Origin of the sequence: Streptomyces pseudovenezuelae (genome assembly GCF_029892565.1) — a bacterium.
GTDB lineage: Bacteria > Actinomycetota > Actinomycetes > Streptomycetales > Streptomycetaceae > Streptomyces > Streptomyces pseudovenezuelae_A.
Map to the genome: position 1 here is coordinate 55,922 of NZ_JARXVH010000022.1, position 56,247 is coordinate 112,168.

The following is a 56,247-nucleotide window of genomic DNA, read 5'->3' on the forward strand; positions in this document are numbered from 1 at the left end:
GCCGGTGCCACCTGCCACTGGCTGGAGCCGAGCATGCCCCAGGGGCCGCCGAGCCCCTGCCAGGAGCGGACCAGCTCGACCATCAGCCAGCCCGACGGCAGCACGGCGAGCGCGGCCAGCACCCGTCCAGGACCGGGCACCCCGCCCAGGAAGCGGTGCACCAGCCAGCCCCACGGGGCCCACAGGGCACCCAGCAGCGCGGCGATGAGGAAGATGAAGACGTGCAGGCTGGGCAGCAGCCAGTGGTGCACGGCCACCAGGAACCCGAACCCGCCCCACCAGCCGTCGTACGCCGCCCGCTTCCCGGTCGGCGCGGCGCGGACCAGCAGCAGCCAGGGGACCAGGGCCACGTAGGCGAACCACCACAGCGACGGCGCCGGGAACGCGAACAGGGGCAGGGCGCCGGCCAGCACGGCGATCGCCGAGCGCCGCCACGGGGAGGCGAGCCACTGACCGACGGTCCTCATACGCGCCTCCCTGCCCCGTGGGTGGCTCCAGTGTGCGTGTTTTCGATCATCCGGGCCAGAGTGCCCAGGGTTCAGTCGCTCACACCCGCCTTCGCCGGCTCGGGCAGGCGGCGCCACTTCTCCTGCACGACCACCTCGGACAGCCGCCAGCCGTCGTACGTCCGCAGCAGCCCGAAGGAGTAGCGCCCGCCGCACACGAAGTCCGGCGCGGCCGACTCCGCCCCGTCCGCCGCGAAGCGCATCGGATTGACGTAATCGGCCCGCACGCGCGCGGTGTCGCCGGTGTCCTGGTCCAGGGTCCCGAACGCGACCCGGCGGTTGACGATCAGATGCTGCCTCATCGAGAACAGCCGCATGCTCTCCTCCAGCCACGCGGCGACCTGCCGCGCGTCCCCCTCGATCCCGCCGGCCGAGCGGTAGTCCGCACGACCCTCGGGGCTGAACAGTCCTCGATACGCCTCCCAGTCACCGTCGTCCACGGCCACCGCGTACTCGGTGACCACCTCGTCGACGGCCAGCCTGTCCATCACGGTCGCCAACTCCACGCGCTGCGTCATGCGATCAGTGTTGGGCGTGATGCCTGCCGGGCCAAGGGGCGCGCGACGATATTCGGTCGGCGCCCGATCGGCGCTCGGACGCGCTTTCTATACTGACGCGATGATCAGCATCCCGATCGGCGCGCTCGAAGTGGCCATGGTCCAGACGGGTGCCCGAGCCGTCGACACGGTACGAGACACCGCGGCCTTCGCACGGGGCGTCGAACAACTCGGCTACACGCGGCTCTGGTACGCCGAGCACCACCACTCCCCGGCGATCGGCGCGTTCCCGCCGGTCGTCCTGACCGCGCACGCGGCCGCGTCCACGGCGTCGATCCGCCTCGGATCCGGGGGAGTTCTGGCGCCGAACCACGCCCCGATCATGCTGGCGGAGCAGTTCGGCACGCTGGCCGCGCTGCACGAGGGGCGGATCGACCTGGGCATCGGCCGCGGTCCCGGCACCTTCGACGAGCCGACGATGCGGGCGCTGCGGCGCGGCGCCGGACCGACGACGGACGCCGAGTACCGCGAGGACGTGTCCGAGATCCTGCGCTTCCTGGTGGACGAGGTGCCGCCCGGTCCGCTCCCCGAGCCGTGGTTGCTGTCCTCCAGTACGGCGGGTGCCACGCTCGCCGCGGAGCTCGGCCTGCCGATCGCCTTCGCCCACCACATCCGCCCCGACAACACCCTTGCCGCGCTTGCCCATTACCGCGAGCACTTCACCCCGTCCCGCTGGTGCGAACGCCCCCGCGTACTCCTCTGCGTGGAGACGGTGTGCGCCGACACGCAGGAGCAGGCGGCCCGGCTGTCGGGCCCGATGGACGTGGTCAAGGCCGGACTCCTCAAGGGCCAGAGCGACATCCCCTTCCCCACGCCCGAAGAGGCGGCCGCCCACGTCTTCACCGAGGCGGAGGCCCAGGCCCTGACGGGCTTCCGCGCCGCACAGGCCTACGGCACCCCCGAGACCGTCGCCAAGCAGCTGAGCGACCTGGCGGCCCTGACCGGAGCGGACGAACTCATGCTGGTGACGCCGGTCTACGTGTTGGCCGACCGCCTGAGGTCGTACGAACTGGTCGCCGGGTACGGCACGTTGGAGGCGGCTTCTTAGCTTTCGGCACCCCACGCGGTCGAGTGGGGACCGAACCTGTTCTCGGTCGCATAGGCCGCCATACGTTCGTTCCGTGCCTGTGCCTCGGGCCCGTCAGGCAGGTGGTAATCGCCGCCCGCCCGCGCCGAGTTGGCCTGCACGCGCGTGGCGGTCGACAGCCACCGATTCACGTATCGGTCGAGGGCCTCCGGCACTTCGGCCGGTGTCGCGTCCGTGAGTTCGTCGCCGAGCACGGCCGCGTCCATGATCGCCTGGGCGGCGCCCTGGGCCTGGAACGGCACCATCGCGTGGGCACTGTCGCCCAGGAGGGTCACCCGCCCGAGGTTCCAGCGGGGGAGGGGAGCGCGGGTGTAGATGCCGTAGCGGAACACCCGACCCGCACGTTCGAGGGCGGTGAGGATACGGGGGTCCCACCCCTCGAACTCACGCAGCTGCTCACCCGGTTCGGCCTGGGCGGTCCACGACTCCCGCGCCTCCTTGGTGCCGAACACGCCCACGAGGTTGAGGAGTTCGCCGCGCCGCACCCGGTAGTGGACGACGTGCCGGCCGGGCCCGAGCCAGCCGGCGTACTCCGGCAGGTCCAGATCGGCCACCGCGTCGGCCGGAAGCAGCGCCCGATAGGCGGCGGTCTCCGAGAAGACGGCCTCGTCGGCGCCGAAGAACCACTGCCGGGCCGCCGACCGCACCCCGTCCGCGGCCACCACCAGGTCCGCGTCCAGGCGCTCGCCGCTGGCCGTCGTGACCCTGGCGGAGCTGTCGTCCTGGTCGACGCCCACGACAGCGGTGTTCAGGCGCACGGACTCGGGCGGCACCTCGGCGGCCAGGACCTGGTGCAGATCGGCCCGGTGAACCTGCAGATACGGCGCCCCGAACTCGTCCTGGGCCGCGCGGCCCAGGTCGTAGCGGCAGATCTCGGATCCGTCGGACCAGGTGCGGAAGCTCACGTGGGAGGGGTGGACGGAGCGCGCGGCGACCGCGTCGAGCAGGTCGAGCCGGCGCAGTACGCGCGTGGCGTTGGGCGCGAGCTGGATCCCGGCGCCGATCTCGGTGAACCGTGCCGTCTGCTCGACGAGCGTGACCTCATGGCCGGCCCGACGCAGGCTCAGCGTCGCGGCCAGCCCACCGATGCCCGCGCCCACGACGATCGCTCTCATGGCGTGCCCCCTCGCCCGTCGGCCCGGGCAGGCTATCGAACGGAACTCCGTTGCGGTGCCAGGCATTTCGGCCGCCGTCGCGCGCGACGGCGGGCTCACGGGTGGGCTCGGGCGGATTCAGGTGTGTGACGAGGGTGGGCTCTGGCCGATTCCAGGGTGTGACGGGGGTCGCACAAGAAGGCCACCCAAGGGTTAAGGTGATCGATGATCGATCATCTACCCGATGTCTGGAGGCCACCATGACCCGCCCCGTCACGATCGTCACCGGCGGCAGCCGGGGAATCGGCGCCGCGACCTGCCTGCGGCTCGCGGCGGACGGCCACGACGTGGTCGTCGGCTACGTCCGGGATGCCGACGCGGCCGAGCAGGTTGCCGAGGGCGTGCGCAAGGCCGGCGGCCGGAGCCTCACGGTGCGGGTGGACACGTCCGTCGAGGCCGAGGTCGAGCACCTCTTCGACGTGACGGAGCGCGAACTGGGGCCCGTGACCGGGCTGGTGAACAACGCGGGCGTGACCGGTCCGCTGGGGCGCCTCGCCGACACACGGACCGAGGACCTGCGCCGGGTCGTCGACGTCAACGTCACCGGCACGCTGCTGTGTTCGCGCCGGGCGGCACAGCTGATGGCGGCGCGGGGGAGTGGCGTCATCGTCAACGTGTCCTCAGGTGCGGCCACCTTGGGCAGTCCCGGCGAGTTCGTCCACTACGCGGCGACCAAGGCGGCGGTCGACGCGCTGACGCTGGGGCTCTCCAAGGAACTCGGTCCGGACGGGGTCCGCGTCAACGCGGTGGCGCCCGGCGCCGTCGACACCGACATGCACGCCACGATGGGCGACTCGGAGCGGGCCTGGCGGATGGCGCCCACGATCCCGCTGCGGCGACCGGGGCGGGCCGAGGAGATCGCGGCTGCGGTCGCGTGGTTGATGTCGTCGGAGGCGTCGTATGTGACGGGGGCGGTGCTGCGGGTGGCGGGCGGGCGTTGAGCGAACTGCCGTCGAGCGGACCGGCACCGACCCCTACCGCCCGTCGCGGAGCCGCTCGAACGCCGTCGGCCGGGGCCTGTCCGGCAGGAACTCCTTGATCAGGACGGCGCATTCACGGGCCGTCAGTTCGGCGGTGTCGCACTCGACGTCGTAGATCCCGTGCGCGTGCACCTGTTCCAACTGAGCGGCCGCGAGCCCGACCGGGCGGTCGCCGCGCTCGCGTTCCCGGCGCTCCAACTCCTCGGCCGGGCAGCGCACCCCGACGAGCACGACGTCCTGCGGCGCGAGGACGGACAGACAGTCCCGCAGCCGCCATTCGGCGCTGAAGATGTGGTCCACGACGACGTTGTTCCCGGCGGCGGCCATCCCGGCGACGGCCCGGTGGAAGCCCCGCCAGGTCCGGTGCAGGACGGTGCCGAGTTCGTCGGGCGGGATCGGGTTGCGGGAGCGCATGGCGTGGAAGGCGTCGACCGGCATGTAGAAGTACGGCTCGTCGAGCAGTGGCAGCAACTCCGCCGCGATGCTCGACTTGCCCGAACTGGACGTGCCGTTGAGGAAGATGACGAGCCCCTGCCGGGGCGGGACGCTGCTCAGATGCTCCACGGAAGGATCATGGCAGACCCCTGCCGCTCAGCCGCCGCTCAGGCCGCCTCGATGACGGCGCCCCGGATCGCGGCCGCCCACTCGACCACCAACAGCTCGTACTCCGCGCGCTCCTGGGCCGAGAGCGAGCCGCCGGCGCGGAGCCACAGGGCGCGGATCCGCTCGTTCACCTCGGCAGCGGACCGCACGGAACCATGGGTTGGGGAATCGGGGGACATGCCGACAAGCCTAGGGGCAAGCACTGACAGTGCGCTACCAGGCGGCTACTCAACTCGTATGTGATTGGTCACGGGTGACGGGGCGGGCTCGCTCGTACTGACTCCAGGGTCAGCTCAAATGCCTTGCCCCGCCCGGCGGTTCAGCCCGCGGACTCCGCAGCGTGCGGGCTCAGCGCGCCCGTCGACACCAGCGCGATGATGACGATGCCGAGCGCGATGCGGTACCAGACGAACGGCATGAAGCTCCTGGTCGAGATGAACTTCATGAACCATGCGATCACCGCGTATCCGCAGAAGAAGGCGATCACCGTCGCGAAGATCGTCGGGCCCCAGTCGACATGGCCCTTCTCCAGCGCGTCCTTGGTCTCGAACAGGCCGGAGGCCAGCACGGCGGGGATGGCGAGGAGGAAGGAGTAACGGGCCGCGGCCTCACGCTTGTAGCCCATGAACAGGCCGCCGCTGATGGTCGCGCCGGAGCGGGAGACGCCGGGGACCAGCGCCATCGCCTGGCACACGCCGTAGATCAGGCCGTCCCGCACGCCCAGGTTATCCAGCGTCTTGCGCTGCTGGGGTGCGCGGTGCTTGCCGCCCGACTCGTCGCGCGCCGCGATCCGGTCGGCGATGCCGATGACCACGCCGATGACGATCAACATCGTCGCGGTGATCCGCAGATCGCGGAACGGTCCCTCGATCTGGTCCTTGAAGAGCAGCCCGAGCACACCGATCGGAATCGAGCCGACGATCACCAGCCAGCCCATCTGAGCGTCGTGGTTCCCGCGCATCTCCTTGTTGAACAGCGAGCGCGCCCACGCCGAGATGATCCGCCCGATGTCCTTGCGGAAGTAGATCAGCACCGCCGCCTCCGTGCCGATCTGTGTGATCGCCGTGAAGGCCGCCCCCGGGTCCTTCCAGCCGGAGAAGGCCGCGGTCAGCCGCAGATGCGCGCTGGAGGAGACGGGAAGGAACTCGGTCAGCCCCTGGACGAGTCCGAGGATGAGGGATTCAAACCAAGACATGAAGTTACGGAGTCCAAGCGCTGATCGTGACGGGGCGACGGACATCACGGCGCCGCCGGGGCGCGGTGATCACGGTGAGTCCAAGGCAGCCTAGCGTCCCGCGACGACAGGCCCGGCACAGGGTCTTCACGAGTGGGCGAGGGCCCGGGTGTCGGCGGTCACTTGCCCTGATCGGTGAGTGGCCGGGCGTTTTGGGCGGCGAGCGGACGCGTGTCCGGGCGGCGAGAGGTTCCCCGCCCTGGTCGTCGAGCTGTCCGACCTCCCTGTCGTCGACCGCCCACTCGTCCCGGTCGTCGAACCGTCGGAGGACCCACGTGTTGACCTGCGGCGGGGGCGGAGCTTACGTTTCGGTGGAGGGGAAAGCGCTTGCTGCGCGGTCGTCGTCGTACCGGCCGTGCCGTTTGTCCTGCCCTCTCGTCGGCTCGTCGTCACCCGAGGAGTGCTGATCTCGTCCATGTCCACACCTGCGACCGACCCCGGGACGTACCGGCCACGCCCCGCTTCCCTCGCCGGCCGGCGCGTCCGGGCCGCCGTCATCGGTACCGGCGCCATCGGCCGCGGTTCCCATCTGCCCGCCCTCGCGCAGCTCGCCGAGGAGGGGGAGACCGAGGTCGTGGCCGCCGTTGACATCGATGCCATCGCGGTCGAGGAGTTCTGCCGGGCGGGCGGTGTCCCGAACGCGTACACCGATCTGGACCTGATGCTCCGGGAGCAGCGCCCCGACCTGGTCACCATCTGCACCCCGCCGACCCTGCACCGCGCGCAGACGATCGCCGCGCTGCGCGCCGGGGCCTGGGTGTGGTGCGAGAAGCCGCCGGTGCCGACGCTCGCCGACTACGCCGCCGTGGAGGCCGAGGAGGGCACGGACGGCGGCCCGTACGCCTCGATCGTCTTCCAGCACCGGTTCGGTTCGGCGTCCAGCCATGTCCGTGGGCTGCTGACGAGCGGCGCTCTGGGCCGGCCCCTCGTCGCGCACTGCCAGACCACCTGGTACCGCGACAGCGCCTACTACGCCGTGCCCTGGCGCGGCCGTTGGCAGACGGAGGGCGGTGGCCCGGCGATGGGCCACGGCATCCATCAGATGGACCTGCTGCTCGACCTCCTGGGCCCGTGGCGCGAGGTGCGCGCGATGGCCGGCCGGCTCGTCCACGACGTGGAGACCGAGGACGTCTCGACCGCGCTGGTCCGCTTCGAGAACGGCGCGCTGGCGACGGTCGTCAACAGCGTCCTGAGCCCCGACGAGGTCAGCCGCATCCGTATCGACTGCGAACGCGCCACCGTGGAACTGACCCATCTCTACGGCCACTCCAACGCGAACTGGCGCATCACCCCGGCCCCAGGTGTGCCGGCCGACGAGCTCGCCGCGTGGCGGGACTTCGGCCCGGACGTGCCCAGTTCGCACTTGGCGCAACTGCGTGAACTGGTCGCGAGCATGCGGGCGGGCGAGCGGCCGCGCAGCAGCGGGGCGGACGGGCGCACCAGCCTGGAACTGATCGCCGCGCTGTACAAGGCGGCGTTCACGGACGCGACGGTCGAGGCGGGCGAGATCGGCCCCGGTGACCCGTTCTACACGGCGATGCACGGCAACGCGCCCGGCTGGGCCCCCGCCGCCGCGAAGGCGGTGTCCGCATGACCGGACTGCGTCTCGTGCACGCCCACGGTGACCGGATCACCCTCACCGAACCGGCCACCGGCGTCGAGCTGTTGAGTTACGTGTACGCCGCCGAGGCCGCCTGGGAGGCGCCGAAGCCGTACCTCCACCCGATCCGGACCCTGGCCGGTGACATCGTCACCGACTACCGGCCCAACGACCACCGCTGGCACAAGGGCCTCCAGCTCACGGCCTCGCACTTGTCCGGCGCCAACCTGTGGGGCGGCAACTCCTACGTCCACGGCGAGGGCTACCTCGAACTCCCCGAGCGCGTCGGCTCGATGGCGCACGTCGGCTTCGACGAGGTGGCCGCGCACGAGGACCGGGCCGTGATCGCCGAACGGCTGACCTGGCACCCGTACGACGGTGACCTGTGGGCCGAGGAGGAGCGCCGGATCGAGGTCCACGACGTGCACCCGGAGTCCGGCTCCTGGGCGCTGACCTGGACAAGCGCGGTCACCAACCGGCGTGACGAGCCGCTCCGTTTCGGCAGTCCGACCACCGCGGGGCGTGAATCGGCGGGCTACACGGGCCTGTTCTGGCGCGGCCCGCGCGCCTTCCGGGACGGCCGGATCATCGGGCCCGACGGCGAGGGACCGGAGCTGATGGGTACCCAGGGGCCCTGGCTCGCCCTCTCCGGCGAGCACGACGGCACCGACGGCCACGCCACGCTCGTCTTCGCGCACGCCCCGGAGAACGACCACGCGGGGGCCGAAGGCGCCCACCCCGCCCACTGGTTCGTCCGCAACGAGCCCTTCGCCGGCATCGCTCCCTCGTGGTCCTTCTACGACGAACTGGAGCTCGCCCCCGGCGACACCCTCACCCGCCGCTACCGGGTCGTCGTGGCCGACGGGGCGTGGGAGCGCGAGGAGATCGCCAAGTACCTCGCGGCGCACCCGTGGTGAGTCGCCGTCGGTAGCCGGCGGACGCGGCGCTACGCCGCCGTAGGACCCTTCACCGTCCATCCCGGAACCTGGGGGTGGGCGGTGAGGTCTTCGTGGCGCACCTCGTCGCCGCAGGCGCGGCAGGTGACGACCGGGACCAGTTCGTTGCCGCAGACGTGCTCCATCACCATGGGGCGTTCGTCCTCCGTACGGAGATGCCGGTCACCCCACTCCATGAGGGTCATGAGCACCGGCTCCAGCTCCAGGCCCGCCTGTGTGGGCCGGTACTCGAAGCGCTGCGGACGCTCGCTGTAGGCGCGCTTCGTCAGGATCCCGGCGTCGACGAGCCGGCGCAGCCGGGTGGTCAGGATGTCGCGCGGGGCGCCGATGTTGCGCACGAGCTGGTCGAAGCGGCCGTTGCCCAGGCAGACCTCGCGCAGGACGAGCAGGGAGTACTTCTCGCCGACGAGCGCCAGGGTGTCGGCGATGGAACAGGGGCGAGGGGTTTTGGCGGCGGGCATATCCCCAGTGTAGGGGAGGGTTTGATTTTCCAACTCACGGAGCTATGGTGAGTTTGGATTTCCTACTCACTGGTAGGCGCCGTAGTCGGCGACATGCCCCGGCGTGCCCGACGCGGCCGGCGGTCAAGGAGGCCCGCACCATGCGCGACGCAGTCATCGTCGAAGCCGTACGCACCCCCGTGGGCAAGGGCAAGCCGAACGGCTCCCTCGCCCACGTCCACCCGGTGGAACTCCTCGCCCACACCCTGCGCACCCTCGTCGAACGCTCCGGCGTCGACCCCGCGCTGATCGACGACGTCATCGGCGGCACCGTCGACCAGGTCGGCGAGCAGGCCATGAACACCACCCGCTACGCCGTCCTGTCGGCGGGCTTCCCGGACACGGTCCCCGCGACCACCGTGGACCGCCAGTGCGGCTCCTCCCAGCAGGCCGTGCACTTCGCCGCCCAGGGCGTCATCTCGGGGGCGTACGACCTCGTCGTCGCCTGTGGCGTCGAGTCGATGAGCCGGGTGCCGATGTGGTCGAACGTGCCGCCAGGCAAGGACCCCTTCGGCCCCGGAGTCGCCGAGCGCTACCCGGAGGGCCTGGTCCCGCAGGGCGTCAGCGCCGAGCTCATCTCCGCCAAGTGGTCGATCACCAGGGACCAGATGGACGCCTTCGCGGTCTCCTCGCACCGGAAGGCGGCAGCCGCCTGGCAGGCCGGTCTGTTCGATGCCGAGGTCGCGCCGCTGGACGGGGTGGCGCGCGACGAGTGCGTGCGGCCCGGCAGCACGCCCGAGATCCTCGCCGGTCTCAAGCCCGCGTACTACGACCCCGCCTTCGCCGAGCGCTTCCCGCAGATCGAGTGGAACGTCACCGCGGGCAACGCCAGCCCGATCAACGACGGCGCCTCCGCCGTGCTCATCACCTCCAGCGAGACCGCGGCCCGCCTCGGCCTGCGTCCACTGGCCCGGCTGCACAGCTTCGCCGTCACCGGCTCCGACCCGCTGCTCATGCTCACCGGCGTCATACCGGCAACCGAGAAGGTGCTGCGCCGGGCCGGCCTGAACCTCGCAGACATCGACCTGTTCGAGGTCAACGAGGCGTTCTCCAGCGTCGTCCTGGCCTGGCAGCAGGAGACCGGCGCCGACCTCGCCAAGGTCAACGTGCACGGCGGCGCGATCGCCATCGGCCACCCGCTCGGGGCCAGCGGCACCCGGCTGACGACCACTCTGGTGCACGCGATGCGCGAACGCGGCGCCCGCTACGCCCTGCAGACGATGTGCGAGGCGGGCGGGCTGGCCAACGCGATGATTCTCGAAGGGGTTTGAGGCATCGACGAGGCCTGGGGATCGTACGGGCGTCAGGGCTTGCGCAGGTGGTGGCGCTTGCGCCAGGCCATCACCGCACCGGCCACCGTCGGCAGCGCGATGGACGCCAGCGCGATCAGGAAGATCGGCGAGGTCGGGGCGGAGGCGCGGGCGCCGGCGACGACGTAGGCGGCCGTGTTCGGGATCGAGCCCAGCGCGGTCGCCACGAGGAAGGACGTCCACCCCATCCGGGAGACGGCGGCGGCGTAGTTCACACCCCAGAACGGCAGCCCCGGGAACAGCCGCGCCGCCAGCATCGAGCGCATGCCGTGCCGGCTCAACTGGCCGTCCGCCGCCTTCAGTAGCCGCCCGCGCAGCAGGGGCCGAAGGGCGTCCTGCCCCAGGATCCGACCCAGGCCGAAGGCGAGCCCGGCGCCCAGCACGGTGCCCACCAGCGCCGTGCCCAGACCCACCGCCGAGCCGAACACCGCGCCGGCGGCCAGGTTCAGCAGCGGACGCGGTACGAACGCCACGGTGACCAGCGCGTAGGCCGCCGTGAACACGAGGGCCGCGGTGAGCCCGCCCACGTGGGGTGGCCAGCCGTCCGCGAGGAGCTTCTGCGGCTCGAAGAGCAGCACGCTCGCACCGGCCGCCGCGAGCAGCGTGACCAGCAGCGAGAAACGGGACCAGGGCGAGCGCAGCACTCTGCCGCAGCGCGCGAGCGGGCTCGTCGGCGCGGGGGCGGTGGCGGTGACTACGCACACGGGGAGGAGAAGCTCCGTGGCGGTGGCCCGGGGAGAGACCGTGGCGGTGTCACCAGAGCGGGTGGTGGCATCGAGCATGCCCGCGACACTAACGGACCCATGTGTGTGATCGCCGTATGGTTCGTCTCATGAACGTCACAGACGTGAGCACATCGGACGTGCCGTTCAGCACACTCGCCGACACCGTGCTGGAACGGCTGACGGCCGGCTACGCCGCCGCGGCAGATCCGGAGCGGGCCGCTCCGATGCGGGCGTACATGAAGGACGTGGCCCCCTTCCTCGGCCTGACCACCCCCGTGCGCCGCGCCCTGTCCCGCACCGTCGAGGACGGACTGCCGGGCCCCGTCGAGGCCGACTGCACCGCGATCGCCCTGCGCTGCTGGCAACTGCCCGAGCGCGAGTACCAGTACTTCGCCGTCGACTATCTGCGCCGCCACGCGCGCGTGTGCACATCCGGCTTCCTGCCGGTGGCCCGGCACCTGGTGTCGACCGTTCCCTGGTGGGACACCGTGGACGCGCTCGCCGCCCACGTCGTCGGGGCCTCGTCGCGGCCGACCGGAAACTGGCCGCGGACATGGACGCCTGGATCGTCGACGACGACCTGTGGATCGCCCGCACCGCTCTCCTCCACCAACTGCGCTACAAGGAACGCACCGACACCGAACGGCTCTTCGCGTACTGCCTGCGCCAGTCCGGACACCCCGACTTCTTCATCCGTAAGGCCATCGGCTGGTGCCTGCGCGAGTACGCCAAGACCGACCCGGAGGCGGTACGGGAGTTCCTGGCGCGGGAGCGGGGGCGGTTCGCGCCGCTGTCGGTGCGGGAGGCGCTGAAGAACATCGGCGGGGCCTGAATTCGCCCTCGGAGAAAACCGTTCGCACTCGGGCAAAGCGTCGAGCATAATCGGAGCCATGTTCCGGTACGCCTTCCCTCTCGCAGCATCCGCGGTCGCGGATGCCCCGAAGGCTGCCGTTCCCGTCATCGTCGCCACAGTCGACGGCGCTCGAAGCTGACCCTCTCCGGATCGTCCGGCGGACCCCGCAGGGGGAGGGTCGGCGAGTCCTTGGGGGTCCCCGCTTTTCACCACTGAAGAGGCTTCGAGGTACAGCCATGCCCAAGACGGCATACGTGCGGACCAAACCGCATCTCAACATCGGCACCATGGGCCACGTCGACCACGGCAAGACCACTCTGACCGCCGCCATCACCAAGGTGCTCGCCGAGCGCGGCACCGGCACCTTCGTGCCGTTCGACCGCATCGACCGGGCCCCGGAGGAGGCCGCGCGCGGCATCACCATCAACATCTCCCACGTCGAGTACGAGACCGACACCCGGCACTACGCGCACGTGGACATGCCGGGCCACGCCGACTACGTCAAGAACATGGTCACCGGCGCCGCGCAGCTGGACGGGGCGATCCTCGTCGTCTCCGCGGTCGACGGGATCATGCCGCAGACCGCCGAACACGTCCTGCTCGCCCGGCAGGTGGGCGTCGACCACATCGTCGTCGCCCTCAACAAGGCCGACGCGGGCGACGAGGAGCTGACCGACCTCGTCGAGCTGGAGGTCCGCGAGCTGCTCACCGCGCAGGGCTACGGCGGCGACGCCGTACCCGTCGTACGGGTCTCCGGACTGAAGGCCCTGGAGGGCGACCCGCGCTGGACGGCGTCCATCGAGGCGCTGCTCGACGCCGTGGACACGTATGTGCCCATGCCCGAGCGGTACGTGGACGCGCCGTTCCTGCTGCCGGTGGAGAACGTGCTCACCATCACCGGCCGGGGGACGGTGGTGACCGGCGCGGTCGAGCGCGGAGTCGTCCGCGTGGGCGACCGGGTCGAAGTGCTCGGCGCCGGGCTGGAGAGCGTCGTCACCGGCCTGGAGACCTTCGGCAAGCCCATGGACGAGGCGCAGGCCGGCGACAACGTGGCGCTGCTGCTGCGCGGGGTGCCACGCGACGCGGTGCGGCGCGGGCATGTCGTGACCGCGCCGGGGAGCGTCGTGCCCAGTCGCCGCTTCTCCGCCCAGGTGTACGTCCTGTCGACGCGCGAGGGCGGGCGTACGACGCCGGTGTCCACCGGGTACCGGCCGCAGTTCTACATCCGGACCGCGGATGTGGTGGGCGACGTCGACCTCGGTGAGGTGGGGGTCGTGCGGCCCGGGGAGACGGTCACGATGACCGTCGAGCTGGGGCGGGACGTTCCGCTGGAGCCGGGGCTGGGGTTCGCCATTCGTGAGGGTGGCCGGACGGTAGGGGCCGGGACGGTGACGGCCCTTGTGTGAGGGGGGTTGAGGTAGGTGGGGGACTGCGGGCCGTGTGTGGCCGGTCGCGCAGTCCCCCGCGCCCCTGTCGGCACCAACGGACCCGGCGTCACTCGGCACCGGGGACAATGGGGGCGTGATCGAGCCCATACCCGTGAGCCGTGATGTCGACCACGGCACCGCCAAGCTGATGCCCGACGTCGACCGGAAGCGGGCCTGGTTGCTGACGGTCGACGGGGCGCCCCAGTCGTACGTCGATCTGGACGAACCGGCGTACTTGGAGTTCGAGTACGTACGACGGCTGGGGCACGTACTGGACACCGTCGCCGATCCAGGCCGCCCACTGGACGTCCTGCACCTCGGCGGCGGGGCGCTGACGCTGCCGCGATACGTGGCCGCGACCCGCCCCGGCTCCCGGCAGCAGGTCGTCGAGATGGACCAGGGCCTGCTGGACCTGGTCATGGAACACCTGCCGCTTCCCGCCGGCGCCGACATCGCCCTGCACACGGCGGACGCCCGCGCCTGGCTCGAATCCGCCCCCACGAACTCCGCCGACGTCCTGGTGGCCGACGTCTTCGGCGGCTCACGGGTCCCGGCACACCTCACCTCGGTCACCTACGCACGCGAGGCCGACCGAGTACTGCGCGAGGACGGCGTATACCTGGCGAACCTCGCCGACGCCACGCCGTTCACCTTCCTGCGCTCCCAACTCGCCACCTTCGCGACGGTGTTCGAGGAGCTGGTCCTGATCGCCGAACCGGCCGTACTACGCGGCCGCCGCTTCGGCAACGCGGTACTGATCGCCGCGCACCACCCCGTGAACACCACCGCCCTCACTCGCCTCACAGCCGCCGACGCCTTCCCGGCCCGGGTCGAACACGGGCCCGCCCTACGGGACTTCACGGGCGGAGCACGGCCCGTACGGGACGAGGAGGCCGTGCCGTCGCCGGAGCCGCCCGAGGGGGCGTTCGGAATCGGCTGAGCAGTGGTCCAGTTGTCATGACCCGTGGACGGGATCCGCGCCGACCCACCGGCGATAGGCGTCTGCATCGACATTGCCGCCGCACACGACCGTGACCACGTGGCGGCCTGCGAAGCGGTCGCGGTTTTCGAGGAGGGCCGCGATGCCGAGGGCGGCTGATGGTTCGGCGATGAGGCCTGCCTGGGCGAAGAGCAGCCGCATGCCGGTGATGATCGATGACTCCTGGACGAGGATGGCGTCGTCGGCGACCAGGAGGAGGTCGTCCAGGACGGCCGGGATGGGGCGTCGGCCGTCGACGCCGTCGGCGATGGTGTCGGTCGAGTCGGTGGTGACGACTCGTCCGCTGCGCCATGAGCGGGTCATCGCCGGGGCGCCGAGCGGCTGGACGCAGATCAACTCCACTTCGGGTGCCAGAGCCTTCAGCACATGACCTACGCCGGTGGCCAGGGCCCCGCCGCCCAGGGCGATCAGGACGGTGTCGAACGACGGGGCGGTGTCGACCAGTTCCAGGCCGATGGTCGCCGCGCCCTCGCAGGTCTCGATGTCCAGGCTGTCCTCGACCAGCCGGATGCCGTCGGACCGTGCGATGGCCACCGCCCGGTCGCGGGCCAACTCGTGGTCGCCGTCCACCAGTTCCAACCTGGCGTCCAACGCGCGGATGCGATCCAGCTTGCTCGCGGTCGCGAAGCGGGATGACACAACGGTCACGTCGAGTCCCCGGTCGCGGCCGGACCAGGCGAGGGCTTGGCCGAGGTTGCCCGAGCTGGCGCACACCACGGCTTGCGAGCCGCGGTCGGCGAGCAGGCTCGCGACCACCTCGGTGCCGCGGGCCTTGAAGCTGCGGACCGGGTTCGCCGTTTCGAGCTTGATGCTCACCGCGCACCCGAGATCGGGCTCCAGCGCCTCGCAGCGGTACAGCGGAGTGTCGCGGAAGACCGGGTTGATCAGTCGGCGAGCCGCCCGGATTCGATCAGTGTTGAGGCGCGTCTGCTGCACGAGACGGAAGCGTAGTGCCGTCGGCGTTGCAGGCCGCGCTACTTTGCCCGCAAGTCCGCGACCAGTGCGTCGAGTTGTCCCCGGACCCGGGCCCCGGTGAGATGGTCGAAGTAGTCGCGGGACTCGATGATCCGGCCTTCGCGCACACGCAGTACGAAGATGCCCGGCAGCGTGAAGGGTTCGCCGGTCTCCGCGACCGTCCCCTCGTACGCGAACTCGGCGACGATGACCTCGGGGTCGGTCGTCTCGTGGATCGTGATGTTCGTTGCCCGGCGGTGCAGTTGGGGGACGTCGTCGGTCGGGGTGAAGTGTTCGCGCAGTTCGTCGCGGGTACGGAGGGCGGCTGCGCGAAGCGGGTCGAAGGGGTGGACGACATGGGTCCGCTCCGCGTACAGGTCGGGCAGTTCGCTCCAGCGGCCCTCCGCGACGCCGTTCACGAGTGCGAGGAACACCTCGCGCGGGCTGAGGACTTGGGGCATGGCACTCTCCTGTCGTCTGCGCCGATGTGCAGAGGCGTCGAACTACTATCCGGAGTACGGACTCCGAGTATACGGAGTCCCGACTTCGGATAACGGCGTACGAGGGAAAGCGCGATGAGCACCCCGGGCAAGAGAGAGACGGGCGGCCGACGGTCGCTGCGCGCCGACGCGCGGACCAACCGCGAGCGGATCCTGAGCGTCGCCGAAGAGGTCTTCGGCAAGGGCGGACAGTCCGCGTCCACCGAGGAGGTCGCCCGCCTGGCCGATGTCGGCATCGCCACGGTCTTCCGCCACTTCCCCACCAAGGCGGCGCTGTTGGAGGCCGTACTCGTGCAGCGCTTCGACCGCCTGCGCGAGCAGGCCGAGACGCAGATGCACGCCACGGACCCGGGTGCGGCGTTCTTCGACTTCTTCAGTCACCTCGTCGCCGACGCGGCCGGCAAGATCGCCATCGGCGAGGCACTGCTCGACGCCGGTGGCGACAACAGCGGCGATGCCGCGCAGGCATCGGACGGGCTGCGTCGTGCCGTTGGAGCGCTGCTTCAGCAGGCCCAACGCGCCGGCGCTGTCCGGGACGACGTCGAACTGCCCGAGGTGTACGCCCTGCTCGTCGCCACCTCACGAGCCTCCGCGCACGCCCACCTTCAGGAGGAGGTGCGGGCGCGGATGCTCACCATCGTCTTCGACGGCCTCGCGCCGCAAAGGAAGACGGTCACCCGCCGGTCGGCGTCCCCGCCAGGCGTACCGTGCTGAGGATCTTCATGATGGTCGCGTCCGGCACCTCGCCCTTGACGCCCGTCGCCCCGTACAGGCTCCAGGCCACGAAGTCACCGGCGGAGTTCTTGAAGCCGAACGTGATGGCCTTGCCGTCGCTGTTGCACTTCGACTTGCCGATCTGCGGGCTGTTCTTCGAGCGGGCCCAGGCGTAGCTGCCCTCGATGCCGGCCTTCGTCGTGTACGCCTTGGCCTTCTTGTCGAAGGTGATGCTCTTCTTGTCGGGCTGCGTGTAGCCGCCGAAGACCCACCAGGGCACCTGGTTCACGGCGACCTCGTTGGTGTCCTTGGCGCCGTCCGAACCCTTGGTGCCGACGGCGGCGAGCGGGGTGTCGTCCGAGCGGCCGTCCTTGTCGTCGTCGGAGGTGCACCACTTGGACTTGAAGTAGGCCGGCGCCGACATCACGATGAGCGGCTTGCTGTCGGCGTTCTTGCCGCTGTCCTCGAAGCCGATCGTCAGGCCGGGGGACTGGACCTCCCAGTCCGCCGGCACGTCGAAGGCCGTGCCCCACTTCGGGTTGACGACGACCTTCCAGCCCGCGATCGTCGCCTTCTCCGTGTCACCGCCGCGCGGGTTGTCGTCGGAAGCGGACACGCTCGGCTCGGCGGACGGGCTCGTGGAGGCCTTGGTCTCCTTGGCCTTGGCGTCGTCGGCCTTGTCGTCCTTGTCGCCGCCCAGCACCAGGAAACCGGTGACGCCCGCCGCCACGACGACGGCCGTGGCGGCCACGATCGCGATGAGTTTCGTACGGTTGCCGCCGCCACCGCTCGGTGGCTGGGGCTGGCCCGCCGGAGCCGGGGTGCCCCACTGCGGCTGCTGCGCATAGGGGTTGGGCTGCTGGAAGCCCGGCTGCTGATACGGATTCGGCTGCTGGTACCCCGGCTGCTGGTACGGATTGTTCTGCGCTTGCGGGTTCTGCTCGCCCCCGGGCGGCTGCTGTCCTGGCCACATGGGGAGCCACGATAGTGCCGTCCAGGACACGATTCGGTCACTGCGGCTTGTCAGGGCCGTAGCAAAACGATGGTGCTCGGGCGATGCATCGAGACAGGAGTCACCGCACATATCTGGCCAGCCGTCGCTACTCGTGGGTAACATGCCGCTCATGAGCGCAGATCAGATGTCCATCGGCGAGTTGCTCGCCGCCACGGTGCCGATGGTTCGCACGCTGAACCTGGAGTACCTGGAGACCACCCCGGAGAGGGCCGTGCTGGCCCTGCCGGATCAGAGCGAGTACCGCAACCACGTGGGCGGGCCGCACGCCGGGGCCATGTTCACGCTGGGCGAGTCGGCCAGCGGCGCGATCGTGCTGGCCGCGTTCGGTGACCAGCTCTCGCGCGCCGTGCCGCTTCCGGTCAACGCCGAGATCGCGTTCAAGAAGATCGCCCTCGGCCCGGTCAGGGCCACCGCCACCCTCGGCCGCCCCATAGCCGACGTCATCGCCGAACTCGACGAGGGCAAGCGCCCGGAGTTCCCCGTGACGGTCGCCATCCAGCGCGAGGACGGAGCGGTCACCGGCGAGATGACGGTGCTCTGGACGCTGCGCCCCAACGGCTGAGCGCGAGTTCTGACCTTCCGCCCAGCGGTGCCCTCTGTCTCTTCTCCTTCTACGCCGGCGGCCGTGACCGTCGGCCGTCCGTCTTCACCAGCCAGTGGATCGCGTCCGAAGACAGCGCCGGGTTCGTGGCGGCGGCGTGGGCCAACTCCTCGTCGTCGAGGAGTTCCGCCAGCCGGGACTGCGGAAGACGCGGGTGGCGCGTCGCCGCGGCCCGCACGGCGGAGTCCGGGTCCCGGGTGAGCCGCTCGACTACTGCCGGCCGAGTCCCGGGATCACGTGTGGCCAAGGCCCGTACCTCAGGGTCCTCGTGGTCGGCGAAGGCGGCCAGTCCGCCGGTCGGGAAGTTCGGCCGGGTGATGAGGTGGTCGCGCTCGGGGCCGGTGTATTCGAGGAAGCTGCGCAGCAGCAGGGGCGCGGGGGCGTCCGGATGGTTCTGGGCCAGCAGGACGCGTACGCCGAGGTCGTCGTCGGCGGCGAGGCGTGCGACGAGGTCCGGTGGCAGCAGGTGGTCCCAGGCCGCTTCCCGGCGCAGCATCGGGTGGTTGGAGAGTGCGTTCCGGCGGACGGTGCCGGGATCCCGGGGCACCTCGGGCGCCGGGTGGAAGACGAAGGGGTGGTCCATGGGGACCGCGTAGTCGATCCGGCCCCTTTCCTCCTCGCTCAGTGCGGGGTGGACGGACACCGCCAGGCGGACCTTCGGGTCGGGGTCCGTCGCGAGCGTGCGTCGCTCGGCCGGTCCCAGGTCGGCGCGGCGGGCGACCCTCGCGCGTATGTCCGGGTCCGGAGCGGCGACGAGGGTGTGGCGCTCGGCGGGTCCGAGGTCCGCGCGGTGCGCGATCTCGTCTCGTACCTCCGGATCCGGATCGGCGGCCAACAGGACCACCACGTCGGGCGGGAGGGTGGGGTTGCCGGCGATCATCGCCCTGTCCTCTATCCCGACGGGACTCGTGAGGACACCGTCCACCACGGCTCTGCTGAGGGCGTCGTGCAGCAGCATGCCGGTACGGGCGTGGCACGACCGGTCGGGGAGTTCGCTCTCCACCCACGCCGGATCCTCGAAGCGAGCGGCCCGCTGCGCCCTCTCCCGCACCTCGTCGTCAGGATCTGTCAGCAGAGCGGTCCGGACGTCGGCGGACAGTGACTTCCACCGACCGACTCCCCACCAGCGGACCTTCGCGACGGGATGCGTGGGCATGGATCGGCGCAACCCGGCGGAGATCTGCTGGTAGAAGAGGCCACCCAGGTGTTCGTCGTCGTACGTGTTCATCATGTGGACGACGGTCTCGTCGGGCAGGGGCCCGGGCCGGGCAGGGGCGGCCCACCCTGGTCCCTGGGCGAGGTGGGCGCGGACGAACCAGTGGGGATCGTCCACCAGCCGAGCCCGCTGGGCCGGATCGACATGGGAGTTACGGGCGAAGAAGCTGCGGGTGTATCGGTCGAGATGCTCGATCACCGCGTCGACGACGGCGTCGGGCAGGATCCGGTCCCGGCACAGCACCATCCGCGCCGCCAACGGGGCGTCGGCGAGCAGCCGCAGCAGGACGGTCTCCGGCGTCGCCGGGTTGAGCGCCAGCCCGGCGAGCCGACACGTGGGGAGATCGGCGTCCGCCCAGATCTGCTCAGGCGTAGGCATGCCCTGTGCCCCCATGTGTCGACCGGCCTCCTGAAGCTCCTGGTCGACGACCCTATCCGGGAGCGGGACGAGGGGTGCGGGGACGGGGTTGGCCGGATGGCGCCTCGCCGGTGCAGCGCGCGTGACCGACCCGTTGGCGCCCCCCGGTGATTCGCCTCGGCGCGCAACACCCCGCCCCCATCCGCCGACTGCGCCACCAGCCGTCGCCTCAGCCGGTCACGCCGCCAGTCCTCGCCCGACCGTGCCGGTCCCGTCCCCGCTCTCCGTGCCCCTCCCGTCCCCACTCTCCAGCCCCGCCACGAACTCCTTGAGCCAGGCGATGAATTCGGGCCCCAGGTCGTCGCGGTCGCACGCGAGCCTGACCACCGTGCGGAGATAGTCCGCCTTGTCGCCGGTGTCGTAGCGCAGGCCGTCGAAGACCACCCCGTGGACCGTGCCGTCGGCGGCCAACTCCTGGAGGGCATCGGTGAGTTGGATCTCGCCGCCGCGGCCCGGAGGGGTGCGCTCCAGGGTGTCGAAGACGGCCGGGTCGAGGACGTAGCGTCCGATGACCGCGTACCTGCTGGGGGCGTTCTCGGGGGAGGGCTTCTCCACCAGGCCGGTGACGCGGACCACCCCGTCCTCGTCGGTCGGCTCGACGGCCGCGCAGCCGTAGAGGTGGACCTGCTCCGGCGGGACCTCCATCAGCGCGACCACGCTTCCGGCGTGCCGCTCGCGGATGTCGAGCATCCGGCTGAGCAGGGTCTCGCGGGGGTCGATCAGGTCGTCGCCGAGCAGCACGGCGAAGGGCTCGTTGCCGACATGGCGGCGGGCGCAGAGCACGGCGTGGCCGAGGCCGAGCGGCTCGCCCTGGCGGATGTGGTGGATGTTGGCCAGCCGGGCCGGGTCGCGTACGGCGTCCAGACGTACGGCGTCGCCCTTGGCGGCGAGTGCCTGCTCCAGCTCGAAGGCGTTGTCGAAGTGGTCCTCGATGGCCCGCTTGTGCCGGCCGGTGACCATCAGGACGTCGTCCAGCCCGGCCGCGGCGGCCTCCTCGACGACGTACTGGATGGCCGGCTTGTCGACCACCGGCAGCATCTCCTTGGGCGTGGCCTTGGTCGCGGGCAGGAACCGGGTGCCGAGTCCGGCCGCCGGGACGACGGCCTTGCGGACCGGGCGGGCCGGGGTCGACGCAGGGGCTGGGTTGTTCGAAGTGTGGGGGGCGATCATGCGGCCCATGCTCGCGCGCGCGGATGAGAGCAGGCCGAGAGAGACCTCGGAGGTCGCTGTGGAGCCGTCCGAGAACTTGGAGATTTGGTGTGCCAACCGTCTTTGAGTGCACACATTTTGGCGCCCATCCGGCCGAGATATCGAATGCGGGTGCGGATACCGTCGGTAACTTATCTGAAGTTGCGGCGTTTTGAACTTCGGTCACTCGAACTTCTTGTTTCCTGTGAGGCAATTGTGCGAAGGTGAGCGGCCTTATAGCACACCGCATCAGGCGTGTCGTAGGTATGCACCAATCAGGCACCTGCTTTCCGGTGGACAGCCATTTGCCTTGCCGGTCCTGCGGCTTGGAAGGAATTGGTTCAGTGCAATCCGCTTACCCCCCACTCCCCCCGTACGCGCCACGCCCCGGGTCGGACCCCGGCGAGTCCGACCGCGAGCTCCTGGCGCAGTCGGCTCAGGGCGCGGCGAGTGACGCCGGTGTCCGCGCGAGCGCGTTGCTGCTGGCCCGGCACTGGCGGTCGGCGTACGAGTACGCCGTCATATGCCTGGCCACGGTGGAGCATCCGGCGTCCATGGCCGCCACCGCCGCGTTCCACCGGGTGCTCGGCAAGTCGGCCGGCGGCGCCCTGCGTCCCCAACTCCTGGTGGCCGTACGGGACACGGTGAAGGAGTGGGCCTCGGACGACCGTATATCCGTCGCCCTGCCGGAACTCCGCAAACCCACCGGCGGTCGCGGTCTGCTGGCCGCGCGGTCCGTGACGCCCGAAAGGCGGCGCCTGGCGGAAAGGTCTTTCCGAGGGCTTCCGGGTGCTTCGCAATGCCTGCTCTGGCATGTGGAGGTCGAGGGCGAGCCCATATCCGTACCGGCCGGTCTGATGGGCGTGGACGCCGGTACCGCCTTGACCGCGCTGGAGCAGGCACGCGAACAATTCCGGAACGGCTGCGTCCGCGCCCACCAGGAACTCGCGCCCTCCAAGGAATGCCGCTTCTACAACCGTCTCCTCGACATCCCGCTGCGCCGGGGCGGAGCCCTGCTCCCGGACGTCCGCCAGCATCTGGTGCACTGCCGCTACTGCCGTTTCGCCGTCGAGCAACTCAGCTATTTCGAGGGCGGGTTGGGGGTACTGCTCGCGGAGACCGTGCTCCGTTGGGGTGCCCGTCGCTACCTCGAGTCGCGTCCCGGCCGTGGCGCCCCCGAGCGGGTGACGCCCGGGCGGCCGGCCCCGTCCGCGGTCGTCGGCCGGCATCGTCCCGTCATGCCGCGACGGCACACCAAGGCGGCCGTCGTGGGTGTCGGTCTGACCTCCCTCGCCCTGCTCGCGACGGTCCTCGTCGCCAAGGGCTGGTCCGACGACAACGGTGTCCCGGACCCGCACGCGACCTGGGGCGCGCCCAGCGGCAGTACCGCGCTCCCGTCGCGCTCGGCGGAAGGGGCCTCGGTCGACGGATCACCCTCGGCCGCCTCGGTGGGCCAGCCGGTGGAGGTCGGCCGCGGTCGGCTGCGCAACCCCGCCGACGGGCTCTGCCTGGACATCAAGGGCGGCCGGGCCGTGTCCGGCGCCGCCGCTGTGCTGGCGGACTGCTCCACCGCCATCTCGCAGCAGTGGTCGTACCAGGACGACGGGCTGCTGCGCAGCGGCGCCGATCCCACCCTGTGCCTCGACGCCGATGAGGGGTCCGGCGGCGGCTCGGTCATCGTGGCCGGGTGTCTCGTGCACGCCGGCGAGGTGCGCTACGACCTCACCGTCCGCGGCGAGTTGCTGCTGCGCGGCGGCAAGGGGCACCTCGTCGCGGCAGGCAAGGGGAAGAAGGCGAAGAGGGTCGTCGTCGCCGAACGGGACGGGTCCGCCCGGCAGCGTTGGGTCCTGGAGGCGACTGCCGGTGACGGGGGAAGTGCCGTCGTCGGCGGGACCGCCGGGGGAGCGGAGACCGAGGGGGGAGCGGGGGAGAACGGTCGGCCCGAGGGGGATTCCGCCGCGGGCGGTGCCGAGGGGGCACCCGGCCTCCAGGATCCGCCGCAGCCGCCCGGGAGCGGGCTGCCCGGCGACGGACGGTCCGAGGGCGACCCGTACGAGACGCGGATCGCCCAGGTCGGGGACGAGTCCGGGTCCGGGGGAGCGGTCGATCCGGCCCCCGTCGGCGTGTCCGACGCCGCGGACGGAGTCCGCAACCTGCCGGCCGTCCTGGTGGACACGGTTGCCGCGATCACGACCCCGCTGACGACGGGACTCGGCTCGGCGCTCCACCTGCACTGACGAGCTGCGACCCCGGGGACGTTCTCCGGGGTGGCTCGGCCCTCCGCCCTCACTGAGTCACGGCCACCCCGGGGACGCTCTCCGCAGCCCTTCCCCGGGGTGGCCTCACTCTTGGTCACCTTCGGTTCTTGTCGGCATCGCGCCCTTTCTCGTTCAGGTCATTGACACGAGTCACCTCCGGTCATAGTTTTCCCGCCGCGCCAGTGGTGTCCAACGGGGTGTCAAGTCGGTCCTGACGCATAGTGCGTTCAGTTGCCGAACACGGACACGGACCGGGGGCGCCGGGCGCACTGCGGTTCACATCGTCGTGCCCGCACACCGAAGGAGTGACGGCTCATGTCGGACACTGTCTCCCGGCGGTCCGCCCTGCGTCTGCTGGGCGGATCGATCGCCGTCGCCGCGGCGGCCACCGGCGGTCTCACGCCTCCCGCCCGCGCGCTGGACAGACCCGACGCGGGGGCCGGCCCCCGCGTCGAAGGTCTCATCACCAAGCTCACCCTCGACGAGAAGATCTCCCTGCTGCACGGCGCCACCGACCCGGCCTCGCTCGGCCAGGCGGGCTACGTCCCCGGAGTGAAACGCCTCGGCATCCCCCCACTCCGCCTCGCAGACGGCCCCGCCGGCGTCCGCGTCACCCGGCACGCCACCGCCCTGCCCGCCCCCGTCCTGCTCGCCTCGACCTTCGACCCGCAACTGGCCCGCCGCTACGGCCAGGTCATCGGCCGCGAGGGCCGCGCGCTGGGCCAGGACGTCCTGCTCTCCCCGATGGTCAACCTCATCCGCACCCCCTACGCGGGCCGCAACTTCGAGACCTTCAGCGAGGACCCGCTGCTCGCCTCCGGCCTGGTCGCCGCCGAGATCGGGGGCATCCAGGGCGAGGGGCTCATCGCGACCGTCAAGCACTTCGCCCTCAACAACCAGGAGAAGGACCGCGACTCCATCGACGTGCGGGTCGACGAACAGACCATGCACGAGACCGAGTTGCGCGGCTTCGAGGCGGCCGTCGACGCCGGCACCGGCGCGGTGATGGGCGCCTACAACAAGGTCAACGGCACGTTCGCCTGCGAGAACAAGACCCTGCTCACCGACATCCTGCGCGAGCGATGGGGCTTCGAGGGCTGGGTGATGACCGACTGGTTCGCCGCCCACAGCACCGTCGAGGCGATCACCGCGGGCCTCGACATGGAGATGCCCGACGGAACCCATTTCGGTACGGCGCTCAGGACCGCCGTGCGCAACGGCAGCGTGCCCGAGCGCTACGTCGACCGGGCCGTCCGCCGCGTCCTCGCCGTCATGGACCGCTTCGGGCTGCTCGACGGCAGCACTCCACCGCGCCCCGACCGGGACGCGAAGGCGGGTGCGGCCGTCGCCCTGGAGATCGCCAAGGCGGGCGCGACCCTGCTGCGCAACGAGCGCCGCACGCTCCCGCTCTCGCCGGGCGGCAGCGTCGCTGTCGTCGGCCCCACCGGCACCCTGCCCTTCGTCAGCGGCGGCGGCAGCGCCCACGTCGTCCCCGACCACGCCGACAGCCCGCTGGACGTCATCAAGTCCCGTGCGGGCAAGGTCACTTACGCCCTCGGCGAGGACCTGTTCGGCAAGGCGATCCCCGCTTCGGCCCTGAGCCCGGCCTTCGACAGCGAAGGCCAACAGGTCGCCGCCGGCGCGAGTTGGACGTACGACGGCACACTCACCGTCTCCGACGCCGACGAGTGGACCTTCGTCATCCACTACTCCGCCGCCCCCACCCTGCGCCCCAAGGTGCTCCTCGACGGCGAGGACCTCTTCCCGCTCGCCCCCGGCTACGGCGAGTACTTCTCCGGCGGCCTGGTCTCCGCCGCACCGGACGGACTGTCGGTGCGCCGCAAGACCCTGAGCCTCACCGAGGGCGCCCACCGGCTCCAGATCACCGCGCAGGGCGGGGACGCCGGGCAGCTCTTCCGGCTGCGCCGCATCACCGGCGCGACCCGGGCGCAGGACGTGGCCGCGGCCGTCAAGGTCGCGCGCGCCGCCCGTGACGTCGTCCTCTTCGCCTATGAGGACGCCACCGAGGGCCTCGACCGCACGACCGTCGCGCTCCCCGGCAACCAGGCGAAACTCATCGAGGCGGTCACGGCGGCCAACCCGCGCACCACCGTCGTCCTCAACACCTCGTCCTCGACGTCGATGCCGTGGCTGCGCGGCACCGGCGCCGTGCTGCAGATGTACTACCCGGGCCAGGAGGGCGCCGCCGCCACCGCCGCCGTGCTGTTCGGCGACTGCGACCCCGGCGGCCGACTCACCCAGTCCTTCCCGGTCGACGACGACCATCACCCGGTCGCCGGCGACCCGCGCCGCTACCCGGGTGTGAACGGCACCGAGGAGTACTCGGAGGGTATCCACGTCGGCTACCGCTGGTACGACGCGCAGGGTGTCCGGCCGCTGTTCCCCTTCGGCCACGGAGTGTCGTACACCTCCTTCTCCTACGGGGACTTGGCCGCTCGCTGGAATCGGCACGGTCTCGACGTCGACTTCGTCGTGCACAACACCGGTCGGCGTGACGGGATCGCCGTGCCGCAGGTGTACGTCGGGCGGTCGCCGGATCTCCGACTCGACCAGGCGGTACGGGTGTTGGGCGGTTACCGGCGGCTGGCGCTGCGGCCGGGGGAGCGGCGCCGGGTCACCGTGCGCGTCGACGCGCGGACGCTGTCCTCCTGGGATGCGAAAAGGCACGACTGGGTGCTCGGGACCGGGCGTCGGTCCGTGTGGGTCGGGGCGTCGTCGGGGGATCTGCGGTTGCGGACGAACGTGGAGGTGGCGCGGTGACACGGCTGATGCGGCGTTTCGGTATCGCTCTCACGGCCCTCGCGGTCACGCTCGTCGCGCCCTTGCCCACCGCGCGGGCCGCTGAGCCGAGCGCGGCGCACGGCGGCCCGGTCGTCCATACCGACGCGGGCGCGGTGCGCGGCCAAATCACCGCCGAGGGACGGCAGTTCCTCGGCATCCCGTACGCCGAGCCGCCGGTCGGGAAGCTGCGCTGGCGGGAACCGAAGCCCGTCCGGCCCTGGCAAGGAGTGCGCTCCGCGCTGGACTTCGGCAACAAGTGCGTACAGACGTCGAGTTGGGACCCCGGATACGAGCAGCCCTCGCACACCGAGGACTGCCTCGACCTGAACGTGTACGTCCCGAAGGGGTCCGGGCAGCGTGCGGTCATGGTCTGGTTCCACGGTGGCGGGCTCACCGCGGGCGCCGGTCAGGACGTCGTGCCCGACGCCTTCGCGCGACAGACCGGGACGGTCGTCGTGACCGTCAACTACCGCCTCGGGGCGATGGGTTTCCTCGCGTCGGCCGGCCTCGACGACGAGACGCGCGACGGTGTCTCCGGAAACTTCGGACTGCTCGACCAGCAGGCCGCCCTGCGCTGGGTGCGCGCCAACATCGGCCGCTTCGGCGGCGATTCGGGCCGGGTGACCATCGCCGGCGAGTCGGCGGGCGGCCGTTCGGTCTGCACACAGCTCGCCTCGCCGACCGCGAAGGGCCTGTTCCGGGCCGGGATCATCGAGAGCGGCGCCTACGACGACTGCGCCGCCCGCACCCACCGGACGGCCGTGACGGAGGGAGCCTCCTTCGCTCAGAAGCTCGGTTGTACGACCGTGGCTTGCTTGCGCGGCAAGTCGGCCGCCGAGATCCTCGCCGCCCAGGACGACTTCGACTGGGCGCCGGTGGTCGGCGGGACCTTCCTGCCCCGCCAGCCCGAGGAGGCACTGGCGAAGGGTGCCGCCGCCGGAGTGCCGGTGCTGAACGGGGCGAACCATGACGAGGGGCGGCTGTTCGCGTTCTCGGCGTTCGACCTGAAGGGCACCCCGCTCACCGTCGAGCAGTACCCGGACGCCGTGCGCGCCGACTTCGGCGAGGAGGCCCTGCGCCGCTACCCGGTCTCCGACTACCCCACGCCGACCATCGGATACGCCACCGCCCAGGGCGACAGCCTCTTCGCCTGTCCGGCGCTGCGGCTCGACGGCCTCCTCGCGAAGCGCGGCCCGGTCTACTCGTACGAGTTCGCCGACCTCACCTCCCCGCCCTTCGCCTCCCTGCGCAACCTGCACACCGACTTCGACTTCGGCGCGACCCACGTGAACGAGGTGCAGTACCTGTTCCGGCACTTCGGTCTGGAGTCTCCGCTCGACGCCGAACAGCGGGCGCTGGCGCGGCAGATGGTGGCGTACTGGGGATCCTTCGTACGGGACGGTGTGCCGCGTGCCGCCGGACAGCCGCCGATGCCCGGTGGCACGGGCGTGGTGCTCTCGCTGCGCACGGCGTCGAAGGGCGGGAACGTCCTCAGCACCTCCGTCCACCGGGACCACCGGTGCGATCTGTGGGACGGTGCCGCCGCGCGGTGACCCGGTAGGCTTCCCGGCGTGCGCCTCGCGCGGCGCGCGCCGGGAATGCCCGCGAACGTAGGGGCATGAACGGCCACGAATCGGGAGGAACCGGCGTTGCACGTCCAGGAGTGGCTCGACACGGTGCCCGCGGCAGCCGTCTATGCCGTGGTGGCACTGGTCATCGGTCTGGAGAGCCTGGGCATCCCGCTGCCGGGCGAGATCGTCCTGGTCTCGGCGGCGCTGCTGTCCTCGCAGCACTCGGGCATCAACCCGATCGTCCTCGGCGCCTGCGCGACCCTCGGTGCCGTGATCGGCGACTCCATCGGCTACGCGATCGGCCGCAAGGGCGGACGGCCGCTGCTGGCCTGGCTCGGCAAGAAGTTCCCACGGCACTTCGGTGAGGGGCATATCGCCACCGCCGAGCGGTCCTTCGAGAAGTGGGGCATGTGGGCCGTCTTCTTCGGCCGCTTCGTCGCCCTGCTGCGGATCTTCGCCGGCCCGCTCGCGGGCGTCCTGCACATGCCGTACTGGAAGTTCCTGATCGCCAACGTCCTCGGCGGTATCTGCTGGGCGGGCGGCACCACGGCGGTCATCTACTACGTCGGTGTGGTCGCCGAGGACTGGCTGAAGCGGTTCTCCTACCTGGGCCTGGCGGCGGCCGTCCTCTTCGGTCTCGCGTCGATGCTGGTGATCAGGCGCAAGGCGAAGAAGTCGGCGGCGCAGCGGGAGGCGGCCGAGACGGAGCCCGTACCGGCCGTCGACTGAGGCTGGGACGGCTACGGCTTCTCGTGCACCTCGCGGTGCGCCTTCGCGAGGTCCGCGTACAGCGTGCCGTTGAGCGTGATGCCCTCGCGCTCCTCGTCCGTCAGTTCCCGCCTGATCTTCGCGGGGACGCCCGCGACCAGCGAACCCGGCGGCACCTGCGTGCCCTGCGGCACCAGAGCCTGCGCGGCGACGAGTGAACCGGCGCCGATCACCGCGCCGTTGAGGACCGTCGCGCCCATGCCGATCAGACAGTCTTCCTCGACGGTCGCCCCGTGCACCACCGCGTTGTGCCCCACGGACACCCGCGCACCGATGCTGACCGGGAACCCCGGGTCCGCGTGGAGCGTGCAGTTGTCCTGGATGTTGGCCCGGGCGCCGACGGAGATCCGCTCGACGTCACCCCGCAGTACGGCGCCGTACCAGACGCTCGCCCCGGCCTGCAGCGTCACGTCCCCGACGACCGAGGCCGTGGGCGCCACGAACGCCTCTTCGTCGATCCTCGGCTCCCTGTCGCCGATCCCCGTGATCAACGCCTTGTGCGTCATCGTTCTCGCTCCTTGTGGCCGTCCTCGCTTCAGAACGCACCGTACGCCACCCGGTGGGGCGAAGATCACAAGCCCTCGACCTCATAAGGGCACCGCACTCTCAGTACGGTGACTGCGTGCCGAAGCGCAAGAACACGTTCTCATCCTGGCGTCACCGTCTCGTCCAGCGCGCGGTGCACGCGGGCTGGGCCTGGGTGCAGCGCACGGGCTCCGTCACCGCCGACTCCCCGGGACGGTTCCGCTTCGGCGCGATGGGAACCGGTACCAGGCTCGCCTTCCCGCTCGGCACGGTCTTCGGCGAACCCTGGATCCATCTGGGCGCCCACTGCATCGTCGGCGAACAGGTCACCCTCACCGCCGGCCTGATGCCCGACCTCGACCTCGGCCCCGACCCCATCCTGCGGCTCGGCGACGGCGTGGTCCTCGGCCGCGGCAGCCACGTCATCGCCGACACGACGGTCACCATCGGCAGCGACTGCTACTTCGGCCCGTACGTCTACGTCACGTCCACGAACCACTCGTACGACGATCCCCACGAGCCCATCGGCAAGCAGTGGCCCCGGATGGAGCCGGTGGAGATCGGCCCGGGCTGCTGGATCGGCACCGGCGCGGTGATCCTGCCGGGCGCGCGGATCGGGCGGAACGTGGTGGTGGCCGCCGGGGCGGTCGTCCGCGGCGAGGTGCCCGACCATGCGGTGGTGGCGGGGGCGCCCGCCCGGGTCGTACGCCGCTGGACCTCGGCCGAGGGCTGGCAGCCGCCCCTCAGGACTCCCGCGCCGGTGCCGATCCCCGACGGTGTCACCCCCGAACAGCTGCTGGCGCTCTCGGAGTTGGACGACGAGACGGTGGAGCGGTTGGCGCAGCTCGACGTGGAGTCCTGACGCGCGCGCCGCTGGTTCGGCAGGGTGCCCGGCGTCTTGCTCGGGCTGGGGCGGATGCCGATCGTGCCCCGTGCCCCGTGCTCGGGCCGAGGTCGAGCCGAGCAGCGGATCTCGAAGCTCCTGCTCAGGCTCAATCCGACCTCACTCCTCGTTCGGGGCGAGCCGGACGGCAGACTCCGAAACCCGATCACCCTGCGGCCAGCAGCAGCGTGCCGAGTAGAGCGAGGCCCGCGCCCGCTGCCTGGACCGTGCGGAGGCGTTCGTCGAGGAAGCCGCGGGCGGCGAGGGACGTCACCACCGGGTAGAGCGAGGCCAGGACCGCGGCCACGGTGATCGGGCCGTGCTGGGCGGCGATCGAGTACGTGCCGTTCGCCGCGACGTCCGCGAGGCCGACGAAGGCGAGCGTCGGCAGGGAGGCCCAGGGGAAGCCGGTCGGCGGGAGGGCCTCGGCGCCGCGTCGCACGGAGACGTACAGGGCGATGCCGCCGGCGACCACGTTCGTCACGCGCTGCACGAAGAGGGCGAGGAAGAGGCCGGTGACGGTCGTCGAGGCCTCCGCGATCAGCGCGAACACCGCGCCGAAGCCGAGCGCCGCGACGAGGGTGAGCACGATGGCCCGGCGCTGGACGGACGCGCCGCGCAGTTGCGGACCTCCAGCGAGGACGACCCCGGTGACGGCGACCGCGATGCCCGCGACCTGCACCATGCCGGGGCGCTCGCCGAGGAACAGGCCCACGCCGACCGGGACGGCCACGCTCAGGGTCGCGAGCGGGGAGACGACGCCCATCGGGCCCAGCGCGAGCGCCTTGTAGAAGGCGATCATCGCCACGGGGCTCGCCAGGCCGGCCGCGACCGCGAACCACAGCCGCGGCCCCGCCTCGCTCCAGCCGCCCGTCGCCACCACGACCACGCCGAGCACGGCCGCCGCGATCACCTGCGAGACCACGACCACCGTCAGCGCCGGGGTGCGCCGGGTGAGCAGGCCGCCGCCGAAGTCGGCCAGGCCCCACAGGAGACTGGTGGCCAGGGCGAAGAATGCTGTCACGGTCGCCTCGCAGTACAGTTCGGTGAACGATCCGGTGCACCACACCGTAGTTCACTGCATTGCACTCTGTCATTCAGAATATTGGACGTGAAGTGGCGGACCTCGACCTGCTGAACCAGTCCCTGGCGCGCAACGTCAAGCGCTGGCGCAACGAACGCGGCTTCACCCTCGACGCGCTCGCCGCCCGCGCCGGAGTCAGCCGCGGCATGCTCATCCAGATCGAGCAGGCCCGCACCAACCCCAGCATCGGCACCGTCGTGAAGATCGGGGACGCGCTGGGCATCAGCATCACCACACTGCTCGACTACGAGCAGGGCCCCAAGGTCCGGATCGTCCCCGCCGACCAGGCGGTGCGGCTCTGGCACACCGACGCCGGCAGCTACAACCGCCTCCTCGCCGGCACCGAGGCCCCCGGCCCGCTGGAGATGTGGGACTGGCGCCTCATGCCCGGCGACCACAGCCCCTCCGACCCGCACCCCGCCGGGACGGTCGAGCTCGTGCACGTGACGGCCGGCGAGTTGACCCTCACCGTCGACGGCGAGAAGTACCCCGTCCCGGCCGGTTCGAGCGTCTCCTTCGAGGCCAACAGCGCGCACACGTACGGCAACGAGGGGCAGGCGCCGGTCGAGATGATCATGTGCGTCTCGGTTCCCGGCGTGCGCTGAAGGCGGCGCGGGAGGCGGTCCGAGGGGTTTGTTAGCGTGCCGCCATGGACGCACCCATCGGACACTTCGACCACGCCGCCCCCGCTCCCGACGCCCTCGACCACCTGATCGGCCCGGTCGCCGACGCCGTACGCCGGTGGCGCGGCAGTGTCCCCGCCGAGCAGATCGTCTACGTCGAGACGGACCCGGAGTGGGCCGACACCGCGACCTTCGTGGAGCGCTACGGCCGGGAGCTGCTCGAACAGTCGGCGAACTGTGTGGTGGTCGCCGGCAAGCGGGGCGGCGAGACCACCCTCGCGGCCTGTGTCGCGCTGTCCACCACCCGGGTCGACGTGAACGGCACGGTCCGTCGCCAACTCGGCGCCCGCAAGGCCTCGTTCGCGTCGATGGACACCGCGACGGGGGAGACCGGCATGGAGTACGGCGGCATCACCCCGATCGGACTGCCCGACGGTTGGCCCCTGTTGGTGGACTCGGCCGTCGTCGACCTCCCGTACGTCCTGGTCGGCAGCGGCCGGCGGCGCGGCAAGCTGCTGGTGCCGGGCAAGGCGTTCGCCGAACTGCCCGGCGCCGTGGTCCTGGAGGGACTGGGAGTGGCGGTCTGACCGGGGTGTCCCGTCAGTGCCTTGTCAGGTGGCGGAGTCCTCGCCGAGGTACTGCTCCGCGAACGCGCCGGCCGCCGCGGGCGAGGTGAACAGACGGCGCAGTCGGGCGAGCGTGGTACCGGCGCGGAACGGGTCGCCCGAGGACGTGCCGTGGTAGACGTCCGACAGCCACTGCGAGAACTCCTGGTAGTCCCACACCCGTTGCAGGCACGCGTCCGAGTAGCCGTGCAGGCCGCCCGCGTCGCCCTTCGTGAGGTAGGAGACAAGCCCGTCGCCGAGCAGGAAGGCGTCGTGCAGGGCGAGGTTCATGCCCTTGGCCGCGATGGGGGCCGTGAGGTGGGCCGCGTCCCCGGCGAGGAAGAGGCGGCCGAACACCATCGGTTCGACCACGTAGTTGTGCATGTCGAGGACGCGCTTCTCGATCAGCCGTCCCTCCGTCAGGGGCGGCCGGTCGGCGGCGCCGAGCCGCTCCTGCAGCTCGGTCCAGACGCGCTCGTGCGACCAGTTCTCCGGGTCGTCGCCGGGCGGGCACTCCAGGTAGTAGCGGGTGACCTCGGGGCTGCGCGGCATGTGTCCAGCGAACCCGCGCGGATGGATGCCGAACAGCACACAGTCCGAGGAGGGCGGCGCCTCGGCGAGCAGCGCCAGCCAGCCGATGCCGTAGTCGTGCCGGGCGATGCGAGCCCGCTCCGGCAGCACCGTCCGCGTCACCCCGCGCGCTCCGTCGCAGCCGGCCACGAAGTCGCAGTGCACGAGCTGCCGTTGACCGGTCTCCGGGTCCGTGTACGAAACTGAGGGCCGGTCCGAGTCCAGGTCGTGCAGCTGTACGTCCCGCACGCCGAACCGAATGGCCCCGCCGCGCACGTCCGCGTACTCCCGCACCAGGTCCGTCACGAGCAACGGCTGCGGGTAGACGAAGTGGTGATGCCCCGTCAGCTCGTGGTACGAGAACCGGTGGCGCCGCGCCTCGAACCGGAACTCGCACTCGGTGTGCAGCTCGGCCCGCGCCAACAGGTTGTCCGCGAGGCCCCGTTGTTCGAGGCCGCGCACCGCCCACTCCTCGATCACGCCGGCCCGGGGCCGCCGTTCTATGAACTCGCGGGTCTCCACCTCCAGGACCAGGCAGTCGACGGAGGCGGCGCGCAGGATGTTGCCGATGGTGAGGCCGGCCGGTCCGGCGCCCACGATCACCACGGGAAAGCGCTGCGCGGACGGCGGGCCGGAGTGGGCGGAGCCGGGGTGGGGGGAAGCGAAAGTCACCCGAGCATTATGACGGTGGCCCGTCAGCGGCGGCAGGGTTCACCGCGGCCGACGGGCCGTCGTACCAGGGGACTTGGCAGGGGACGTGTGGTGGTGGCGTGGGTGCCGTGAGCCGGCCGGTGCGTGTGTGCCGTACGTCCGTCAGTGCGCGGGCGCGTCGGTGACCACGACCTCCTCGATGCTCCGCTCGATCGCCTCGACCGGGGACGCGGTCGCCCGCGCCCAGTAGTAGATGCCGACCGAGAAGGCCGCGATGATCAGCATGTCCCACCACAGGCCGATGCGGCCGGCACCGCCGAAGCCGCCCTGCGAGGAGATCACACCCATCCCCAGCAGATAGACCGGCAGCCACTGGGCGGCCTTGAAGTCCATCCGGGGCGCGTCCGGTTGCTCGGACGCGGTCGCGTACCAGGCGTAGAGACCGAGCAGCAGGTAGCCGAGGACGATCGCGATGCCCAGCCGCCACAGGGTGTCCCAACCGGCCCAGTAGATGATGAAGTTGGCCACCACGAACGACAGCGGCGAGAGCACCTTGCCGGCCGGCAGCCGGTAGGGGTGGTCGTGGTCCGGCAGCCGGTCGGCGAAGACGCCGTACGCCAACGGAGCGCCCGCGTACATCAGGACGCTCGCCGAGGTGATGAAGCCGACCAGCTCCTGCCAGCTCGGGAACGGCAGGAAGCAGACCACGCCGGTCACGAAGGAGACGATCAGGCCGAACCACGGCACGCCCCGGGCGTCGGTGCGGGCGAAGAGCTTCGGCGCGTAGCCGTTCTTCGCCAGGCCGAAGGAGACCCGGGAGGTGGCGGTGGTGTAGATCAGACCGGTGCCACCGGGGGAGATCACGGCGTCGAGATAGAGCACCACGCTCAGCCAGCCGAGCCCCACCAGGGTCGCGAGACCGGCCCAAGGGCCGCTGATCCCCTGGAAGTCGAGGTGCGCCCAGCCGTGCGCGAAGGTGCTGTGCGGCAGCGCGGCGATGAACACGACCTGGAGCAGCAGGTAGATGACCGCGCCGATGGCGACCGAACCCAGGGTCGCCCGGGGCAGATCCCGCTTCGGATTGCGGCTCTCGCCCGCCAGTTGGATCGCCTGCTCGAAGCCCAGCAGAGCGAAGATGATGCCGCTGCCGCTGATGGCGCTGAGCACGCCCTTGGCACCGAACGGCGCGAAGGTCTCCGAAGTGAAGTTGCCCGGATGGAAGTTGCCGGCCGCGATGATGAAGATGGCGCCCAGCGGGACGGCGATCTTCCACCAGGTGGCGGCGCTGTTGGTGTGTGCCAGGGCGCGGACGCCGAAGAAGTTGACCGCGACGAACACGGCCATCAGGACGACGGCGGTGGCGAAGCCGCTCGTCGTCAGCGTGCCGTCGGCGTGCTGAAGGCCCTGCGCCCAGTGCCAGTGACCGGCGTAGCCGATCATCGCCTCGACCTCGATCGGGGCGACGGTCGCGGCCTGCAGCCAGGAGAACCAGCCGAAGGACATGCCCGCCAGGCCGCCGAAGGCGTAGTGCGGATAGCGTGCGGTGCCGCCCGCGACCGGGAACATGCCGCCGAGTTCGGCGTGCACCAGGGCGAGCAGCACGATCGCGATCGCGCCGATCACCCACGAGATGATCGCCGCGGGTCCGGCTGCCACGACGGCTTTCTCGGCGCCGTAGAGCCATCCCGAACCGATGATGGAACCGACGGAGGCCCACATCAGACCGATGAGTCCGACGTCCCTCCTCAGTCCGCCTGTGCCTCTTGTCTCCGCCGCGGGGCGTGATCGACGCTCACCATTTTCTCAGCGGCCTCTCATGAAATGTATAGAAACTTTCAGCGCCTGAGAGGTTGCAGGTTAGGAATCAAAGGTGGGCGTGCAGAAGACCCCTGGCACAATCTTGACCAGGGGGAGGGCGGATCCTGGACTGTGCTTCAGAAGGTCTGTACGCGGCACTTCGGAAGGTCGGAAGGCGGTGTGAATGTGGGGCGCGACCCCTGCTTAGCGCAGGCGCGGGATCTCGATCGCGGGGCACCGGTCCATGACCATCTCCAGGCCGGCCGCGCGGGTGCGGTCATAGGCGCCCTCGTCGATCACACCGAGCTGGAACCAGACGCCCTTCGCGCCGATGGTGACGGCTTCGCCCGCGACCGCCCCGGCGAGATCGCTGTTCACGAACACGTCGACGACGTCGACCTCGAACGGGATCTCCTCCAGCGAGGCGTACCCCTTCTCCCCGTGCACGGTCTCCGCCTTCGGGTGCACGGGCACGATCCGTTTGCCGAAGCGCTGCAGGACACCGGCGACGCTGTACGCCGCGCGCTGCTGGTTCGACGACAGGCCCACGATCGCCCAGGTGTCGCCGAGGTCGGTGAGGATCTTGCGGACTGTCGCTGAGTCGCCGTACACGCTCTGCCTCCTCGGGGTTGGTGCGTAACCTGTCGCTTCGCACAACAGCGGGCGGAGCACGATGATTCCTCGAATCCATGTGCCGTTCTTGACCATCGGCTTACCATGCGAACGCGTATGTGAACGGCTCTTGGGGGAGGCGCGTTTGTCCGGCAGTGCAGGTGAAGCGGGGTCGGGGCTGCCGCAGGGCGTGCGGCTGTACCGGCTGAGTCCCGACGGCTCCGTCGTCCTCGCCGATCGTGACGGCGCCCGCGAGCTGGGGCCCGAGCGGGATCTTCTGCGGTTCATCGACGACGGACAGTTCGCCCACTATCTGATCGGGGACGCCGGCACCTCGCCCGAGCGGCCCTCCAACGCCACCGTCAAACTCGGCATCGTCGGCCCGCGCAGTGCCTTCACCCCGCACGCGCACGGCGGCGAGCACTTCGTCCTCAGCCTCGGCTACGCGGCCTGCGGCCTCTACGACAGCGAGCGCGGCCGCGTCACCGAAGTCCCGCTCGTCCCGGGCGAGTTGATCCGTATCCCGGAGATGATGCCGCACTCCTTCGCCAACCGGGACACGGCCCCGCTGACCATCCTGGCCGCCAACACCGGCTACGGCATCGACCACGAGGACTACGCGATCACCGCGCCCGAGGCGGAACGCAGGGCCGGAGGGTCGTCGTACGAGGGCATCGGCTCGGCGGGTGTGCGCACCGCCACCCTCGCCGCCACCGACTACCTCCAACTCGCCGCCGCCCTGCGCGACATCGAGCAGGTCCAGCAGGCGCGCGGGCCGGGCGTCACCACCGTGCGGGAGCGGCTGGCGGCCCGGCTGCGTCGGCTCGCGCAAGGACTGGAGGGCCGACGGTGATCTGTCCGCACTGCGAGAAGTCCCTGCTGCGCAAGGAGCGTCCCGGCAACGTCTGTAGCAAGTGCGGGCGCCGGTACGCCCTGGACCCCAAGACCAACCCGCTGAAACTCAACGACCTGCGGGTCCGCCGGATCGCCCTCGGACTCACCCAGGACGGCCAAGTACCGTGTACTCCGGGCCAGTTGTGGTACGCCCTGTCCCGCAAGTCGCTGCGGGACAGCGGGGCCGAGATGGGCTGCGCCGTCGCGTTGACCGTCGTCGGCGTCATCGTGGGATTCGTCGGGCTGGGCTCGGAGTCCGGAGCCATCGCCACGCTCGGCGGACTGTTGCTCCTCGGGGCGATCGGCGACGTGGTCGCACATGTGGCGGGCGTGGGCCGGGGGCGACCGAAACTCGCCCGGGAGGCCTTCCGCACCGGGCCGTTGGCGGAGTGGAAGAGCGTGTACGGGGCGCTGCCGGACGGGGTGATCGAAGACGGCCGCTATCCGACGCCGATGACGCCGGGTCCGGCCTCGACGCTGACCAACTCGGGCCGGGCGCCCGCCCCCTTGACCCCGGCGCCGTCGCCCGACGGAATCGTTCTCGTCTGCCCGGACCGGTCCATCGCCGTCTTCCTCGACGCGGCGGGCCTGACTGCGCGGTACGGCGTCACGCTCGTCGCCGAGGCGTCCGCACTGCCCGCCGCACCCGGCCGGGGGCCCGTACTCGTGCTTCATGACGCCGACGCCCAGGGCCTGTTGCTCGCCCAGCGCGTCCGCACCGCGCACCCCGCACGCCAGGTCGTCGACCTCGGTCTGCCGCTCGGTGCCGTGCAGGGGCTCGCGCGCGCGGTGCCCGTGCGGGGCGAGGTGCCGCAGGCGCGGGTCCTGGAACTGCTGGGAGAGAGCGGGGAGTTGAGCCCCGCCCAGCTGAAGTGGCTGGGCAAGGGGTGGGGGTTCCCGCTCGTCGGGGTGCCGCCGGCGAAGCTGCTGGCCGTCGTCACCCGGGCCGTGGAGAGGGCCGGTACGGCGGACGATCCGGTGCGGCGGCGGGCCGCCTCCGTCGGTTTCCTGACCTGGCCGGAGGAGGGGAGATGATCTGCCCCAACTGCCAGGCCTCCCTGCTGCGCAAGGAACGTACGGGCAATGTGTGCTCCCGCTGCGGGCGCCCGTACGCCGTCGACCCCAAGGTGTACGGCCCGGGCATGAACGACACGCGCATCCGGCGTATCGCCGAGAAGGTCACCGACGGGGGCCGCCGACAGGTCACCGTCACCCAGCTCTGGTACCTCGCCCGGACCGCCAACTCCTCCTGGACGGCGGTCCCGAAGAGCGGACGACCGCGGTGGGTCGGGCGCACGGTGAAATGGATCCTCGGCATCGGGCTCGTGGTGCTCGGCGTCCTCATCCAGGACGTGCCCTTCGCCGCGTTCCTCTGGTGGGGGTGCGTGGGCGTGGCCGCCCTCGTGTACGTCGTGGCGAAGGGGGAGGCGTATCGGCCCGAACGCCGGGCCGGTGGATATCTGTCGCCCGCGCTGCCGGACTTCAGGACGATGGTCTGCGCGCGGTGGGTGCAGACGTACGGGAAGCTGCCGCCCGGAATCGTGGACGACCAGAACCATCGGGAGTCGCGCGAGAGCACCGACGGCCGACGCAAGGGCGGCGGCCCGCGGCGGGAGCCGGAGTCAGGGACTTTGGTGGTCGAACTGCTCTGCCCGGACAGGGCTGTTCGCGTCTTTCTCTCGGCCAACGGAATTCCGCGACGGCTGAGCCTGACCCTCGCCGCCGGGCTCTCCGAACTGTCCGGCACCGGACCCGTGGTGGTACTCCACGACGCGAGCGCGCGCGGTCTCCAACTGGTCGCCGACGCCCGCGCGATCGAGCCCCGGCGGGTGGTGGTGGACGCGGGACTGCCGGTGCGGTCGGTCGTCGACAATCGCAAGGTCGTACGGCTCTACGAGGAACCGCCCGCCGGTGTGCTCGGCGAACCGGGGCAACAGCCGGACTGGCTGCGGCAGTTGGCGTGGCGCGCGCCCCAGGAGGCCGCATGGGTGGCCCATGGCTGGGTCAGTCCCGTCGCCGCGGTGCCGCCCGCGGTGCTGGAGACGGCGGTCGAGCGAGCCGTGCGGGAGGCCCGCGCCTCTGCGGACAGGAAGCGGCAACAGGCCGCCGCGGTCGGCTTCATGAGCTGGCCGCAGCCTTCGAAACCACCGGTGAGGGACGGGAACTGACATGCCGACGGCCACGAACCCGGTCGGCCGGCTGCTGCTGGAGCGGGCGATCACCCTCGCGGCGCAGCGCGCCGCCGCCCCCGGGAACCTCCGCTTCACCGAACGCCAGCTGTACTACGAGACGTGCCGCGTCCTGCGCCCGACACCCGCGCCGGTGCGCCGCATCCCGTACAGCCCGGCCCCGCCGTTGCGGTTGTCCCGGTTCACCGAGGTGCTGCGCGGCGCGGGGTGGGCCGCGGAGTTGCCGGGACTGCTGCCGGCCCCTGTCCCTGGCGTCCCGACGATCGGCGGGCCGGCCCGCGAACCCGACCTCTACGACTACGCGCTGCCCCGGCTGCTGATCTGCCAGAACCGTGCCATCGCTCGGATGCTGCTGGCCAACCATGTGCATCTGGAGGCGGCCTGCCCCGTGTTGAGCGCCGAGGACGATCTGCCGCTGGACTCCCGGCTGGTGGCCGGCCTGGAGCGGGCCGGCGGTGCGACCGTGCACGTCCTGCACGACGCGAGCCCTGCCGGGATCGCGTTGCCCGGTCGGGTGCGTGAGGGGTTGGGGTCGGTGTCCGGCCGGGTGCGGGAGGAGTTGGGATCGACGCCTGTCCGGGTCGTCTCGCTCGGGCTCGTGCCCCGGCACGCCCAGACCCTCCGCCTGGTGGCCGGGCGCAGGCCCCGCCCGCTGCCACCGCTCGGACCGTTGCCGCCCGGGCTCCGGCCCGCCGAGGTCGACTGGCTCGCCGCGGGTCGGTTCGCCGAGGTCGCCGCGGTGCCGCCGGCCAAGCTCCTGCGCGCCGTGCTGCGGCTCACCCGTGGACCCCGGCCGACCCGTCACTCCGTCTGGGGCGAGCTGCGCGGACTGCGCACCGCCGGGTTCATGACCTGGCCCGACGCATGATCCGACGCCGACCCGAGGACCGTATGCCCTTCCGCCGCAGACCCGAGGACCTACGACGATGATCCGCCCACGCGAAATCGGCTACACGGACGAACTGCTCGCCGACGGCAGCGTCCACCGCACCTACGAGGACGGACGGCAGGAATGGCGTCGTCGCGGTCCGGCCGGCGAGGTGTTCTGGCGGGACGACCGGGAGAACACCGGCACGGACGAACTCCTTGGCGACAAGATCGTCAAGCGGACCCTCGCCGACGGCACGGTGACCTACGGGCGGGACATCGGCTACGGCCGGACGCTCTGGGGACGCGGCGAGACCCTCATGATCAACCGGACGTCGTTCGGCGGCCGGATGGGAGCGATCCTCGTCGGCCTCGGAGTGGCCGGACTCGCCGTCACCGCCTCCCAGTTGCCGCCGCTCGCCCTCACCCCGGAGGAGGAAGAGGAACTGCGCCAGCAGGCGGCACAGAGCTCGTCCTCCGGCGGCGACGGTGGCGGCGGAGGGGACGGCGGGGGTGACGGCGGCGGTGACAGTGGTGACGGCGGCGACTGGGACGGCGGGCACTGGGGCGACGACGGGGGCGGCTGGAGCGACGACGACTTCGGCTGAGCGAGGGTTTCCGCCGGCGGATGAGAAGGCGCGTACCCGGCGACAGGAAGCCGGGGTACGCGGCAACAGGAAAGGACACTCCGAATGACGCGTTTTTGCGTCAGTCTCGCGTCGGACACCGCGCCCACCGACGGTCGGCCCGGAGCCGCCGACGCGCACCTCGCTGCCATGGGCGCCTCCGCGGTCGCCCCCGGGATGGCCCTCGTGCGGGACGAACCCGGCCACGCCCAGGGGCCGTTCGAGGCGTACGGGACGCGGGCCGTCGGAGAGGTCACCCTGCACAACCGCGCCGACCTCCTGGCCGCCCTCGCGGCCGACGGCGCCCCCGCCCCACCGGGCACCGGTGACGGCGAACTGCTCCTGCGCTGCTGGGCGCGGCTCGGCGAACAGGGCGTCGCGCTCGCCGAAGGCATGTTCGCGCTGGCCGTCCTCGACGGCCACGACCTCGTCCTGATCCGCGACCACGTCGGCGCCCGCACCCTCTTCTACGCCCGTGCCGCAGACGCCTGGGCGGCCTCGACCTCCCTGCGCGCACTACGCCGTTGGCCCGCGCTGGGCACCCGCATGAACCTGTCCGCCGTACGTTCCTTCCTCACCTTCGCCTATCTGCCGGGCGACGAGACGCTGTTGGAGGGCGTACGCGAGGTGCTGCCCGGCCGGGTGCTGCGGCTGGCGGCCGACGGGACGGCGACCGAGGCGGTCTACTGGGAACCCCAAGAGGCGCTCCCGGAGCAGGAGATGGGCGGGGCCGGGGACGACCACGTCCTCATCCTGCGCGCACTCCTCGAAGAGGCCACCGCGCGGCGGCTGCCCGAGGCCGAGGCGGTCGGTGTCCTGCTGTCCGGCGGGATCGACAGTTCGCTCGTCACCGCGCTCGCCGCGAAGCTGCACAGCCACCCCGTGCACACGTACTCCATCAGCTTCGGCGACGAACTCCCCAACGAACTCGGCTACTCGGGCCTGGTCGCCACCCACTGCCACACCCGGCACCGAGTGTTGACGGTCTCCGGTACGGCGGTCGCTGCGCGCCTTGCCGACACGGCCGCCCTGCTCGACAGCCCCGTCGGCGACCCCCTGACCGTGCCGAACCTGCTGCTCGCCGAGGCGGTCGCGGGCGACGGGCTGCGGACCGTGCTCAACGGGGAGGGCGGAGACCCGGTGTTCGGCGGGCCGAAGAACCTCCCGATGCTGGTCCAGGAGATGCACGCGGGGGCGCCGGGAGCGCACGGTTCGCCCTGGTACGAGGACCGGGCCACCGCCTATCTGCGGTCCTACCGCAAGTGCTGGACCGACCTCCCGGACCTGCTGACCGCCGACGCGCTGTCCGCCCTGGAGTCCGCGCCGGCCCCGCAACGCTTCGTCGAGCCCTACCTCACCGGCCCCGACCGCATGACCCACCTCCTCAACCAACTCCTCCACTGCAACCTCCGCACCAAGGGCGCCCACCACATCCTCACCAAGGTCGAACGGCTCACCGCCTCCCAAGGGCTCCAGGGCCGCGCCCCGCTCTTCGACCGACGAGTGATCGACCACGCCTTCGCGACCCCGCCCACGCTCAAACTCCGGGGCACGAGCGAGAAGTGGGTGCTGAAGGAAGCCGTACGGGACTTGCTGCCGGCCACCGTCGTGGACCGGCCGAAGAGCGGAATGCGGGTTCCGGTGCAGCAGTGGTTGAGCGGTCCGCTGCGGGAGTTGGGCGGTGATCTGCTGCTCGGCCGGGCCGCGCGGCAAAGGGGGTTGTTCCGGCCCGAGACCGTACGGACCTGGCTGCGCGGCGAGGGCGCGTTGCTGCCCCGGCAGGGCGGGAAGCTGTGGCTGGTGCTCACGCTGGAGCTGTGGTTGCGGGCGTACGACCTGTGAACCGGGTCAACAGGCACGACCGATCCCGTTGTGAACCGAACGGTTCTTGTGAACAGCACGATGGAGGAAACCGCACTGTGAACACCACCCTCATCGACCCCCGCACCGGCCGCGACCGAGGCACCGCCCCCGTCGCCCGCGAGAGCGAGGTGCGGTCCGCCGTCGGGGCCGCCCGCACCGCGCTGCCCGCCTGGCGTGGCCTGACACCCAAGGAACGGTCCCGTCGGCTGGAGCGGCTGGCCGCGCTGGTGGAGGAGCACGCCGACGCGTACGTCGCACGGGAGGCCGCCGGGACCGGCAAGCCGGCGAGCGAGACGACGGGTGAGGTGGCGCAGGTCGCCGACCTCTTCCGGTTCTACGCCTCCGCCGTCCGCGCCCAGTCGGTACCGGCCGCCGGCCGCCTGGTCGACGGCCACGAGAGCTGGGTCCGCTGGGAACCTCTCGGGGTCGTAGCGGTCGTAGTGCCCTGGAACTACCCGCTGATGATGGCCGCCTGGCGGTGCGCCCCGGCCCTGGCCGCCGGCAACACGGTGGTCGCCAAGCCCGCCGAGACGACCCCCGACACGCTCGAACTCCTCGCCGAGCACGCCGCCGAAGCGCTCGGTCCCGGGGTTCTCACCGCCGTCGCGGGCGACCGGCAGACCGGCCGGCTGCTGGTCGAGGCGGATGTCGACATGGTCGCGTTCACCGGCAGCGCGGCGGCCGGCGCCGACGTGGCGGCGCGGGCCGGAGGGCGCCGGGTCAGTCTCGAACTCGGCGGCAACGCCCCCGCGCTCGTCCTGCCCGACGCACCCGACGACACCTGGGCCCAACTCGCCGGCGCCTGCACCTACAACGCCGGGCAGAGCTGCGCCGCCCCCGCCCGCGTCATCACCCTGCGCGAGAACTACGAGGAGACGGTGGAGCGGTTGGCCGCCGCGGCCCGGGACTGCCTCGCGGGCCGGGACTTCGGTCCGCTCAACAACCCGGACCAGCTGGCCCGTTACGACGGCATCGTCAAGTCCTCCGCCGCCGGACGAAACCTGGCGGCCGACATCGCCCCCGGGCCCGGCGAGGACAACGGCTTCTGGCGCCCCACCCGGATCCTGGCCGACCTCCCCGACGACGACCCGGCGGTGGTGGAAGAGGTCTTCGGCCCGCTGCTCACCGTGCAGTCGGCGGAGAACCTGGACGCGGCGGTGACGCTGGCCAACGGGGTCCTCCAGGCGCTGGCGGCCAGCGTATGGACCCGCGACCTGACGACCGGGCTGGACCTCGCCGGCCGACTGAACGCGGGAGAGGCCTGGCTCAACTGCCACCTCGTCCAGACCGCCGAACTCCCGCACGGCGGCCGAGGCGCCTCGGGCCACGGCACGGACCTGAGCACCCTGGCCCTGCCCGAGTACCAACGCCCCAAGACGATCACCGCCCGCCTGGTACGGGGGAGTTGACGGCGCCGGCTCCGAGCCGGGGGCAGTCAGGGCGGCGGGGCGCGACCGATCCCCGCCATCGCCACACGCGCCCGTCTTCCGCTCGCGCACCTGGGGGAATCCACGATCCGTGTCCGGAAAACGCGCAGGATGCCTGCGCTCGGCCCTCCGCCCGCCTACGCTCGCTGCGTGCTGCGCATCACCGACGCCCGAACCGGCCAACCCGTCGACGCCGCCCCTGTCCGCCGACGGCTGACCAGGGTGGAGGCCCATGTGCGGGGCCGCGACCCCGGCGCGCTGCGGGTGCTGCTGGTCGCCGATCTCCTCGTCCGCACGCTGGAACTCGGCGGTACCCCGGTCTGGCCCCTGCTGACCGGCGACCGGGACCAGGCGGAACTGCGGGCCGACGGTGCCGCGCTGGGCATCCACCCCTTCGAGGACACCCGGGACGTCGGCTCCGGGCTGGGCGAGTCGCAGGTCGTCCATGTGCTGGGGGAGGACGCTACGAGTCCCGGGGACGGGGTCCTGGTCGCCGTAGCACCCGTGCACGTGGAGCCGGACGATCTCGGCCATCTGGAGGTGCGGCGGCCCGGCCAGCCCGGCGCGAACCGCACCGACCCCGCCGTCCTGCGCCTTGCGTTCCTCTCCTGCCCCCGCGACACGCCCGCCCGGCTCGACAAGGCCGCTCTGGCCGAGGCCGGTGACACGCTCCGGCGCTGGCGTCGGGCGGTCGCGGGGTGGGCGCGGCAGCCCTCGCGGCCGGTGCCCGACGAGGTCCGCGCACGGCTGCGCGCCGCCTGGGAGGACGACGTGGACGTTCCCGAGGTGCTGCGCGTGCTGGCCGACGTAGAGGCGTCGAGCGAGCTGCCCGAGGGGGCCCGCTTCGAGACGTACGTCTATGCGGACCGGCTGCTCGGCCTCGAACTCTCCCGTGACCTGGGATCCCCGGAGTGATCGCCCGCGCGGGAGCCGGTCCGCTGCGTCGGCTGGTCGTCCTACGGCACGCCAAGTCCGCCTGGCCCGTGGGCGTCGCCGACCACGAGCGCCCGCTCGCCCCGCGTGGCCGCCGCGACGCACCCGCGGCGGGCCGCGCGCTCGCCGAGCACGACTGTCTGCCGGACCTCGCCCTGTGCTCCACCGCCGAACGGGCCCGCCAGACCTGGGAGTTGGCCGCGGCGCAGTGGGGCACCCCGCCGCCGGTCCACCGTGACCCGCGCCTGTACGGCGCCGACGTCCCCGAACTGCTCGACGTCGTGCACGAGGTGTCCGCCGAGGTGGAGACCCTCCTCCTGGTCGGGCACAACCCGGGCCTGGAGGAGCTCGTCCTCGAACTCGCCGGGGACGGCCTCGACAACGCGCTGGACGAGGTGCGGCTGAAGTTCCCGACCTCCGCGATCGCCGTACTGGCCTGGCACGGCGCCACCTGGGAAGCCCTCGCCCCCGGCACCGCCCTGCTGACGAACATGCTCGTGCCGCGCGGAGACAAGGGCGGCACGAAGCACTGACCCGGCCCGCGAACAGAACACCGTCCTAACCCACGTGCACCCAAGGCCGCCGCTCCGGATCCGGCTCCGCCCGGCGCAGCACCTCGCGCGTGACCGGCGCGACCTCGCCGTGGCCGAAGACCAGGAACTGGAAGAGGTGGCTGACCGGGTTGCCCTCGGTCCAGCTGAAGTAGGCGTGCGGGACTTCGCCCGTGCGGTCGCGGATCGACAGCAGGACCGCGGCGATCGTGTTGGGCACGGTCGGACCCCCAACGCGCAGTCGCTGCACCCCGTGCTTCTCGTCGCCGCGCACGGTGACCTCCGACGTGAAGTCGGAGGAGTCCCGCACGAACACCTCAAGGAACAGCGGCGGTTCCCCCTCGGGGATGTGCGTGTGGGCCCGCTGCTCGTACTCCTTGGCGCGGTACTGCCCGGTGGTGTGGTCGTCCGGCTCGTTGGCGATCACCTGGACCGGTCCGCGGCGCGCTGCCTCGTCCACCAGCCGGGCCGCCGTCTCGTCGAACGTGACCTCCGTGGCCCGCAGTTCGAAGGCCCGGTGCACCCGTGAGACGAACGAGGTCACCAGGATGGCGAGGATGAAGATCAGCGCGATCTTGAGGCCGTCGGGCCGCTCCACGACATTGGTGACGAGGGTGTACGCGAAGACCGCGGTGATCACGCCGAAGCCGATCGCGGCCCGCCGGTGCCCCCGCTTGTGCACGGCCACCGTCGACGCGAACGCCGCGGACAGCATCAGCACCAGCACACCGGTCGCGTACGCCCCGCTCTGCGCGTCCACGTTCGCGTCGAACCACAGGGTGATGAGGACGGCGGTCACCATGAACACCAGCACCAAGGGGCGCACGGCCCGCGTCCACTCCGGAGCCATGCCGTAGCGCGGGAGGTAGCGCGGTACGAGGTTCAGCAGCCCGGCCAGCGCCGAGGCGCCCGCGAACCACAGGATGGCGATGGTCGAGACGTCGTACACCGTGCCGAACGCCTGGCCCAGGTGCTCGTGCGCGAGATAGGCGAGGGCGCGTCCGTTGGCCGGGCCGCCGGTCTTGAAGTCGTCCTGCGGGATCAGGATCGTCGTCGCGAGGCTGGACAGGAGCAGGAAGCAGCTCATGATGACGGCGGCCGTGGTCAGCAGCTTGCGGGTCTCGCGGATCCGGCCGGTGGGCTTCGCGTACGTGTCCGTCGGGTCGCCCTTGACCTGCGGCATCACCGCCACTCCGGTCTCGAAGCCGGACATGCCGAGCGCCAGCTTCGGGAACACCAGCAGCGCCACGCCGATCATGGCCAGCGGTGAGGAGTGCTCGGCGGTCATGGCGTCCGTCCAGTCCCCGATCCGTACCGGATGGCTCAGCACCTCCCAGGCGGAGACGGCGAGCACGACCACGTTCAGGGTCATGTACGTCCCCACCAGCACCACCGCGATCCCGATGGCCTCCCGGAAGCCCTTCAGGAAGACCGCGCCGAGCAGACCGACCAGCACCAGCGTGATCCAGAGGTTCTCGCCCTCCAGCCAGTGCGGGGCGAACGGGTTCTCGACGACGTGCGCGGCGGCGTCGGCGGCCGACAGGGTGATCGTGATCATGAAGTCGGTGGCCGCGAACCCGAGCAGCACCAGCACGAAGATCTTCCCCGACCACCACGAGAGCAGCCGCTCCAGCATGGCGATCGATCCCTCGCCGTGCGGACTCTCGTGCGCCACCCGCCGATAGACGGGCAGCGCGCCGAGCAGGGTCAGCCCGATCAGCACCAGCGTCGCCAGCGGGGAGAGCAGTCCGGCGGCGAGTGCGGCGATGCCCGGCTGGTAGCCGAGGGTGGAGAAGTAGTCGACGCCGGTCAGGCACATGACGCGCCACCAGGTGTGGCCCTTCTCCTCGGGCTGCGGGGCGGCATGCGGTCCCTGATGCCGGGCGGACTGCTGGCTCAGTCCGTCCAGGAGCCACGAGCGCAGCCGGGTCCTGACGGAGGGGGACGGTGAGGTCGGGGAGTTCACGCTGCCACTCTTGTCCACCTCTGCGCCGCTCATGCCGTGCTCCCCCGGTGCTCGTGCGGGCGAGCCGCCCCCGATGTGTCCCTGACATCCTCACCCGCACCGCCGAAGGGGGCGACAGCACCAGGTCATAGGGTGGACGAATGCAGGACGAGTACCGCACAGTCGCCCGCGCGGGCGTGCACGAGACCGAGGTCAACCGCTCCCGTTTCCTGTGCGCTCTCGCCCCGGCGGCCACCGAGCGGGAGGCCCAGGCCTTCGTCGCCGCGATCCGCAAGGAGCACGCGGACGCCTCCCACAACTGCTGGGCCTACGTCATCGGCGCCGACGCCTCGGTCCAGAAGGCGAGCGACGACGGCGAACCCGGCGGCACCGCGGGCGTCCCCATGCTCCAGATGCTGCTGCGCCGTGAGATGCGCTACGTCGTCGCTGTCGTCACCCGCTACTACGGCGGGGTCAAGCTCGGCGCGGGCGGACTGATCAGGGCGTACGGCGGTGCGGTCGGCGAGGCCCTGGACGGACTCGGCACCCTCACCCGCCGCCGCTTCCGCCTCGCCACGGTCACCGTCGACCACCAGCGGGCCGGCAAGGTGCAGAACGACCTGCGCTCGACCGGCCGCGAGGTCCGCGACGTGCGCTACGCCGAGGCCGTCACCATCGACATCGCCCTGCCGGACGCCGACGTGGACGCCTTCCGGTCCTGGCTCGCCGACGCGACCGCGGGGACGGCGGAGCTGGAGCTGGGCGGGGAGGCGTACGGGGACGCGTGACCGGTCTCCGTCGGCCGGTCAGGCGCGTCGGTCCGGGTGTCGGCCCGTCATGGAGCGTCGGCCGGGACACCCGCCTCCCGCAGCCCCAGCCACACCCGGTCCCGCGTCAGCGGCAGTTCCGTGAAGCGGACGCCGGTCGCGTCGAGCGGGGCGTTGGCGAAGGCGGGGGCGACCGGGTTGAAGGGGCTCTCGCTCATCGACTTGGCGCCCAACGGGCCGATGGCGTCGGCCGTCTCCATGAAGTGGACCTCGGTGCGCGGCACGTCGGCGTACTGCGGCAGCCGGTAGCGGCGGAACGCGGTCGTCTCCACCGCGCCCGTGCCGTCGATCCGGACGTGCTCGAAGAGGGTGGCGCCGGCTGCCGACCGGACGTGCCCCCGCACGGCGGGATCGCCGCACCGGACGCCTCCGCTCTGACCGACGCCACCACTTTCACCGCGCTCGACACCCTGCTCACCGGCGTGCCCGCCGAGGTCCGCGCCGCCTACAGCCGCACCGTCCTGGGCCCCCTGCTGAACCCCGAAAGCGCCTCCGCCGTCGCCCTCCTGCGCACCCTGGAGACCTTCCTCGCCCACGACGGCTCCTGGGCCCGCACGTTCGAGGCCCTGCACCTGCACGTCAACACCGTCCACTACCGCGTCCAGCGCATCGAGCACTTCACCGGCCGCGACCTCTCCCGCCTCCAGGACCGCCTCGACCTGTGGGCCGCCCTGCTGTGCCGGGTGGACGACGGGCGCGGCCGGTAGGAGTCGCTTGCCAGGGAAGTCGGGGTCTGTGGGGGATCAGGTACCGAAAAGCGTTAGCGTGGTGGCTGCTGACCGCGGGTCGGCGCGGGTGTACCAGGTACCAGGCAGGGGGAGTCGTGCGGGTCGGAGCGGGTTCTTGAGGTTGTTGCACACTTCCGACTGGCACCTCGGGCGGGCCTTCCACCGGGTCAACATGCTCGACGCCCAGGCCGAGTTCATCCGTCACCTGGTCACCACCGTGCGCGAGCACGAGGTCGACGCGGTGGTCGTCTCGGGAGACGTCTACGACCGGGCGGTCCCGCCACTGGCCGCGGTCGAGCTCTACGACAACGCACTGCACCGCCTCGCCGACCTCGGCGTGCCGACGGTGATGATCTCCGGCAACCACGACTCGGCCCGCCGCCTGGGCGTCGGCGCCGGACTCATCGGCCGCGCCGGCATCCACCTGCGCACCGAACCGGCCGCCTGCGGGACGCCCGTGATGCTGTCCGACGCCCACGGCGACGTGGCCTTCTACGGACTGCCGTATCTCGAACCGGCCCTGGTCAAGGGCGAGTTCGGGGTGGAGAAGGCGGGCCACGAGACGGTGCTCGCGGCGGCCATGGAGCGCGTCCGCGCCGACCTAGCGGTCCGCGCCCCCGGCACCCGGTCCGTCGTCCTCGCGCACGCCTTCGTCACCGGCGGCGAGGCCAGCGACAGCGAGCGGGACATCACCGTCGGCGGGGTCGCCGCCGTGCCCGCCGGCGTCTTCGACGGCGTCGACTACACCGCACTCGGCCACCTGCACGGCTGCCAGACCATCACCGAGCGCGTCCGCTACTCCGGCTCCCCGCTCCCGTACTCCTTCTCCGAGGCCGACCACCGCAAGACCATGTGGCTCGTCGACCTCGACGCGGCCGGCGCGGTCACCGCCGAACGCCTCGACTGCCCGGTGCCCCGCCCGCTGGCCCGCCTGCGCGGCACCCTGGAGCACCTGCTCGCCGACCCCGGACTCGCCCGGCACGAGGAGGCGTGGATCGAGGCCACCCTCACCGACCCGGTCCGCCCGGCCGACCCCATGGCCCGGCTCGCCGAGCGCTTCCCGCACACCCTCAGCCTCGTCTTCGACCCCGAACGCTCCCCGGACGACCCCGACGCGACCTACGCCGGCCGGCTCGCGGGCCGCAGCGACCAGCAGATCGCCGAGGACTTCGTCGCCCATGTCCGCGGCGCCGGACCCGACGACCGCGAACAGACCGTGCTGCGCGACGCGTTCGACGCCGTGCGCGCCGACGAGACCGTCCGGGAGGTGGCACGGTGAGGCTGCACCGGCTCGACATCACGGCCTTCGGACCCTTCGGCGCCGCCCAGTCCGTCGACTTCGACGAACTCTCGGCCGCCGGACTGTTCCTGCTGCACGGACCGACCGGCGCCGGCAAGACCTCGGTCCTCGACGCCGTCTGCTACGCCCTCTACGGCACCGTCCCCGGCGCGCGCCAGAGCGGCCAGGGCCTGGCCCTGCGCAGCGACCACGCCGCCCCCGGCTCCCGCACCGAGGTCACCCTCGAACTGACCATCGCCGGACGCCGGTTGGAGGTCACCCGACAGCCGCCGTGGGAACGCCCCAAGAAGCGCGGCTCGGGTACGACGCTGGAGAAGGCGCAGAGCTGGCTGCGCGAGTACGACGCCACGGCCGGCGCCCCGAAGGACCCCGGCGCCTGGAAGGACCTGAGCCGCTCCCACCAGGAGATCGGCGAGGAGATCACCCAGCTGCTCGGCATGAGCCGCGAGCAGTTCTGCCAGGTCGTGCTGTTGCCCCAGGGCGACTTCGCGCGCTTCCTGCGCGCCGACGCCGAGGCGCGCGGCAAGCTGCTCGGGCGGCTCTTCGACACCCACCGGTTCGCCGAGGTCGAGCAGCGCCTCGCCGTGCTCCGACGGACCGCCGAGACCCAAGTACGCGACGGCGACACCGAGTTGCTGGCCGACGCACACCGCATGCAGCAGGCCGCCGGCGGCGCGATGGAGCTGCCGGAACTCCAGCCGGGCGAGCCCGGTCTGGCCGAGGCCGTCCTCACCGCCGCCGCGATCGCCCGCAGCACCGCCCGCGAACAGCTCACGGTCGCCCACTGCCGGCTCACGGCGACGGAGTCCGCACAGGCGCGCGCCGAGCGTGAGTTGGGCGACGTGCGTGAACTGGCCCGGTTGCAGGGGCGGTTCACGCAGGCGCGGGAGCGGGCGGCGCAGATGGAGGCGCGGGCCGACGGCTACCGGGACGCGCAGGCTCGCATGGAGCGGGCGCGCAAGGCGGAGGCGGTGGCACCCGCGTTGGAGCTGCGGGAGTCGGCCGAGGCCGAGCACCGGAGGGCGGCGGCCCGTGAGACGGATGCGCGGGCGTTGCTCCCGGAGTCGTTCGCGGGTGCCGGTGCAGGCGGGCTCGCGGCTGCCGCGCGCCGGGCCGCCGAGGAGCTGGGCGGGCTGGAGTCCGCGCGTCGGGGCGAGCGGCGGCTGGGTGAACTCGTCGACGAGCGCGACCAGTTGGATCGTCAGGAGCGCGCGGACGAAGGCGTGCTTCAGGAGGCCGAGACCTGGCTGGCCGGTTGGGAGGAGCTGAGGGTCGGGCTCCAGGACAGGGTCGAGTCCGCCCAGCAGGCGGCGACCCGGGCCGAACAACTGGGCGTGCAGCGCGAGCCCGCCCGCAGGAAACTGGACGCCGCGCGCCAGCGCGACCAGTTCGCGCGGGACACGGACGACACCGGACGACAGGTGCTCGCCGCGACCGAACGCGCCCAGAAGGCCCGGGCCGAGTGGCTCGACGTCAAGGAACAGCGGCTGAACGGCATCGCCGCCGAACTGGCCGCCCAGCTCACCGGCGGCGACCCCTGCGCGGTGTGCGGCGCCACCGAACACCCGGCACCCGCACGCAAGGACGCCGGACACGTGGACCGGGAGACCGAGGAACGCGCGCAGGCCGCCTTCCAGGACGCCGACGAACAGCGCGCCGAGATCGAGCGGCGCCTGGGCGTCGTACAACGGGCGTTGGCCGCCGCGCAGGGCGAGGCCGGTGACGCGTCGACCGACCAACTCGTCCAGCAGAGCGAGGAGTTGGAGCGGCTCTACGCGGAGGCACGGCAGGGCGCGAGCGCGCTGCACCCCGCGCAGGAACGGCTCCGGCAGGCCGAGCAGGAACGGGAGCGGCGCAGCTCCGCCCAGCGGGAGGCCGCGGTGCGCGCCGCCTCCCGGGTCGCCCGCCGGGACTCCCTCGACCGCGAACGGACCACGCTGGAAGCCGAGTTGGCCCAGGCGCGCGGCACCGCCACCAGTGTTGCCGCGCGGGCCGGGCAGCTGGAGCGACAGGCCGCTCTGCTCACCGAGGCCGCCGACGCCGCGCGCGCCGCCGAGGACACCGCCCAGCGACTCAAGGACGCCGATGCCCGGCTCGCCGACGCCGCCTTCCGGGCCGGCTTCGACACCCCGCAGGCCGCGGCCGCCGCGCTCCTCGACGACGACGCACACCGCGAGCTGCGACGCCGCCTGGACGCCTGGCAGTCGGAGGAGGCCGCGGTACGCGCCGTCCTCGCCGAATCCGACACCGCGAACGCCGCCCAACAGTCGCCCGCCGAGCTTGAGTTGGCCGAACGGTCCGCCACCGACGCATCCGCACGCCTGCGCGACGCCGCCTCCGCGCGCGACGCGGCGGCCCGCCGCTGCACCGAACTCGACCGGCTCTCCGCCCGGTCCGCCACGGCCGTACGCCGCTTGGCCCCGCTCCGCGACGAGTACGACCGCGTGGCCCGCCTGGCGACCCTGACCGCGGGCACCTCGGCGGAGAACGAGCGCAAAATGCGCCTGGAGTCATACGTGTTGGCGGCCCGGCTGGAACAGGTGGCCGCCGCCGCGACCGTACGCCTGCAACGCATGTCCTCCGGCCGCTACACCCTCGTCCACTCCGCCGACCGGTCCGGCCGGGGGCGCAGCGGACTCGGGCTGCACGTCGTCGACGCGTGGACCGGACGCGAGCGGGACACGGCGACGCTGTCCGGCGGCGAGACGTTCTTCGCCTCGCTGGCCCTGGCTCTCGGCCTCGCGGACGTCGTCACGGACGAGGCGGGCGGGGTCCGCCTCGACACGCTCTTCATCGACGAGGGCTTCGGCAGCCTCGACGACCAGACCCTCGACGAGGTCCTCGACGTGCTCGACTCGCTGCGCGAACGCGACCGCAGCGTCGGCATCGTCAGTCATGTGCCCGACCTGCGGCGCAGGATCCACGCGCAGTTGGAGGTCGTGAAGGATCGGACGGGGTCGACGGTGCGGCAGCGCGGTCAATGACCCCGCGGCGCGGTCACTGACCCAGCGGGCGCCGGGGGAGCGGTGAGGAGTAGACGACGCTGGTCGTGACCGAACCGAGGGCGCCGATCTTGCCCGAGACCTCTTCGAGGTGGCGCATCGAGCGGGCGGTGACCTTGATCACGAAGCAGTCGTCGCCGGTCACATGGTGCGCCTCCAGGATCTCCGGAGTCACCGCGACCAGGTCGTGGAAGGGCTTGTAGTTCCCGTGCGGATAGCGCAGCCGCACGAACGCCAGGATCGGCAGCCCCAGCCGCTCGGGGTCCACGACCGCCGCGTACCCCTGGATCACGCCCGCTTCCTCCAGCCGCCGGACCCTCTCGGTCACCGCACTCGGCGACATGGAGACGGCCCGCGCCAACTCGGCGAAACTGGCCCGCCCTTCGCGCTGGAGGACGTCGAGAATGCGCCAGTCGGTGGCGTCCGGGGAAAACGTGGTCATGGGGGAGAGATAGCAGGGGAATCCCCGGTCGAGCAAGGCGGGTGCCGTGGAATGCCGCTTCTGGAGGGCGATCGGCCACCGTAGATTCTCAGTCGTCCCGAAAGACTCCCATGCGTCCCGAACACGCGAGGCGAAAGGCCAGCGCCCATGAGCAGCACCACGACCGCCGCCAACCCCGTCCTGCGCGTCGCCCCGGCGACCCCCGCCGAGGCCGCCGCCCACTTCCGGGCGAGCCTCGCCTTCCACGCGGACGTCTCGGACGTCGCCGGCGCGCTCGCGGGCGACGGCGACCCCGGGTTCGTCGTCCTGGACTCCCGTTCCACCGAGTCCTGGGACCAGGGCCATGTCCCCGGCGCGATCCACCTGCCGACCGCGCTCATCCCCGAGCAGGCCGCCCAACTCCTCGACAGATCAGTCCCCGTCGTCACCTACTGCTGGGGCCCCGGCTGCAACGGCGCCACCCGCGCGGCCCTCGCCCTCGCCGAACTCGGCTACCAGGTGAAGGAGATGCTCGGCGGCTTCGAGTACTGGGTGCGGGAGGGCTTCGCGTACGAGACCTGGGAGGGGCGCGAGGAGCGGGCCGCGGATCCGCTGACGGCGCCCATGTCCTCGGCGGACTGCGGCTGTTGAGGAGAATTATGGTCGAAGGGGGACCGCGGATGTGGGGCACGGCTGTGCGTGTACGGTCTGCGCCATGGTGCGATACGCGGAACCCGGTGCGGTGGAGTGGGTCGAGTCGGGTGGAGGGCCCCTGATAGCGGTGCCGGAGACGGTCCTGCCGTTCTGGGCGGGGGCCGACGGCGAGGAGACCGCCTCCGACTACGACCGGGCCTGCGAGGTCGACGGCTACTGCGGGCTGCTGCCCGTCGGGGACTCCGCCGCGCTGGTCCTGGGCGACGAACCCGCCTCGACCGCCTTCCTGCCGGAACACGGCATGTTCGTACGGTGGACGGCCGCGAACTCCGAGGACGAACTGCTCGCCGAGGTCCCCGCCGCTGTTGCCACGGCGGACTGGGACGACGAGGTCGACTGGGAGGTGCCCGGCCCGGTCGTCCTCTTCGACTCGGCCTGGCCCGGCACCGAGACCGGCCGCACGGAGAGCCTGCGGGTCGCGCTGGAACCGGGGCGGTACGCGGTGCGCGCGGCCAACGTCCAGCCGGGGCCGGAGACTTGGGTGGGACTGGTGCAGTTGCGGCGGGTCGCGGGCTGATCGGTACGGGTGAGAACCATGTGCGCGGGCCGGTGAAAACCATGTGCGCGGACCGGTGAAAACCATGTGCGCGGACCGTCGCCGGTCACCATGATGATCGTTCATGCGTCGACTTCCGCAGCCCACCCCCGTAGACCTCCGCCGTGACCCCCTGCCCCTGCGCGGCCGTACCGCGCTGGTCACCGGTGCCAGCAGGCGCGCCGGCATCGGGCACGCCGTGGCGCGGCGGCTGGCCGCGTACGGGGCGAGTGTCTATCTGCATCACCATGTGCCGCACGACGTCGCGATGCCGTGGGGTTCCGACCGGATCGAGGAGGTGACCGCCTCCGTACGCGCCGCCCTCGGCGACCCCGGGGCGCGGGTCGTCGACGGTCCCGGTGACCTATCCGACCCGGCCGTCCCCGCCCAACTGATCGCAACTGCCGCCTCCGCACTGGGCGGTCGGCTCGACGTCCTCGTCGCCAACCACGCCCTCAGCGGCAGCGACGGCAACCTCGACACGATCGACGCCGGGATGCTCGACGCGCACTGGGCCGTCGACACGCGCTCGGTGCTGCTCCTCGTCCAGGCCTACGTTCGTCACCGTGCCGCGCTGCCGCCGCGTACCCCGGGCGGGCGCGTGGTGACGATGACCTCCGGGCAGGACCACGGGGGCGGTATGCCGGGCGAGTTGGCGTACGCCCTGCAGAAGGGCGCCCTCGCCTCGGTCACGCGCACCCTGGCGACGACGCTCGCCGAGCACGCGATCACTGTGAACACGGTCAACCCGGGCCCGGTGGACACGGGTTACGCGACCGGGGAGACGTACGACGCGGTCGCCGCCCTCTTCCCCGGCGGCAGTTGGGGCGTGCCGGACGATCCGGCCCGCCTCATCGCATGGCTCGCCACGGACGAGGCGGGTTGGATCACGGGCCAGGTGATCGACTCCGAGGGCGGCTTCCGGCACTGACCCGGTGATCGGTCACCCGTGGCCGGTGTCTAGAGCTGGGACAGCTCGTCCACCAGGTCGTCCAGGCCCAACGAGCCCTGCGAGAGCGCGGCCATGTGCCAGGCCTTCAGGTCGAACGCCTCGCCCTGCCGCTCACGCGCCTTCTCCCGGCCGAGCAACCAGGCCCGCTCACCGAGCTTGTAGCCGATGGCCTGACCCGGCATCGACAGGTAGCGCGTCAGCTCACTCTCCACGAAGTCCGCGGGACGGCTGCTGTGCGCGCCGAAGAACTCCTGCGCCAGCGCGGGCGTCCAGCGCTCCCCGGGGTGGAAGGGGGAGTCGTCCGGGATCGTCAGCTCCAGGTGCATGCCGATGTCGACGATCACCCGGGCGGCGCGCATCATCTGCGCGTCCAGGTAACCGAGCCGGCGCTCCGGGTCGGTGAGGAAGCCCAGCTCGTCCATCAGCCGCTCCGCGTACAGGGCCCAGCCCTCGGCGTTGGCGCTGACCATGCCGACGCCCGCCTGGTAGCGCGAGAGGTTCTCCGCCACGTGCTTCCACTGCGCGATCTGGAGGTGATGGCCGGGCACGCCCTCGTGGTACCAGGTCGACACCAGGTCGTAGACGGGGAACCGGGTCTGGCCCATGGTCGGCAGCCAGGTGCAGCCC

The 56,247-nt window shown here is 71.7% G+C and carries 53 protein-coding genes and 2 pseudogenes (2 of these 55 only partly in view); 33 read left to right on the forward strand and 22 right to left on the reverse strand.

Translation table 11 applies throughout. From position 1 onward, the window contains the following. Both lnt and M2283_RS43295 read right to left on the reverse strand, forming a co-directional pair. Positions 1–467: the start of an apolipoprotein N-acyltransferase gene (lnt, locus tag M2283_RS43290; protein WP_280882086.1), read on the reverse strand. Its footprint begins 1,099 nt before the window's first position; 467 of the gene's 1,566 nt are visible here — the first part of the coding sequence; its start codon is at positions 465–467; its stop codon lies off the left edge, out of view. Positions 468–538: 71 nt separating this feature from the next. Continuing rightward, on the reverse strand, positions 539–1,024 hold the full coding sequence (locus M2283_RS43295) for a nuclear transport factor 2 family protein (RefSeq protein ID WP_280882087.1): 486 nt from the start codon (positions 1,022–1,024) through the stop codon (positions 539–541). A gap of 100 nt (positions 1,025–1,124) precedes the next feature. Between M2283_RS43295 and M2283_RS43300 the strand changes: the two genes are divergently transcribed. Next, the gene (locus M2283_RS43300) at positions 1,125–2,111 is read left to right on the forward strand and encodes an LLM class flavin-dependent oxidoreductase (RefSeq protein ID WP_280882088.1); all 987 of its coding nucleotides are present in this window, start codon (positions 1,125–1,127) and stop codon (positions 2,109–2,111) included. Here M2283_RS43300 and M2283_RS43305 read toward each other — a convergent pair. Beyond that, entirely contained in the window at positions 2,108–3,265 is a 1,158-nt protein-coding gene (locus tag M2283_RS43305) for an FAD-dependent monooxygenase (protein ID WP_280882089.1), read from the reverse strand. The genes M2283_RS43300 and M2283_RS43305 overlap by 4 nt on opposite strands. A gap of 239 nt (positions 3,266–3,504) precedes the next feature. Between M2283_RS43305 and M2283_RS43310 the strand changes: the two genes are divergently transcribed. After that, positions 3,505–4,245 carry an SDR family NAD(P)-dependent oxidoreductase gene (locus M2283_RS43310; protein WP_280882090.1) on the forward strand — a complete coding sequence of 247 codons (741 nt, stop codon included), beginning with the start codon at positions 3,505–3,507 and terminating at the stop codon, positions 4,243–4,245. Positions 4,246–4,278: 33 nt separating this feature from the next. Here M2283_RS43310 and M2283_RS43315 read toward each other — a convergent pair whose 3' ends face one another. From M2283_RS43315 to M2283_RS43325, 3 genes are all read right to left on the reverse strand, one after another. Next, the gene (locus tag M2283_RS43315; RefSeq protein WP_280882091.1) at positions 4,279–4,848 is read right to left on the reverse strand and encodes a chloramphenicol phosphotransferase CPT family protein; all 570 of its coding nucleotides are present in this window, start codon (positions 4,846–4,848) and stop codon (positions 4,279–4,281) included. A gap of 38 nt (positions 4,849–4,886) precedes the next feature. Further along, complete coding sequence (locus M2283_RS43320; RefSeq protein ID WP_280882092.1) at positions 4,887–5,066, reverse strand: hypothetical protein; 180 nt, start codon at positions 5,064–5,066, stop codon at positions 4,887–4,889. Between the two features lie 140 nt (positions 5,067–5,206). Beyond that, on the reverse strand, positions 5,207–6,082 hold the full coding sequence (locus tag M2283_RS43325; RefSeq protein ID WP_280882093.1) for an undecaprenyl-diphosphate phosphatase: 876 nt from the start codon (positions 6,080–6,082) through the stop codon (positions 5,207–5,209). Between the two features lie 454 nt (positions 6,083–6,536). On the opposite strand from M2283_RS43325, the gene M2283_RS43330 reads away from it, so the two are divergent. Both M2283_RS43330 and M2283_RS43335 read left to right on the forward strand, forming a co-directional pair. Further along, positions 6,537–7,715 carry a Gfo/Idh/MocA family protein gene (locus M2283_RS43330; RefSeq protein WP_280882094.1) on the forward strand — a complete coding sequence of 393 codons (1,179 nt, stop codon included), beginning with the start codon at positions 6,537–6,539 and terminating at the stop codon, positions 7,713–7,715. Further along, on the forward strand, positions 7,712–8,638 hold the full coding sequence (locus tag M2283_RS43335; protein ID WP_280882095.1) for a PmoA family protein: 927 nt from the start codon (positions 7,712–7,714) through the stop codon (positions 8,636–8,638). Before M2283_RS43330 ends, M2283_RS43335 begins: the two co-directional genes overlap by 4 nt. A 29-nt stretch (positions 8,639–8,667) precedes the next feature. On the opposite strand, the gene M2283_RS43340 is transcribed toward M2283_RS43335, so the two are convergent. Then, positions 8,668–9,138 carry a winged helix-turn-helix transcriptional regulator gene (locus tag M2283_RS43340; RefSeq protein WP_280882096.1) on the reverse strand — a complete coding sequence of 157 codons (471 nt, stop codon included), beginning with the start codon at positions 9,136–9,138 and terminating at the stop codon, positions 8,668–8,670. Positions 9,139–9,278: 140 nt separating this feature from the next. Here M2283_RS43340 and M2283_RS43345 point away from each other — a divergent pair, with 140 nt between their 5' ends. Beyond that, positions 9,279–10,448, forward strand: coding sequence for a thiolase family protein (locus M2283_RS43345; RefSeq protein ID WP_280882097.1), 1,170 nt, complete (start codon positions 9,279–9,281; stop codon positions 10,446–10,448). Between the two features lie 32 nt (positions 10,449–10,480). Here the strand turns inward: M2283_RS43345 and M2283_RS43350 are convergent, their stop codons facing one another. Then, positions 10,481–11,269: a TVP38/TMEM64 family protein gene (locus tag M2283_RS43350; protein ID WP_280882098.1), complete on the reverse strand. Its 789-nt coding sequence runs from the start codon at positions 11,267–11,269 to the stop codon at positions 10,481–10,483. A gap of 38 nt (positions 11,270–11,307) precedes the next feature. Between M2283_RS43350 and M2283_RS43355 the strand changes: the two are divergent. The 3 genes and pseudogenes from M2283_RS43355 (at position 11,308) to M2283_RS43365 (ending at position 14,432) form a co-directional block, all read left to right on the forward strand. Beyond that, a pseudogene (locus tag M2283_RS43355) lies at positions 11,308–12,044 on the forward strand (DNA alkylation repair protein). Positions 12,045–12,301: 257 nt separating this feature from the next. Next, positions 12,302–13,471 carry an elongation factor Tu gene (tuf, locus tag M2283_RS43360; RefSeq protein WP_280882099.1) on the forward strand — a complete coding sequence of 390 codons (1,170 nt, stop codon included), beginning with the start codon at positions 12,302–12,304 and terminating at the stop codon, positions 13,469–13,471. Between the two features lie 115 nt (positions 13,472–13,586). After that, positions 13,587–14,432 (forward strand): spermidine synthase, encoded by an 846-nt coding sequence (locus tag M2283_RS43365; RefSeq protein WP_280882100.1) that lies wholly within the window; start codon positions 13,587–13,589, stop codon positions 14,430–14,432. Between the two features lie 15 nt (positions 14,433–14,447). On the opposite strand, the gene M2283_RS43370 is transcribed toward M2283_RS43365, so the two are convergent. Both M2283_RS43370 and M2283_RS43375 read right to left on the reverse strand, forming a co-directional pair. Next, positions 14,448–15,428 carry a threonine ammonia-lyase gene (locus tag M2283_RS43370; RefSeq protein WP_280882101.1) on the reverse strand — a complete coding sequence of 327 codons (981 nt, stop codon included), beginning with the start codon at positions 15,426–15,428 and terminating at the stop codon, positions 14,448–14,450. Between the two features lie 38 nt (positions 15,429–15,466). Continuing rightward, entirely contained in the window at positions 15,467–15,907 is a 441-nt protein-coding gene (locus M2283_RS43375; protein WP_280882102.1) for a nuclear transport factor 2 family protein, read from the reverse strand. A gap of 114 nt (positions 15,908–16,021) precedes the next feature. Here M2283_RS43375 and M2283_RS43380 point away from each other — a divergent pair, with 114 nt between their 5' ends. Next, positions 16,022–16,660, forward strand: a complete 639-nt coding sequence (locus M2283_RS43380; RefSeq protein ID WP_280882103.1) for a TetR/AcrR family transcriptional regulator — start codon at positions 16,022–16,024, stop codon at positions 16,658–16,660. Here M2283_RS43380 and M2283_RS43385 read toward each other — a convergent pair. After that, on the reverse strand, positions 16,620–17,633 hold the full coding sequence (locus M2283_RS43385; protein ID WP_280882104.1) for a hypothetical protein: 1,014 nt from the start codon (positions 17,631–17,633) through the stop codon (positions 16,620–16,622). The genes M2283_RS43380 and M2283_RS43385 overlap by 41 nt on opposite strands. A gap of 166 nt (positions 17,634–17,799) precedes the next feature. Here M2283_RS43385 and M2283_RS43390 point away from each other — a divergent pair, with 166 nt between their 5' ends. After that, complete coding sequence (locus tag M2283_RS43390) at positions 17,800–18,237, forward strand: DUF4442 domain-containing protein (protein ID WP_124001482.1); 438 nt, start codon at positions 17,800–17,802, stop codon at positions 18,235–18,237. Between the two features lie 49 nt (positions 18,238–18,286). Here M2283_RS43390 and M2283_RS43395 read toward each other — a convergent pair whose 3' ends face one another. Both M2283_RS43395 and galU read right to left on the reverse strand, forming a co-directional pair. Continuing rightward, on the reverse strand, positions 18,287–19,870 hold the full coding sequence (locus M2283_RS43395; protein ID WP_280882105.1) for a hypothetical protein: 1,584 nt from the start codon (positions 19,868–19,870) through the stop codon (positions 18,287–18,289). 216 nt (positions 19,871–20,086) lie between these two features. Beyond that, positions 20,087–21,079, reverse strand: a complete 993-nt coding sequence (gene galU / locus M2283_RS43400) for a UTP--glucose-1-phosphate uridylyltransferase GalU (protein WP_280882106.1) — start codon at positions 21,077–21,079, stop codon at positions 20,087–20,089. Positions 21,080–21,441: 362 nt separating this feature from the next. Between galU and M2283_RS43405 the strand changes: the two genes are divergently transcribed. The 4 genes from M2283_RS43405 (at position 21,442) to M2283_RS43420 (ending at position 28,457) form a co-directional block, all read left to right on the forward strand. Continuing rightward, entirely contained in the window at positions 21,442–23,334 is a 1,893-nt protein-coding gene (locus M2283_RS43405) for an RICIN domain-containing protein (RefSeq protein WP_280882107.1), read from the forward strand. A gap of 336 nt (positions 23,335–23,670) precedes the next feature. Beyond that, positions 23,671–26,136, forward strand: a complete 2,466-nt coding sequence (locus M2283_RS43410) for a beta-glucosidase family protein (protein ID WP_280882108.1) — start codon at positions 23,671–23,673, stop codon at positions 26,134–26,136. Beyond that, positions 26,133–27,710: a carboxylesterase/lipase family protein gene (locus M2283_RS43415; protein WP_280882109.1), complete on the forward strand. Its 1,578-nt coding sequence runs from the start codon at positions 26,133–26,135 to the stop codon at positions 27,708–27,710. The genes M2283_RS43410 and M2283_RS43415 overlap by 4 nt, the downstream gene beginning before the upstream one ends. Positions 27,711–27,806: 96 nt before the next feature. Beyond that, a complete protein-coding gene (locus M2283_RS43420) occupies positions 27,807–28,457 on the forward strand; it encodes a DedA family protein (protein ID WP_280882110.1) in 651 nt (216 codons plus the stop codon). Positions 28,458–28,468: 11 nt separating this feature from the next. On the opposite strand, the gene M2283_RS43425 is transcribed toward M2283_RS43420, so the two are convergent. Continuing rightward, positions 28,469–29,002 carry a gamma carbonic anhydrase family protein gene (locus M2283_RS43425; protein WP_280882111.1) on the reverse strand — a complete coding sequence of 178 codons (534 nt, stop codon included), beginning with the start codon at positions 29,000–29,002 and terminating at the stop codon, positions 28,469–28,471. Between the two features lie 116 nt (positions 29,003–29,118). On the opposite strand from M2283_RS43425, the gene M2283_RS43430 reads away from it, so the two are divergent. Beyond that, entirely contained in the window at positions 29,119–29,883 is a 765-nt protein-coding gene (locus M2283_RS43430; RefSeq protein WP_280882112.1) for an acyltransferase, read from the forward strand. Positions 29,884–30,070: 187 nt separating this feature from the next. Here M2283_RS43430 and M2283_RS43435 read toward each other — a convergent pair whose 3' ends face one another. Further along, positions 30,071–30,928 (reverse strand): EamA family transporter, encoded by an 858-nt coding sequence (locus M2283_RS43435; protein WP_280882113.1) that lies wholly within the window; start codon positions 30,926–30,928, stop codon positions 30,071–30,073. A gap of 92 nt (positions 30,929–31,020) precedes the next feature. Here M2283_RS43435 and M2283_RS43440 point away from each other — a divergent pair, with 92 nt between their 5' ends. Together M2283_RS43440 and M2283_RS43445 are read left to right on the forward strand one after the other, a co-directional pair. Further along, on the forward strand, positions 31,021–31,593 hold the full coding sequence (locus tag M2283_RS43440; protein ID WP_280882114.1) for a helix-turn-helix domain-containing protein: 573 nt from the start codon (positions 31,021–31,023) through the stop codon (positions 31,591–31,593). 44 nt (positions 31,594–31,637) lie between these two features. Continuing rightward, positions 31,638–32,198: a YbaK/EbsC family protein gene (locus M2283_RS43445; RefSeq protein WP_280882115.1), complete on the forward strand. Its 561-nt coding sequence runs from the start codon at positions 31,638–31,640 to the stop codon at positions 32,196–32,198. A 24-nt stretch (positions 32,199–32,222) separates the two neighbouring features. Here the strand turns inward: M2283_RS43445 and M2283_RS43450 are convergent, their stop codons facing one another. The 3 genes from M2283_RS43450 to M2283_RS43460 form a co-directional block, all read right to left on the reverse strand. Further along, entirely contained in the window at positions 32,223–33,458 is a 1,236-nt protein-coding gene (locus M2283_RS43450; RefSeq protein ID WP_432423210.1) for a 4-hydroxybenzoate 3-monooxygenase, read from the reverse strand. 141 nt (positions 33,459–33,599) lie between these two features. Beyond that, positions 33,600–35,156 (reverse strand): APC family permease, encoded by a 1,557-nt coding sequence (locus M2283_RS43455; protein ID WP_280882116.1) that lies wholly within the window; start codon positions 35,154–35,156, stop codon positions 33,600–33,602. A gap of 282 nt (positions 35,157–35,438) precedes the next feature. Beyond that, positions 35,439–35,846, reverse strand: coding sequence for a CoA-binding protein (locus M2283_RS43460; RefSeq protein WP_280882117.1), 408 nt, complete (start codon positions 35,844–35,846; stop codon positions 35,439–35,441). Between the two features lie 145 nt (positions 35,847–35,991). Between M2283_RS43460 and M2283_RS43465 the strand changes: the two genes are divergently transcribed. From M2283_RS43465 to M2283_RS43505, 9 genes are all read left to right on the forward strand, one after another. Next, positions 35,992–36,699: a cupin domain-containing protein gene (locus M2283_RS43465; protein ID WP_280882118.1), complete on the forward strand. Its 708-nt coding sequence runs from the start codon at positions 35,992–35,994 to the stop codon at positions 36,697–36,699. Further along, positions 36,696–37,775, forward strand: coding sequence for a hypothetical protein (locus M2283_RS43470; RefSeq protein ID WP_280882119.1), 1,080 nt, complete (start codon positions 36,696–36,698; stop codon positions 37,773–37,775). Before M2283_RS43465 ends, M2283_RS43470 begins: the two co-directional genes overlap by 4 nt. Further along, positions 37,772–38,908 (forward strand): hypothetical protein, encoded by a 1,137-nt coding sequence (locus M2283_RS43475; protein WP_280882120.1) that lies wholly within the window; start codon positions 37,772–37,774, stop codon positions 38,906–38,908. Before M2283_RS43470 ends, M2283_RS43475 begins: the two co-directional genes overlap by 4 nt. Before the next feature lies 1 nt (position 38,909). Continuing rightward, positions 38,910–39,797: a hypothetical protein gene (locus M2283_RS43480; RefSeq protein ID WP_280882121.1), complete on the forward strand. Its 888-nt coding sequence runs from the start codon at positions 38,910–38,912 to the stop codon at positions 39,795–39,797. Between the two features lie 58 nt (positions 39,798–39,855). Then, positions 39,856–40,404 carry a hypothetical protein gene (locus M2283_RS43485; protein ID WP_280882122.1) on the forward strand — a complete coding sequence of 183 codons (549 nt, stop codon included), beginning with the start codon at positions 39,856–39,858 and terminating at the stop codon, positions 40,402–40,404. 84 nt (positions 40,405–40,488) lie between these two features. Continuing rightward, the gene (locus tag M2283_RS43490) at positions 40,489–42,264 is read left to right on the forward strand and encodes an asparagine synthetase B family protein (protein ID WP_280882123.1); all 1,776 of its coding nucleotides are present in this window, start codon (positions 40,489–40,491) and stop codon (positions 42,262–42,264) included. 77 nt (positions 42,265–42,341) lie between these two features. After that, the gene (locus tag M2283_RS43495; protein ID WP_280882124.1) at positions 42,342–43,694 is read left to right on the forward strand and encodes an aldehyde dehydrogenase family protein; all 1,353 of its coding nucleotides are present in this window, start codon (positions 42,342–42,344) and stop codon (positions 43,692–43,694) included. A 129-nt stretch (positions 43,695–43,823) separates the two neighbouring features. Continuing rightward, complete coding sequence (locus tag M2283_RS43500) at positions 43,824–44,627, forward strand: hypothetical protein (protein ID WP_280882125.1); 804 nt, start codon at positions 43,824–43,826, stop codon at positions 44,625–44,627. Beyond that, positions 44,624–45,178: a SixA phosphatase family protein gene (locus tag M2283_RS43505; RefSeq protein WP_280882126.1), complete on the forward strand. Its 555-nt coding sequence runs from the start codon at positions 44,624–44,626 to the stop codon at positions 45,176–45,178. Before M2283_RS43500 ends, M2283_RS43505 begins: the two co-directional genes overlap by 4 nt. A 25-nt stretch (positions 45,179–45,203) precedes the next feature. On the opposite strand, the gene M2283_RS43510 is transcribed toward M2283_RS43505, so the two are convergent. Continuing rightward, positions 45,204–47,195, reverse strand: a complete 1,992-nt coding sequence (locus tag M2283_RS43510; protein WP_280882127.1) for an amino acid transporter — start codon at positions 47,193–47,195, stop codon at positions 45,204–45,206. A gap of 107 nt (positions 47,196–47,302) precedes the next feature. Here M2283_RS43510 and M2283_RS43515 point away from each other — a divergent pair, with 107 nt between their 5' ends. Continuing rightward, positions 47,303–47,929 (forward strand): YigZ family protein, encoded by a 627-nt coding sequence (locus M2283_RS43515; protein WP_280882128.1) that lies wholly within the window; start codon positions 47,303–47,305, stop codon positions 47,927–47,929. A gap of 47 nt (positions 47,930–47,976) precedes the next feature. Here the strand turns inward: M2283_RS43515 and M2283_RS43520 are convergent. Then, a pseudogene (locus M2283_RS43520) lies at positions 47,977–48,312 on the reverse strand (aldehyde oxidase); the annotation flags it as partial. A 78-nt stretch (positions 48,313–48,390) separates the two neighbouring features. Here M2283_RS43520 and M2283_RS43525 point away from each other — a divergent pair. The 3 genes from M2283_RS43525 (at position 48,391) to M2283_RS43535 (ending at position 52,980) form a co-directional block, all read left to right on the forward strand. After that, positions 48,391–48,675 (forward strand): PucR family transcriptional regulator, encoded by a 285-nt coding sequence (locus tag M2283_RS43525; protein ID WP_432423212.1) that lies wholly within the window; start codon positions 48,391–48,393, stop codon positions 48,673–48,675. 136 nt (positions 48,676–48,811) lie between these two features. Further along, the gene (locus tag M2283_RS43530) at positions 48,812–49,975 is read left to right on the forward strand and encodes an exonuclease SbcCD subunit D (protein WP_280882129.1); all 1,164 of its coding nucleotides are present in this window, start codon (positions 48,812–48,814) and stop codon (positions 49,973–49,975) included. Further along, the gene (locus tag M2283_RS43535; RefSeq protein ID WP_280882130.1) at positions 49,972–52,980 is read left to right on the forward strand and encodes an SMC family ATPase; all 3,009 of its coding nucleotides are present in this window, start codon (positions 49,972–49,974) and stop codon (positions 52,978–52,980) included. The genes M2283_RS43530 and M2283_RS43535 overlap by 4 nt, the downstream gene beginning before the upstream one ends. 13 nt (positions 52,981–52,993) lie before the next feature. Here M2283_RS43535 and M2283_RS43540 read toward each other — a convergent pair whose 3' ends face one another. Beyond that, positions 52,994–53,440, reverse strand: a complete 447-nt coding sequence (locus M2283_RS43540; RefSeq protein ID WP_280882131.1) for an Lrp/AsnC family transcriptional regulator — start codon at positions 53,438–53,440, stop codon at positions 52,994–52,996. 147 nt (positions 53,441–53,587) lie between these two features. On the opposite strand from M2283_RS43540, the gene M2283_RS43545 reads away from it, so the two are divergent. From M2283_RS43545 to M2283_RS43555, 3 genes are all read left to right on the forward strand, one after another. After that, a complete protein-coding gene (locus M2283_RS43545; protein ID WP_280882132.1) occupies positions 53,588–54,070 on the forward strand; it encodes a rhodanese-like domain-containing protein in 483 nt (160 codons plus the stop codon). 64 nt (positions 54,071–54,134) lie between these two features. Next, positions 54,135–54,650 carry an immunity 21 family protein gene (locus M2283_RS43550; RefSeq protein WP_280882133.1) on the forward strand — a complete coding sequence of 172 codons (516 nt, stop codon included), beginning with the start codon at positions 54,135–54,137 and terminating at the stop codon, positions 54,648–54,650. A 103-nt stretch (positions 54,651–54,753) separates the two neighbouring features. Continuing rightward, positions 54,754–55,599, forward strand: coding sequence for an SDR family oxidoreductase (locus M2283_RS43555; protein WP_280882134.1), 846 nt, complete (start codon positions 54,754–54,756; stop codon positions 55,597–55,599). Between the two features lie 29 nt (positions 55,600–55,628). Here the strand turns inward: M2283_RS43555 and M2283_RS43560 are convergent, their stop codons facing one another. Then, positions 55,629–56,247, reverse strand: the end of a protein-coding gene (locus M2283_RS43560; protein WP_280882135.1) for a DUF885 domain-containing protein. It continues 1,073 nt past the right edge of the window; 619 of the gene's 1,692 nt are visible here — the last part of the coding sequence; its start codon lies beyond the right edge, outside the window; it ends in the stop codon at positions 55,629–55,631.

Bases quoted from the DNA above. Each gene is read 5' to 3' on its own strand.
- M2283_RS43510 (WP_280882127.1), bottom strand. From the start codon at position 47,195: ATGAGCGGCGCAGAGGTGGACAAGAGTGGCAGCGTGAACTCCCCGACC.
- M2283_RS43340 (WP_280882096.1), bottom strand. From the start codon at position 9,138: ATGCCCGCCGCCAAAACCCCTCGCCCCTGTTCCATCGCCGACACCCTG.
- M2283_RS43345 (WP_280882097.1), top strand. From the start codon at position 9,279: ATGCGCGACGCAGTCATCGTCGAAGCCGTACGCACCCCCGTGGGCAAG.
- M2283_RS43485 (WP_280882122.1), top strand. From the start codon at position 39,856: ATGATCCGCCCACGCGAAATCGGCTACACGGACGAACTGCTCGCCGAC.
- M2283_RS43300 (WP_280882088.1), top strand. From the start codon at position 1,125: ATGATCAGCATCCCGATCGGCGCGCTCGAAGTGGCCATGGTCCAGACG.
- M2283_RS43320 (WP_280882092.1), bottom strand. From the start codon at position 5,066: ATGTCCCCCGATTCCCCAACCCATGGTTCCGTGCGGTCCGCTGCCGAG.
- M2283_RS43325 (WP_280882093.1), bottom strand. From the start codon at position 6,082: ATGTCTTGGTTTGAATCCCTCATCCTCGGACTCGTCCAGGGGCTGACC.
- M2283_RS43390 (WP_124001482.1), top strand. From the start codon at position 17,800: ATGTCCATCGGCGAGTTGCTCGCCGCCACGGTGCCGATGGTTCGCACG.
- M2283_RS43480 (WP_280882121.1), top strand. From the start codon at position 38,910: ATGCCGACGGCCACGAACCCGGTCGGCCGGCTGCTGCTGGAGCGGGCG.
- M2283_RS43380 (WP_280882103.1), top strand. From the start codon at position 16,022: ATGAGCACCCCGGGCAAGAGAGAGACGGGCGGCCGACGGTCGCTGCGC.
- M2283_RS43410 (WP_280882108.1), top strand. From the start codon at position 23,671: ATGTCGGACACTGTCTCCCGGCGGTCCGCCCTGCGTCTGCTGGGCGGA.
- M2283_RS43385 (WP_280882104.1), bottom strand. From the start codon at position 17,633: ATGTGGCCAGGACAGCAGCCGCCCGGGGGCGAGCAGAACCCGCAAGCG.
- M2283_RS43350 (WP_280882098.1), bottom strand. From the start codon at position 11,269: ATGCTCGATGCCACCACCCGCTCTGGTGACACCGCCACGGTCTCTCCC.
- M2283_RS43310 (WP_280882090.1), top strand. From the start codon at position 3,505: ATGACCCGCCCCGTCACGATCGTCACCGGCGGCAGCCGGGGAATCGGC.
- M2283_RS43550 (WP_280882133.1), top strand. From the start codon at position 54,135: ATGGTGCGATACGCGGAACCCGGTGCGGTGGAGTGGGTCGAGTCGGGT.
- tuf (WP_280882099.1), top strand. From the start codon at position 12,302: ATGCCCAAGACGGCATACGTGCGGACCAAACCGCATCTCAACATCGGC.
- M2283_RS43490 (WP_280882123.1), top strand. From the start codon at position 40,489: ATGACGCGTTTTTGCGTCAGTCTCGCGTCGGACACCGCGCCCACCGAC.
- M2283_RS43500 (WP_280882125.1), top strand. From the start codon at position 43,824: ATGCCTGCGCTCGGCCCTCCGCCCGCCTACGCTCGCTGCGTGCTGCGC.
- M2283_RS43395 (WP_280882105.1), bottom strand. From the start codon at position 19,870: ATGCCTACGCCTGAGCAGATCTGGGCGGACGCCGATCTCCCCACGTGT.
- M2283_RS43330 (WP_280882094.1), top strand. From the start codon at position 6,537: ATGTCCACACCTGCGACCGACCCCGGGACGTACCGGCCACGCCCCGCT.
- M2283_RS43515 (WP_280882128.1), top strand. From the start codon at position 47,303: ATGCAGGACGAGTACCGCACAGTCGCCCGCGCGGGCGTGCACGAGACC.
- M2283_RS43540 (WP_280882131.1), bottom strand. From the start codon at position 53,440: ATGACCACGTTTTCCCCGGACGCCACCGACTGGCGCATTCTCGACGTC.
- M2283_RS43455 (WP_280882116.1), bottom strand. From the start codon at position 35,156: ATGTGGGCCTCCGTCGGTTCCATCATCGGTTCGGGATGGCTCTACGGC.
- M2283_RS43555 (WP_280882134.1), top strand. From the start codon at position 54,754: ATGCGTCGACTTCCGCAGCCCACCCCCGTAGACCTCCGCCGTGACCCC.
- M2283_RS43335 (WP_280882095.1), top strand. From the start codon at position 7,712: ATGACCGGACTGCGTCTCGTGCACGCCCACGGTGACCGGATCACCCTC.
- M2283_RS43475 (WP_280882120.1), top strand. From the start codon at position 37,772: ATGATCTGCCCCAACTGCCAGGCCTCCCTGCTGCGCAAGGAACGTACG.
- M2283_RS43545 (WP_280882132.1), top strand. From the start codon at position 53,588: ATGAGCAGCACCACGACCGCCGCCAACCCCGTCCTGCGCGTCGCCCCG.
- galU (WP_280882106.1), bottom strand. From the start codon at position 21,079: ATGATCGCCCCCCACACTTCGAACAACCCAGCCCCTGCGTCGACCCCG.
- M2283_RS43295 (WP_280882087.1), bottom strand. From the start codon at position 1,024: ATGACGCAGCGCGTGGAGTTGGCGACCGTGATGGACAGGCTGGCCGTC.
- M2283_RS43445 (WP_280882115.1), top strand. From the start codon at position 31,638: ATGGACGCACCCATCGGACACTTCGACCACGCCGCCCCCGCTCCCGAC.
- M2283_RS43375 (WP_280882102.1), bottom strand. From the start codon at position 15,907: ATGCCCCAAGTCCTCAGCCCGCGCGAGGTGTTCCTCGCACTCGTGAAC.
- M2283_RS43425 (WP_280882111.1), bottom strand. From the start codon at position 29,002: ATGACGCACAAGGCGTTGATCACGGGGATCGGCGACAGGGAGCCGAGG.
- M2283_RS43305 (WP_280882089.1), bottom strand. From the start codon at position 3,265: ATGAGAGCGATCGTCGTGGGCGCGGGCATCGGTGGGCTGGCCGCGACG.